A 57,671-nucleotide genomic window follows, 5' to 3' on the forward strand; every position below is an offset into this window, starting at 1 on the left:
GTCCGCCGTGATCGTGCTGGCCGCAGGCCAGGGCACCCGCATGAAGTCCGCCACCCCCAAGGTGATGCACACCATCGGCGGCCGCTCCCTCGTGGGCCATGCCCTCCACGCCGCCGCGTCGCTGGACCCGGAGCACCTCGTCGCCGTCGTGCGCCACGAGCGGGAGAAGGTCGCCGCGCACATCGAGGAGCAGCTGCCGGGCATCGCCATCGCGGACCAGGACGAGATCCCCGGCACCGGCCGCGCCGTGGAGCTCGGCCTCGAGGCCGTGCCGGCCGAGACCGAGGGCACGGTGGTGGTCACCTACGGCGACGTCCCGCTGCTCACCCCGGAGACCCTCGCGAACCTCGTCTCCACGCACGAGGCGGACGGCAACGCCGTCACCGTGCTGACCGCCACGCTGGAGGACCCCACCGGCTACGGCCGCATCGTCCGCGACGCCGCGGGTCTCGTCGAGCGGATCATGGAGCACAAGGACGCCGTCGCCCACGCCGAGTCCACGGGCGACTCCTCGTTCGTGGAGATCACCGAGGTCAACTCGGGCATCTACGCCTTCGACGCCGCCCTGCTGCGCCGCACCCTGCCGACGCTGTCCACGGACAACGTCCAGGGCGAGAAGTACCTGACGGACGTGCTGGGCCTGGCCCGTGCCGAGGGCGGTCGCGTGGCCTCCGTCGGCACCGACGACGTCTGGGAGGTCGAGGGCGCGAACGACCGCCGCCAGCTCTCCGACCTCGGCCGTCAGCTCAACGACCGCGTGCTGCGCCACTGGATGAAGGAGGGCGTCACCGTGATCGACCCCTCCTCCACCTGGGTGGACGTCACGGTGCAGCTGTCCAACGACGTGGTCCTCAAGCCGGGCACCCAGCTGCACGGCACCACCACCGTGGGCACCGACGCCGTGATCGGCCCGGACACGACCCTCACGGACACTGAGGTCGGCGCGGGCGCCACCGTGAAGCGGACGGATGCCACGGGTGCCGTCATCGGCGCGAACGCCACCGTGGGCCCCTTCACCTACCTCCGCCCGGGCACCGTCCTGGGCGAGGACGGGAAGATCGGTGCGTTCTATGAGACGAAGAACGTGACGGTGGGCCGCGGTGCGAAGCTGTCCCACCTCGGCTATGCCGGGGACGCGGAGATCGGCGAGTACACCAACATCGGCTGCGGCAACATCACGGCCAACTACGACGGCGTGAACAAGCACCGCACCACCATCGGCGCTCACGTGCGCACCGGCTCCAACACCGTCTTCACCGCCCCGGTGACGGTCGGGGACGGCGCCTACACCGGTGCCGGCGCCGTCGTCCGCGAGGACGTCCCTGCCGGCGCGCTCGCACTGAACAGGGTGGAGCAGCGCACCATCGACGGCTGGGTGGTGGCCAAGCGCCCGGGCACCGGTTCGGCGGACGCCGCCGAGGCGGCCGGCGCGGACCGCGACTGAGGCACGCGACAGACCAGGACATAGGATGGCTCCGGGCCGCCAGGAAGGCCCGGAGCCGCAGATCCCGAGAGAGCAGGGGAGCGAGAATGACGGAACTGAGCCGCAGCGAGGACAAACGACTGGTGCTGGCCGCCGGCCGGGCGCACCCGGAGCTGGCCACGGAGATCGCGGAGGAGCTCGGCACCGAGCTGCTGCCGATGAGCGCCTACGACTTCGCCAACGGGGAGATCTACGTCCGCTCGGGCGAATCCGTCCGCGGCAAGGACGTCTTCGTCATCCAGTCCCACCCTGCTCCGCTGAACAACCACCTCATGGAGCAGCTCATCATGATCGACTCCATGAAGCGTGCCTCGGCCCGCCGCATCACCGTGGTCTCGCCGTTCTACCCGTACGCCCGCCAGGACAAGAAGGGGCGCGGTCGCGAGCCGATCTCCGCCCGCCTCGTCGCGGACCTGTACCAGGCCGCCGGTGCGTCCCGCGTGATGTCCGTGGACCTGCACACGGCACAGATCCAGGGCTTCTTCGACGGCCCGGTGGACCACCTGTTCGCCATTCCGCTGCTGGCGGACTACATCCGCACCCGCCTGGAGGGTGAGGAGGTCACCGTGGTCTCCCCGGACACCGGCCGCGTGCGTGTGGCCGAGCAGTGGGCGGACCGTCTCGGCGGCGTGCCGCTGGCGTTCGTGCACAAGTCCCGTGACCTCACCGTCCCGAACCAGGCGGAGTCCAAGACCGTGGTCGGCGACATCGAGGGCCGCGTCTGCGTGCTGATCGACGACATGATCGACACCGGCGGCACCATCGCCGGCGCCGTGCGCGTCCTCAAGGAGGCCGGTGCGAAGGACGTCATCATCGCCGCCACCCACGCCGTCTTCTCGGATCCGGCCGCCCAGCGCCTGGGCGAGTGCGGCGCCCGCGAGGTGGTCGTCACCAACACCCTGCCGATCCCGGAGGAGAAGCGGTTCCAGAACCTGACCGTCCTCTCGATCGCCCCGCTGATCGCCCGGGCGATCCGCGAGGTCTTCGAGGACGGTTCGGTCACCAGCCTCTTCGACGGCGACGCCTGAGCCATGGCGAGCACCTCAGCCCGCCCGGAGGACCACCACGAGGGCGTCTCCGAGGGCCCGCCGGCGAGCCGTGGCAGGCAGCGCCGTCAGCTGCCGTTCGCCGTCTCGGTCCTGCTCAACGTGCTCGTGGCCCTGGCGGTGGTGGCCGTGGTGCAGGCATTCCTGGTCAAGGTCTACTCGGTGCCCTCGGGCTCCATGGAGAACACCCTCCAGGTGGGGGACCGGATGCTCGTCAACCGGCTCGCCTACGCTGGGGACGGCACTCCGGAGCGCCAGGACGTCGTCGTGTTCAACGGCGATGAGCACTGGGCTCCGCCGCTGGAGGACTCCGGTGCGCTGGACACCGTCGTCCGCACGTTCGGGGACATCACGGGCATCGGCGTCTCCCATGACCAGGCGTTGGTGAAGCGCGTGATTGGCCGCGGGGGCGAGGAAGTGGAGTGCTGCACGGACGAAGGCAAGGTCATGGTGGACGGCAAGCCCCTGGAAGAGCCGTACATCTATCAGGACCTGCCGTATGCCAAGGACGAGCTGGACTGCTCGAGCGAGCCGCGCTCCCAGCGGTGCTTCGGCCCGATCTCGGTGCCGGAGGGGAAGCTGCTCGCCGTCGGCGACCACCGTTCGAACTCCTCGGACTCCGTCATCGGCTGCCGCGGCCTCTCTGCAGAGGAGGCAGGCCCGGACTGCGCCCGGTTCGTGGACGAGGAGGATGTGGTCGGCGAGGTCTTCGTGACCGTCTGGCCGCCCGCCAACTGGTCCACGCCGTGACCGCAGGAGCCTGCCGGCCGCGGAATTCCCGACGACGGCCGCTGCCCTGACATACGAAGGTCCCCGCACGGTCGGGGACCTTCGTCGTGTCGGGGATGTCCGGCTCAGCGCCGGAGCAGTCCTCGCTCGGCGAGGTCGTCGAGGCCCTGCACCACGATCTGCTCGGCGTCGTCCGGCACGTCCGTCTCCTCGGCCAGTCGTTCGACGAGCTCGGCGGGGGTGCGGGCGACGTCCAGGTGCAGCCAGAGAGCGGCGCCGAGGCCGCTGAGCACGGTGAGCTCGGTGCCGTGCAGCAGCAGGAGCCGTCCGTCGTCGGTGAGGACGCCGTCGTCCACCTCGGTGCGTGCACGCGCCCCCACGGCGCCGGGCAGCGAGGCGGTCAGCTCCTCCTCGGTGAGCGCGTCCCAGGCCGGGTCGATCGGTGCGGCGGGGGAGGAGAGGAGGTCCTGGACCACTGGGAGCAGGTCCTCGGCTTCACGGTAGACCAGGCGCACCGCCCCGCCCTGGGAGTCCAGCAGCGTGCACAGCGTCACCAGGCCGCGCGGCAGGCGGCCGAGGGAGGAGGACTGCGGGGTCAGTTCGGTCACGGCGGTGACGATGTCCATCGGCTCGGCGCGGGCGAGGACCTCCTCATCGCCCTCGCGGACGCGGTCCAACACCGCGATGCGGGCGAGTTCGGCGTCCTCGAGGGTCGGGCCGAGGCCGAGCTCGTCCGGCCCGTGCTGATGCTTCGGCCGCACTCCTGAGGAGCCGTAGAGGGACAGGGGTTTGGCGTAGGGGGTGATCCGGCGGGTCTGCGGATCCACGATCGTGGTCTCGTCCGTGAGATAGGCGAGGTGTCGGCCCAGGCGCCGCGTGGCGGTGGACTTGCCCGTGCCGGAAGCGGCGGTGAGTGCCAGGGCCTGCTTGGTCTTCGGAAGGGCCAGCGCGGCCGCGTGGAGCATGATGTGGGTGCCTCGACCGGAGGCGATGGCGGCCTTCGTGGCGTCGTAGACGATCTGCTCGTGGAACGCGGTCCAGTCCGCAGACGTACGGGTCAGCCGCGGCACCTGGTCCGCCGCGCAACGGTGTTCGTCGTCCTCATCTGCGGCGGCCGGCGGCTCGTGGTCCCGGACGTCGCAGCGGGACCAGTGACGCCGTATCTCCGTCTCTTCCTGCGGGGTGAGTCCGTCCACATCGATGTGGCCCAGGCCGACGTGCAGCCGCAACATCTGAGTCTCCTGTCGTGTGGCGGCCAGGGATTGGGGCGGTGGCCGCAGGGGAACGGTGTCAGCAAGGTACCAAAGTCCGGCCACCGGATCTGATCGGTCCCTGTGGCGGGGAGAAGGCGACGAACGTGTCGGTGGGTCCAGCATCGCTGGTACGCTTCTCTTCGTTGCCCAGGCGAGGGAGTCGAGGACTCCGTGATCGACGAGGCCGCCGGACGCCGTCCGCACCGCTCTGATCTGAGCCGTGCCTGACGCGCCGGCCCCCCTTCCCTGGAGACACCCGCGTCCCGCACGGGTCGCGGCCGAGAGAACCAGAGGAGGACGTCATGTCTGACAAGATCAAGATCAAGGTCATCCGCCGCACCGACTTCGGCAAGGGTGCCGCCCGCCAGGCCCGCCGCGCCGGCCAGATCCCCGCCGTCGTCTACGGCCACGGCCAGGACCCCGTGCACCTGCTGCTGCCCGCCCAGGAGACCACCCTGGCCGTCCGCAACCCGAACGCCCTGCTCACCGTCGTGAACGAGGCCGGCGAGGAGCACCTGGTGCTGCCGAAGGACATCCAGCGTCACCCGATCAAGATGACCGTGGACCACCTGGACCTCATCGAGGTCCGCCGCGGCGAGAAGGTCATCGTTGAGGTGCCGGTCGACGTCGAGGGCGAGGTCGCCCCCGGCACCACCTACAACCTGGACCAGGCCGTGGTCTCCGTGGAGGCCGAGGCCACCAACCTGCCCGAGTCCGTCACGGCGAACATCGAGGGCCGTGAGGCCGGCGACCACCTGTACGCCTCGGATCTGCAGCTGCCGGCCGGCGTCGCCCTGGACATCGAGGAGCCTGCCGAGTACGTCATCGTATCCGTCTTCGAGCCGATCGAGCAGGACCTGGGCGACGAGTCCGTCCAGGAGGAGCAGGCCGCCGAGGGCGCCGAGGGCGGGGAGTCCGAAGGCTCGGACGACGCCGAGGGCTCCGAGGACTGATCTGCCTCATGACGGGAACCACGCTCATCATGGGCCTCGGCAATCCGGGGCCCCAGTATGAGCGCACCCGTCACAACATCGGCCAGATGGTGGTGGGGGAGCTCGCCTCCCGCATGGGGGTCGGGTTCACCCATCACCGGGCCGGTGCCCAGGTCGCCACGGGACGGCTGGGGATCGGCGGCCCCCGCGTGGTGCTGGCCGCCTCCACCGGATACATGAACGTCTCCGGCAGGCCCACCGCGGCGCTCTGCCGTTTCTACGGGCTCGGCCCCGAGGATCTGATCGTGGTCCACGACGAGCTCGACATCCCCTTCGACACCCTGCGCATGAAGGTCGGCGGGGGAGAGGGCGGCCACAACGGGCTGAAGTCCATCACCGCCTCGCTGGGCACCAAGGACTACCGCCGCGTCCGCGTCGGCATCGGTCGTCCGCCAGGGCGCATGGACGTCGCCGACTATGTCCTGAAGCCCTTCACCAAGGCCGAGCAACAGCTGCTGCCGCTGCACGTGGACCGGGCGGCCGACGCCGTCGAGGCTCTGCTCACGGACGGGCTGCAGGCTGCCCAGACACGCTTCCACTGACCACCGCACGCACGGCCGCCGGCTTCAGTGCTGTCGGTTACTGCCTTGAGGCGTCGTCTGGGGGCGGGTGGCCCTGTCCAAGGCGTCGGTGAGGACGTCCAGGACCGGTTCGAGGGTGGACGCCATCTCCAGATAGTCGTCCTCCGCCTTGCCGAAGGGGTCGGCCAGGTCCAGTCCGTTCAAGGCGTTGCGCGCCTGGGAGCGGTGCTGGGCCGCCACGCGGCTCATCGCGGACACACCCATCCCGGGCTGCAGCCATGAGCCGTCGGTCTGCTCGTCGAGCATCGGCAGAAGCGTCCCGATCTCGAGCATGGTGAACGTCCGCTTCAGCGCGGTGGGCGTTTCCCGGAGGACGAGGTCGAGGTGGTCTGCCGTGGCCGTGATGATCAGGTCGGCGCCCTCGACGGCTCGGCGGTCCAGCGGCGCAGGCCGGTGGTCCTCCAAGCCGGTGATGCCCTGTGCGAGGCCCCTGCGCACCAGGGGCCGGGGTACGGTCAGAGCCTGGTTCGGGTGCGTTCCGCGGCTGCCGACCGCGATCCGGTCCTCGAGCCCTGCGCCGCGCAGACGGTGGCTCAGCCCGTGCTCGGCATAGGCCGAGCGGCAGATGTTCCCGGTGCACACGAAGAGCACGGCGGCCCTGTGGGCCTCGTCGGAGGAAGGTCGGCTCGGAAACCCGGGACGGCGAAGGTGAAGCATGGAGGCGGCTGTCCGTTCTCAGCTCTGCCGGCTGCGGCCGTCCAGCCAGGCCTGGAGCTCGCGCGCCTGACGGGTGACGACCTTGCCCACCATCGGTTCGGCCTTGGCGGCCAGGGTGGAGCCGACCAGCGGGATCTTGCAGACCAGGGTGCCGTCCACGGCGTACTCCGTGCCGGCGCCGGCGACGCGCAGGGCGGTGGAGGCCTCCGCGGTGGCCTTGGCCTTCGCCACGGTGATGGTGGTGGTGCCGGTGCGGGAGCCGTCGGCCGCCGGGGCGTTCCACCGCTCGACCTGCTCGATCTGCAGGTTGTCTCCCACGAACTTGCGGGCCTTCTCCGGGACCTTGTCGGTCGGGGCGGTGCGGACCGTGGTGACGGTCATCGCGCCGGTCGGGTCGCCCTCGCGGGAGAAGGAGACGAGCGAACCGCCGAGAGACTCGATGACGCTGCGGTGGAAGTCCTCGCTGCCGAGGGCCTCGGCCACCTCGCCGGGGGTGCGGGCGATGGTGTGCTGGGCGGAGAAGGCCATTGTTCACTCCTGGTGAGACGGTCCGACGGGAATCATGGTCAGCCTATATGCTGGACCAGCCCGTCGGCCCGGCCCGCACCAGTCGCCCCACGCCGGGACGTTGCTCGGACCGCGCCCCTCCCCGGCCGGAAGGTACCCCCATGTCAGCACTCTGGGCTCTCGCGGTCATCCTGATCGCCAGCGGACTGGCCAAGCTCCAGGCACCCCAGGAGACCGCCGCCACGTTCACCCGCCTGGACGTGCCGGCGACGCTCTCCCACCCGTCGCTGGTGAAGGCCTTCCCCTTCCTGGAGGTCCTGCTCGGCATCGCACTGCTGCTGCCGTTCACCGTCCTGCGGCCCCTGACGGCGCTGGCCGCGGTGGCCCTGTTCATCGCCTTCACCTGGCTGGTGGTCCGGGCGAAGGACAAGGGCGTCTCCTGCGGCTGCTTCGGCCCCACGGCCCGGCCCATCACCGGCTGGACCGTCCTGCGCAACATCATCCTCGTGGTGCTCGCACTGCTCGGCCTGTTCGAGGCGGTCATCACCCTCACCGTCACGGGCGTCCGCATCGCCTGGTGGCCGCTGGCCGGGTTCTTCCAGGGCTACGTGGAGTGGTCCGTCCTCGTCACCGCCCTGCTGACGGCGGCCGCCTATCTCATCGGCCGGGACACCGCCCCGCTGGAGCAGGAGGCGAACGTCGCGGCCGGACCGGGTGCTCCGACCCCGGCCGCCGAGGCCCCGCAGGCCCTCGAGCCGAACGCTGACGCCGACACCGACGGCGAGCCCGCACGCCATCCGATCCCCGACGCCGTCCTCGGCACGGACCGGGGTTTCGAACGCCTGCAGGACATGGCCGCACGCCAGTCGATGCTCCTGCTGCATGTGTCCGCCGGCTGCGGGTCCTGCCGCCGCGTGATGGACCACATCGAGCACATGGACCCGCAGATCGGTCCGGTGGCGCTCCGAGTGCTCAAGCCGATCCACCAGACCGACGCCGCCGCTCCGGCCGGTGTGGGCGCCGTGCCCCGGGACATCGTCCTGACCGATCCTGCCGGCAGCGCGGTCCGTGACCTGGGCATGCAGCGGTATCCGTCCGCGGTCCTGGTCGGCACCGACGGCCTGACGGCCGGGGGCCCGGTCTCCGGCGCGGACGACGTCATCGACCTCATCGAGGAGGTCCGGCAGATCATGGCGGAGGCCGGACATCTCCAGCAGCCCGCCACCGACGAGACCGCCCAGGAGCCCACCGCATGACCGAGACGCCGGTTCTCGCCCCGCTGTTGCCCACCGTCCTGACGGACGAGGCCCTCGCCGCGGCCCGGGACTCCGCGGCCCGGCCGGGGGACCGCACCCCGGACCTGCAGATCGGCCTTCCCGACGGCGGCCGCGCACCTCTGCTGGCGTCCCTCGCCGACTCTGTGGCCGCCTCCGGCGGGGACGACGCCGTCGTCCTCGTCGTCACGGCGACCACGCGTGAGGCCGAGGACCTGGCCGGCGACCTGGCGGCATGGACCGCCCCGGAGTCGGTGGCCCTCTTCCCGTCCTGGGAGACGCTGCCGCACGAGCGGCTCTCGCCGCGTTCGGACACCGTGGGCGTCCGCCTCGAGGTGCTGCGTCGGCTGACGCATCCGGGCGAGCACGGGGCGGCGCCGCTGCGGGTCGTCATCGCCCCGGTGCGTGCCGCATTGCAGCCCCTCGTCTCCGGACTCGGGGACCTGGAACCCGTGCGTCTGGAGGTGGGGCAGGAGACCGACTTCGACGGCGTCGTCGCCGCGCTGGCCGGTGCCGCCTACGCACGCGTGGACATGGTCTCCAAGCGCGGCGAGTTCGCGGTGCGCGGCGGGCTGATCGACGTCTTCCCGCCCACCACCGCCTACCCGGTGCGCGTGGAGTTCTTCGGCGACGAGGTCGAACAGATGCGCTGGTTCTCCGTGGCGGACCAGCGGTCGCTGGAGGACACCTCGGCGGACGGATCCGGCCACCCGACGGTGCTGGACGCACCGCCGTGCCGCGAGCTGCTGATCACCGAGGCGGTGCAGGAGAAGGCCCGCGCGCTCAGCCCGAGCATGCCTGCCGCCGCAGACATGCTGGACCGGATCGCCGAGGGCATCGCCGTCGAAGGCATGGAGTCCCTGTCGCCGCTGCTGGCCGAGTCCATGACCTCCCTGCCGGCCATGCTCCCGGCCGGCTCGCTCACGGTCCTGGCCGAGCCCGAGCGCATCCGCCACCGCGCGGACGACCTGCTGGCCACCAACGAGGAGTTCCTCCATGCGGCCTGGGCCGGCGCCGCCCACGGCGCCTCCGCCCCGGTGGACATCGCCTCTGCGGACCAGGAGGACGCCGGAGGGTTCCTCACCCTGGCCCGGCTGCGCGAGGAGACTCTGGAACACGGGCAGGGACACTGGTCCACCACGGCGCTGAACCCGGACGACGAGCTGCTGCCCGAGGCCTCCACGCTGCGGGCCGGCATGGGCGTGCCGCGCACCTTCGGCGGAGACATCGCCGCCCTCGTGGAGGCCCTGCAGGAGCGCACGCGGGACGGCTGGTCCGTCGTCGTGCTCACGGACGGACCGGGATCGGCGCGACGTCTTGCCGAACTCGCTTCCGAAGGCGGTGTGACGGCCTCGATCTTCGAGGGCACTGTGCCGGAGCAGCTGCCGTCCGGCCAGGTGCTGCTGGGCGCGGCCGCCGTGGGGACGGGCTTCACCCTCCCGGGGGCCAAGGTGGCCCTGGTCACCGAGCAGGACCTCTTCGGCCGTCAGCGCACCGCCGGCACCCGGGCCGCCGGAGCGAAGCTGGCGCGCAAGCGCAGGAACGCCGTGGACCCGCTGGCGCTGACACCGGGCGACTTCGTGGTCCACGCCCAGCACGGCATCGCCAGGTTCGTCGAGCTGCAGCGCCGCAAGGTCGCCGGGGCCGCCCGCGGCGCCGCCGAGGACTCCTACCGCGAGTACCTCGTCCTCGAGTACGCCTCCTCCAAGCGCGGTGCCCCGGGAGACCGCCTGTTCGTGCCGACCGAGCAGCTGGACCTGATCTCCCAGTACGTCGGCGCGGAGACGCCCACGCTGTCCAAGATGGGCGGCTCGGACTGGGCGAACACCAAGTCCAAGGCCAAGCGGGCGACCAAGCAGATCGCCGGGGAGCTGATCCGGCTCTATTCGGCCCGCATGGCGTCCAAGGGCCATGCCTACGGCCCGGACACCCCGTGGCAGAAGGAGCTGGAGGAGGCGTTCCCCTACATCGAGACGCCGGATCAGCTCACCACCATCGACGAGGTCAAGAAGGACATGGAGGCCGTCGTCCCCATGGACCGCCTGGTCTCCGGCGACGTCGGCTTCGGCAAGACCGAGGTCGCCGTGCGCGCCGCCTTCAAGGCCGTGCAGGACGGCAAGCAGGTGGCCGTGCTGGTGCCCACCACGCTGCTGGCCCGCCAGCACCACCAGACCTTCTCCGACCGTTTCGCCGGCTTCCCGGTGCGCGTCGGTGCGCTCTCGCGCTTCCAGACGGCCAAGGAGTCCAAGGACGTCCTCAACGACCTGGCCTCCGGCGAGCTGGACGTGGTGGTCGGCACCCACCGGCTGCTGGGTCAGGGCGTGCAGTTCAAAGACCTCGGCCTGGTGATCGTGGACGAGGAGCAGCGCTTCGGCGTGGAGCACAAGGAGGCGCTGAAGAAGATGCGCACCAACGTGGACGTGCTCGCCATGTCCGCGACGCCGATCCCGCGCACCCTCGAGATGTCCCTGACCGGCATCCGAGAGACCTCCACCCTGGCGACGGCACCGGAGGAACGGCACCCCGTGCTGACCTCCGTGGGCCCCTACACGGACCAGCAGGTCACCGCCGCCATACGCCGCGAGCTGATGCGCGAAGGCCAGGTCTTCTACGTCCACAACCGCGTCACCAGCATCGACGGCGTCGCCCGCCGCATCGCCGAACTCGTGCCCGAGGCCCGCGTGGCCGTGGCCCACGGCAAGATGGGCGAATCCCGCCTCGAGCAGATCATGGTGGACTTCTGGGAGAAGAAGTTCGACGTCCTGGTCTCCACCACCATCGTGGAGACGGGCCTGGACATCGCCAACGCGAACACGCTGATCATCGAGGACGCCCATCGCTACGGCCTGGCCCAGCTGCACCAGCTCCGCGGCCGCGTCGGCCGTGGCCGCGAGCGCGCCTACGCCTACTTCCTCTACGACCCGCTCAAGCCTCTCGGAGAGGTCGCGCTGGAGCGCCTCAAGGCCGTGGCCACCCACAACGAGCTCGGTGCCGGCATGCAGCTGGCCATGAAGGACCTCGAGCTGCGCGGTGCCGGCAATCTGCTGGGCGGCGAGCAGTCCGGTCACATCGCCGGCGTGGGCTTCGACCTCTACCTCCGCATGGTCGGCGAGGCTGTCGCCGACTTCAAGGGTGAGGAGGACACCTCGCCGGCCGAGGTCAAGGTCGAGCTGCCGGTCAACGCCCATCTGCCGCACGACTACGTGCCAGGGGAGCGGCTGCGCCTGGAGATGTACCGCAACCTCGCGGCCGCGCACGACGACGACGCCGTGGACGCCGTCGTCGAGGAGCTCCGGGACCGCTACGGAGAGCCTCCGGCGCCGGCCCAGGCGCTCATCGCGGTCGCCCGGTTCCGCAACCGCGCCCGCGCCGCGGGCGTGACCGAGGTGATGATGCTCGGCAAGAACGTGAAGTTCGGCCCGGCGGCGGACCTGCCGGAGTCCCGTCGGCTGCGCCTGGCCCGCATGTACCGCGGCGCCCAGGTCAAGCCGGCGCTGAACGCCGTGCTGATCCCGCGCCCCATGACCAAGCCGGTCGGCGGCCGCGAGCTGACGGATGCCCCGCTGCTGGAGTGGGCCGATCAGGTGCTGACGGCGATCTTCGGTACCGCAACGGGCTCTTGACCGGACAGAGGAAGCCACGGCGCAGTGCCCCCGGTGCTGCCCCCGATGCCCTCCTGCCGACCACGCTCGGTGTCGTCCACCCCCTCACCGGGGCGATGTGCTCTGGTGGGGTGGCAGGTCACCTGTCGTTCTATACTGGGCCAGGCGGGTCATGGGCCTCCGGGCCGTTGTGGAGACATCCTCTCGACCTGCCCCACTGGTTCGACTCTGAGCGGGCACCATAGGAAAGGGACAGCGCAGCATGAGACTGGTCGTCATCGGGCAAGGGTATGTGGGGCTTCCGGTCTCCATGCGGGCTGTCGAGGCGGGTCTTGACGTCGTCGGTCTGGACCTCAGCGAACACCGCATCTCGGACCTCGCAGCCGGGCACTCCTATGTCGAGGACATCAGCGACGGCGAGTTGCGATCGGCCCTGGACACGGGACGTTTCCTCCCTTCGCGGGACTATGCGGACGCGGAGGACTTCGACGTCGCCGTGATCACCGTCCCCACGCCGCTGCGGGACTCTCTGCCGGACCTCGCCTTCATCGAGTCTGCAGGCCAATCTCTCGCCCCGTACATCCGGCATGGTTCCACTGTGGTCCTGGAGTCCACTACCTACCCGGGCACCACGGATGAGCTCTTGGTGCCTCTGCTTGAGAACGGCTCAGGCCTGCGAGCCGGCCAGGACTTCCATGTCGGATACTCCCCGGAGCGCATCGATCCGGGGCGCAAGGACTGGACGTTCAAGACCACCCCGAAGGTGGTCTCCGGCCTCACGGACGCGTGCCTGGAGAAGGTGCTGGCCTTCTATGGATCCATCATCGACCAACCCGTGCCCGTGAAGGGCACTCGCGAAGCCGAACTGGCGAAGCTGCTGGAGAACACCTTCCGCCACGTCAACATTGCCCTCGTCAACGAGCTCTCCGTCTTCGCCCACCAGCTGGGCGTGGATGTGTGGGACGCCATCCGGGCGGCAGACACCAAGCCCTTCGGCTACATGCGCTTCACCCCCGGTCCGGGAGTCGGCGGCCACTGCCTGCCGGTCGACCCGAGTTACCTGTCCTGGGCCGTGCGCAAGGACCTTGGTCAGACCTTCCGCTTCGTGGAGCTCGCCAATGACGTCAACGATGCTCAGCCGCGGTATGTGGTCGAGCGCACTATGGAGTTGCTGAACGAGGACCGGAAAGCCCTGAACGGAGCCAAAGTGGCTCTCGTGGGACTGTCGTACAAGCGGGATTCCTCGGACATCCGCGAGTCCCCGTCAGCGAATGTGATGAAGCGTCTGTCCGAGTTCGGAGCCGAGCTCTCGGCTCTCGACAATTGGGTGCTGGAGCGCTCCTGGCCTGAGGGGGTCCGACGGCTTTCCGCCGAGGCCGACCTGGGAGACCAGGACATTGCGATCGTCCTGACAGATCACTCGGATGTGGACTACCGTGCACTGGCGGACCTGGGCGTACGGGTGTTCGACACGCGGAACGTCGTTCCCGCCTCAGACAGCGTGTCCGTGCTCTGACGCGTCAGAGCGTCGGTCCGACGGCGGCGGTCATCGGGAACGGAGGCGTTCGGTGCCTGCGGGAACCGGCGCCTGGAACGGGTGGAACTGACGGGGCACACCCGTCAGCAGCCGGGACAGCGGTGTGGAGAGCAGCACCAGACCGATGGCCCAGCTGAGCAGCAGGGTGCACACGAATTTGGGGAACGGATCCGTCACACCCAGCTCCATGAGCTCCATGAGCACCTCGCCGTGGACCAGCACCACCACGGTCCCCGCGCGCACGAGTGCGGAGATCGCCGTGCGCACCACCCGGCCGGTACCGGTGCGCTCGGCCAGCAGGCGCAGGAGCCGGTTGACGAAGGAGCCGAACACCAGCACCGCGCCGGCGGCCATCATGACGCCCACCAGCGGGGTCAGCAGCGGCGTGCCGAAGCCGCCGAACTTGATGTTGTGCGGCTCCAGGCCCAGCGCCACGGCGCCCAGGCCGAGCCCGATCAGCACGGTGCCGGTCAGGGCCCGGTGCCGGACCACGTTCGGCTCGATCCGGCGGCGGAACAGCTCGCCGGCCAGCAGGTAGAACAGGCAGGGGAGGGCCAGGCCGATCCCCAGGGGGGTCTTCGCGATCCACGAGTCCGAGGTCGTGTAGGCGACCGCGAGCCCGACGCCGCTGAGCACCCAGGCGACCCAGGAGGGGAAGCGTTCCAGGAAGCGGCGCAGCACCGTGGTGAAGAACAGGACCGAGATGAACCAGAAGGCCCACCACGGCGGATCCTGATCCGCACCGCCGTACCAGCCGCTGCGCATGAGCTCCCAGAAGCGGTCAGGGTCCTGGCGGTTCCAGCGCCAGGCGGCCACGGACATGATCACGGCCCAGACCAGGTACGGGACGGCCAGGGACTTCCAGCGGCCGCGCACGTCCGGGACGAACGGCCGGCCCCGGGTCCAGAAGTAGCCGCTGAGGAAGAAGAACAGCGGCATTCGCCAGACCTCGAGGTACTGGCTGAACTCGAGCTTGGAGAGGTAGGAGTGGCCGAGCACCACGGCGGCGATGGACACAAGACGGAGGGCGTCCACGCCGGTGTTCCGGGTGGACGCCCTCCGTCCAGGTGTCGCGGCGCGCGAGGTCATCGACCGCCGGGAGCTTTCAGCTCAGTGCTGGCTCAGTGGCCGCGCTCGACCGCGTGGGAGGCCGGGGTGTGGATGGCGACCTCGTCCACGGAGTCGCCGCGTCCGAGGATCTGCTTCGGGATGACGAAGGCGAGGACGGCGCAGACCAGGACCGCGATGCCCGGGACCCACACGTTCTCCAGGGTCCAGAAGCCGATGGCATAGCAGACGCCCACGAACAGGCCGAAGCTCACGATGAAGGCGACGAGGCTGCCCCAGAGCCCGCCGACGTTCGAGTGGTCAATGGGCTTGCCGTTGCGGATCACGACATACTCCTTCGTCAGTCAGATGGACGCGGCACGGTGCGAGGACGCGTCAGTCACCAGCCAGGATACCAAGGGTGGCGGAGGCGCCGATGCGTGTGGCGCCGGCCTCGATCATCGCCAGCGCGTCCTCACGGGTGCGGACGCCGCCGGAGGCCTTCACGCCGATCTCCGGGCCCACGGTGCGGCGCATCAGGGCCACGTGCTCGGCGGTCGCGCCGGCGGTGGAGAAGCCGGTGGAGGTCTTCACGAAGTCCGCGCCCGCCTCCACGGAGGCCTCGCAGGCCAGGACGATCGCGTCCTCGTCCAGCAGGGCGGTCTCCACGATCACCTTGAGCAGTGCGCCGCCCTGCCCGGCGGCGCCGTTCTCATGGGCGGCCTCGGCCACGGCCCGGATGTCCTCGACCAGGCGCTGACGGTCGCCGGCACGGGCGGCGGCCACGTCGATGACCATGTCCACCTCGTCCGCGCCGTCGGCGATCGCCTGGCGGGCCTCGAACGCCTTCACGGCGGAGGAGTTCGCGCCGAGCGGGAAGCCGATCACGGTGCAGGTCAGCACGTCCGAGCCCTCCAGCGCCTGCGCCACGGTCGGCACCCAGCGCGGGTTCACACACACGGACTTCACGTTCGCCTGCAGGGCCTCGGCCACGATGCGCCGGATGTCCTCGGCGGAGGTCTCGGCCTTCAGGGCGGTGTGGTCGATGTACGTGGCCAGCTCGGCGGAGGTCAGGTCTGCGGTGGTCATCGTCGGCGTTGCCTTTCGGTCGGTTCGGGTCTGGTCGGTCTCGGTGCGGGCAGGACGTCACCCGGCCACGAGGGCGGCGATCTGGTCCCGCACGGCCGCGAGGCGCGTGCGGGCGGTCTGCGGGTCCGCGTCCGTGGTGCCGAGGTAGCACTTGAGCTTCGGCTCGGTGCCGGAGGGACGGATCACCACGCGGGTGCCGGTGTCCGTGGAGAAGAGCAGGCCGTCGGTGGGCGGCAGGTCCTCCGAGCCGGCGGCGAGGTCCACGGACGCGGTCACCGGGTCCCCGGCGAGCTCGGCGATGCCCTCGGAGCGCAGGCGGGCCATGGCGTCCGCGATGATCTGCACATCCTCCACGCGGACGGACACCTGGGCGGACGGCATGGCGCCGGTGGTGGCGTCCAGGTCCGCGAGGGCGTCCCACACGCTGCGGCCCTCGGCCTTGAGCCCGGCGGCGAGGTCCGCGGCCACGAGGGCGGCGGTCATGCCGTCTTTGTCCCGCACGAGGTCCGGGGCAACGCAGTAGCCCAGGGCCTCCTCGTAGCCGTAGCCGATCTGTGGGGCGCGGCTGATCCACTTGAAGCCGGTCAGCGTGGCGTGGTGGGGCACGCCGGCGTGCTCGGCCAGGCGGGACAGCTGCGGGGAGGAGACGATCGAGCAGGCGGTCGAACGGCCCAGGGCCTCCAGCCGTGGCAGCAGGTGCGCACCGAGCAGGGCGCCGACCTGGTCCCCGGAGAGCATGCGCCAGGTGCCGTCCGCCTCGGGCGCGGCGAGGGCGAGGCGGTCGGCGTCCGGGTCGTTGGCGATCACCAGGTCCGCGCCGAGCTCTGCGGCGGCGTCGAAGGACAGGTCCAGGGCGCCGGGCTCCTCCGGGTTCGGGAAGGCCACGGTGGGGAAGTCCGGGTCCGGCTCGGCCTGGCGGGCCACCACGTGGACGTCGGTGAAGCCGGCGCGCTCCAGCAGTCCGGGCAGCACCGCTGCGCCCACCCCGTGCAACGGGGTGTAGACGATCGTCAGCGTGTCCCGGCCGGTGGCCTCGCGGCGGTCCTCGTCCAGCACGCCGAGTGCGGCCTCGGAGTACGCTTCAACGAGCTCCTCGTCCGCGACGTCCCAGCCGGAGTCTGCCATCGGGATGTCCGCGAACCAGGCCTCGTGGTCGATGCGCGCGGCGATCTCCGCGTCCGCCGGGGAGACGATCTGCGCGCCGCGGCCGGCGGCGTCGGTCATGCGGCCGCCGAGGTACACCTTGTAGCCGTTGTCCGCCGGCGGGTTGTGGCTGGCGGTGACCATCACGCCGGCGTCGGCGTTGAGGTGGCGCACCAGGAACGCGAGCACCGGGGTCGGCAGCGGGCGGGGGAGCAGGGTCACCTGGGCGCCGGCGGCGGTGAACACGCCGGCGGAGTCGCGGGCGAAGGACGCGGAGCCGTGGCGGGCGTCGTAGCCGATCACCACGGACGGCGGTGCCTCGTCCTCCCCGAGGGTGTCCAGCAGGTACCGGGCGATCCCCGCGGCGGCACGGCGGACCACCAGCCGGTTCATGCGGGACTCGCCCGGACCCTCCTCGGCGCGCAGGCCGGCGGTGCCGAAGGTCAGCGGACCGGAGAAGCGGGAGCGCACGGCCTCGGCGGCGGCCACGTCCCCGCCCTCGGCGGCCTCGAGCTCGGCGGTCAGGGTGGCGGCATGCTGGGCGTTCGGCTCCTCGAGGGCCCAGCGGCGGGCGCGCTCGAGCAGCTGCGGGTCCAGTGCGGCGGTGTCACGGGGTGCGGTCATGGGCGGAACCTCGGGGTGTGTCAGAGGAGAGGGGAGCAGAGGGCGGGATTCCCGACGACGGCCGCTCGCCGTCGTCGGGAAGCCGTCAGGGACGTCAGAGGCGACCGATGATGTCCGCCAGCAGCGCCGAGATCCGCGGGCCGGCGGCCTGGCCGGCCTCCACGACCTCCTGGTGCGACAGCGGCTCCTCCTGGATGCCGGCGCCCAGGTTGGTCACCAGGGAGATGCCGAAGACCTCGAGGCCGGCATGGCGGGCGGCGATCGCGTCCAGGGCGGTGGACATGCCCACCAGGTCGCCGCCGTGGACCTTCGCCATGCGGACCTCGGCGGGGGTCTCGTACTGAGGGCCGGAGAACTGCACGTACACCCCCTCGGTCAGGGACGGGTCGATCTCCTTGGCGATCCGGCGGATGCGCGGGGAGTACAGGTCCGTCATGTCCACGAAGGTGGCGCCGACCAGCGGGGTGGCGCCGGTGACGTTGATGTGGTCTGCGATGACCACCGGAGTGCCGGGGGCGATCTCCGGGTTCAGGCCGCCGCAGCCGTTGGTGAGGATCACGGTCTTCGCGCCGGCCGCCGCGGCGGTGCGCACGGTGTGGGCCACGGCCTGGGCGTCGCGGGACTCGTAGAAGTGGGTGCGGGAGCCGAACACCAGGGCGGAGGTGCCGTCGGCCAGCTTCACGGAGCGGATGGACGCGTTGTGGCCCGGCACCTTCGGAGCATGGAAGCCCGGGACGTCCGCCAGCGGGACGGAGTGCTCGGTCTCGCCGATCAGCTCGGCGGCACCGCCCCAGCCGGAGCCGAGGACCACGGCGATGCGGTGCTCGGCCACGCCGGTCGCCTCGGCGATCACGGCTGCCGCAGCACGGGCCTCGTCGAATCCGGGGTGGTCGCCCTGCAGGGCGGGGGTCTGCGCGGTGGTTCCGTTCTGGTCTCTCACGCAGGACAGTCTAGGTGGGCGGCCCCTGTGGCGCCGGTGCGTGCTCTGCCACAATGGACGCCGTGAGCACCTCGAACAGCACCTACACCCCGTCCCTGACCATCATCGGCGGAGGCCCCGGCGGATACGAGGCCGCCATGGTGGCCGCGAAGCTGGGCGCGAACGTCACCGTGATCGAGCGGAAGGGCATGGGCGGCTCCGCAGTGCTCACCGACGTGGTGCCCTCCAAGACCCTCATCGCCACCGCAGACTCCATGCGCCGCGTGGGCACCGCCCAGGACCTCGGCGTGGACCTGGGCGCCGGCGCCGAACCGCGCGCCGTGATGGCCCAGGTGGACCGCCGCATCCTGGAGATCGCCGGCGAGCAGTCCCAGGACATCCAGCAGGTGCTCGAGCGCCGCGGCGTGCGTGTCATCCACGGCGTCGGCAAGGTCGTGGGACCGCACGAGGTGGAGGTCCGCCGCCATGACGACGCCGACGGCGAGCCCGAGGTCATCACCTCGGACGCGATCCTGCTGTGCGTGGGCGCCAGCCCGCGAGAGCTGCCCTCCGCCCAGCCGGACGGGGAGCGCATCTTCAACTGGACGCAGCTGTACTCGCTCGCGGAGGTCCCGGAGCACATGATCGTGGTGGGCTCCGGCGTCACCGGCGCCGAGTTCGCCTCCGCCTACGACCTGCTCGGCGCGAAGGTCACCCTCGTCTCCTCCCGCGACCACGTGCTGCCCGGCGAGGACCAGGACGCCGCGGAGCTGCTCGAGCACGTCTTCGAGTCCAACGGCGTGAACGTGGTGGCCCGCTCCCGTGCCGAGGGCGCCGAACGCACCGAGGACGGCGTGCGCGTGCACCTGTCCGGCGAGGGCGCCAAGGACACCCCGTACATCGACGGCTCCCACGTGCTGTTCGCCGTCGGCGGCATCCCGAACACCGCGGACCTGGGCCTCGAGGAGGCCGGTGTGGAGCTCACCGAGTCCGGCCACATCAAGGTGGACGGCGTCTCCCGCACCTCCGTGCCCTCCATCTACGCCGCCGGGGACTGCACCGGCGTGTTCGCCCTGGCCTCCGTGGCCGCCATGCAGGGGCGCATCGCCGTGGCGCACCTGATGGGCGATGCCGTGAAGCCCCTGCGCCCGCACCTGGTGGCGTCCAACATCTTCACCTCCCCGGAGATCGCCACCGTGGGCGTCACCCAGGCCCAGGTGGACTCCGGCAAGTATCAGGCGGACGTGGTGAAGCTGGACTTCTCCACCAACCCCCGCGCCAAGATGCAGGGCGTCACCGCGGGCTTCGTGAAGGTCTTCGCCCGCAAGGGCTCCGGCACCGTGATTGGCGGCGTGGTGGTGGCCCCGCGCGCCTCGGAGCTCATCTGGTCCCTCGCGCTCGCCGTGACCCACAAGCTCCACGTGGACGACCTCGCGGACACGTTCACCGTGTACCCGTCCATGGCCGGCTCGCTGGCCGAGGCCGCGCGCCGTCTGCACGTGCGCCTGTGAGCACGGTCGGCATGTCTGCGATCCACGATGGGCGGCGCGCCGCAGCGGTGCATCCGGAGCCCCCGCGCCGCGTCGCCATCTTCGTCCACCGCTTCCTACCGGAGACCGGGGGCATCGAGGTCACCGCGGATGTCCTGGCCCGTGGGTTTCAGGACCGTCATGGCGCCGAGGTGCTCGTTGTCACCAGGAACGAGGCTCCGGCGGACTTCGACGCCGATCTGCCGTACCGCGTTCTGCGCGCGCCGTCTCATCGTGAGCTGCTCGCAGCGGTCCGCGGCGCGGACGTGGTGTTCCACAACAACGCGCTCATGCAGTTCTACTGGGCGCAGCTGCTGTGCCCACGGCCGTGGGTGGTCACGATGCGTGCCGTTCTGCGCGTACCGGGACACAGGATCTCGGCCCCTCGCGAGCTCGTGCTCAAGGTCAAGGAGCGCCTGATCCGCCGCGCCACGGTGCTCGCGGCGAACAGTCGCATGATGGCTGAGGAGATCGGCGGGGACCCGGTGGTGGTGCACAACTCGTACCGGGACCAGGTCTTCTTCGTCACCGAACCGGTCCAAGGACGGGACCGCCACCGTCTCGCCTTTGTCGGACGCCTCTCAGCCGACAAGGGGATCGATGTCCTCCTGGACGCCGTGGCGCGACTGCAGGGGGAGGGGATGCCGGTCCACGTGGACCTCATCGGGTCCGGGGACGAAGAACCCGAACTCCGTGCCAGGGCGGCAGAGCTGGGAGTCACGGAGGCGGTCCACTTCCACGGCAATGTCCCAGGGGAGCAGGTCAACGAGCTGCTGAACCGGGCAGCGGTGATGGTCCTGCCTTCCACGGGACTGGAAACTTTCGGCACCGTGGTTCTGGAGGCGCAGGCCGCCGGGTGCGCCGTGGCCGCCTCGGACATCGGCGGGATCCCGGAAGCACTGGGCGGAACCGGTGTTCTTGTGCCGCCGGGTGACACAGACGCCTGGGTGAGGGTGTTGCGGAGCCTGATCCTCGACGACGCGGCATTCGCCCGCGCTCATGCCGGCCGTCAGGAGAACGCCGACGCGCACAGGACGGAAGCCATGGTGGACCGCTACTGGGAGCTGGTGGTGCAGGCGCATGCGTGTGCACAGCGACCGCGCCGGTGTGCAGAGGGGAGACGGCGTTGACGGAGCGGGCGCCTGTGCCGGGGGGGGGCCTTCCACCGGCGGGCCACGCCTTCGGACGGTGGACATCGCCCGGGCCTTGGCGATCCTCGGGGTGGTCTTCGGGCACGTCGCGGCCGGTCTCGAATCCGAAGGGCTCCTGGCGTCCGACTCGTGGACGGCCACCGGGGTCCAACGGTTCGGCCTCGCACGGATGGCGGCGATCTTCTTCCTCGTCGGCCTGTTCATGGGCCCGGCCGTGGCCAAGCGTGGAGGAGTGCGACCGTACCTGCGTGAGCGGCTGACGGTGCTGTTGTGGACCTATCTGCTCTGGGACCTCGTCTACGCAGGCGCGGAGACGGCACTGGCCGGTGGGACCGGGGGTTGGGGGCTGCTCCGGTTCTGGGAGCCGGCGCTGCATCTGTGGTTCCTGCCCACCCTCGCCCTGGCGACCGTCATCACCTGTGTGCTCCGTCCGTGGAAGGCCCCCTGGAGTCTGCTCGCCCTCGCCCTGTGCGCCACTGTGCTGTGGGGCCGTGTGCCCGAGCTCATCGCAATCGACGGTCTGTCATACGTGTATTTCGTGGCGCTGGGTGCCGCCGTCGGCCTGCCCAGGCTGCGTCGCTGGCTGGGACGGCCGGCACCGGTGGCAGCCGCGGGCTTGGTCGCCGCCGTGGTCTTCCTTTATGGGACGGGGTGGGGGGGTGATGCCGGCACGTTCACCGTCGGTGCCGTTCTTCGGCCAGGCGGTGATGTCGTTGATCGTGTCCACGGCGGGTGTCGTCGTCGTGGTGTGCGCGGCGTGGGTGCTGGCGAAGCTGCCCGCGAGGTCCACGGCATGGCTCGTCTGGATAGGCGGCCGCACCATCGAGGTCTACGTCGCACACCTGCTGTTCGTGACCGGCATCCGCATGCTGCTCATGAGGATGGGGGTCGACTCGCCCGGTGTTCACCTCGTCATCGGATTCGTCGGCGCCGTGGCCCTGTCACTGCTGGTGGCCGAGGCCGCCCGGCGGTGGCGGATGGGGTGGCTCTACCGTCCTCCGCAACGCCTCCTTGGACGCAGAGCGGTTGGACGCAGTGCCGTGGGATGAGTCCGTCTCGGCGGAGGCCGGGCGGCGCCGTTGCGGGAGTCGCCGCCCGGCGACGTCCCTCAACGGAGTTCAGCCGGCGGCGCTGCGGCGCTCCCGGGCCGAGGTGACCTCGTGGAGGTCGGCGTGCTTGGTCTCCGGCGCCAGGAAGAGCGCGATGAGCGTCAGCAGCGAGGCGGCGGCCAGGTAGTAGCCCACGTAGGCCACGTCGAAGGTGGTCACGAGCCAGGCGGCGATGAACGGGGTCAGTGCGGCGCCGAGGATCGAGGACACGTTGTAGGCGATGCCCGAGCCGGTGTACCGGGTGTTGGTCGGGTACAGCTCGGGCAGGACCGCGGACATCGGGCCGAAGGTCAGGCCCATCAGCATCATGCCGATCACCAGGAACATCACCATGCGCGGCACGTCCACGTCCGCGCCGGTGCCCATGGTCTCCGGGTTGAGCCACCAGCCGAAGGTCAGCCCGAACAGGATCATCAGGCCGGTCACGGTGAGCAGCACCGGGCGGCGGCCGAAGCGGTCGGCCAGCATGCCGGAGACCGGGATGAAGGCTGCGAAGAACACGATGCCGACCAACTGCAGGACCAGGAACTCTGCGTAGGGGACGCCGAGGAAGCCGTCGCCGGTCTTGCCGATCGCGTAGGACAGGATCCACGTGGTCATGATGTAGAAGAGCACGTAGGTGGCGTACATGACGAAGGTGCCGAGGATCAGCTCCCACCAGTTGCGGCGGACGACCTCGCCCAGCGGGGCGGAGACGCGCTGGTCGTTGGCCAGGGCGCGCTGGAAGACCGGGGTCTCCTCCAGCTTCACGCGGACGTAGAGGCCCACCAGCACCATCACGAGGGACAGCAGGAACGGCACACGCCACACCCAGGTGAGGAACACGCCGTCCATCTCCGGGCTGGTGGAGTCGTGGTCGAAGCCCAGCACGAGCAGCAGGAACAGGCCGTTGGCGAGGAAGAAGCCGATGGGAGCGCCCAGCTGCGGCCACATGGCGGCCCAGGCCCGCTTGCCCTCCTTGGCGTACTCGGTGGCGAGCAGGGCCGCACCGGACCACTCGCCGCCCAGGCCGAGGCCCTGGAAGAAGCGCAGGATGGTCAGCATGGCAGGCGCCCAGAGGCCGATCTGCTGGTACGTCGGCAGCAGCCCGATCAGGAAGGTCGCGATGCCCATGGTCAGCAGCGAGCCGATCAGGGTGGTCTTGCGGCCCACGCGGTCGCCCAGATGCCCGAACACCACCGCGCCGAGCGGGCGGGCGATGAAGGCCACGCCGAAGGTCGCCATCGAGGCGAGCAGCTTCGCCGTGTCATCGGCGCCGGAGAAGAAGATCAGCGGGAAGACCGAGACGGCCGCCGTGGCATAGATGTAGAAGTCGTAGAACTCGATCGAGGTGCCGATCAGCGACGCGGTGACCACGCGGGAGCGAGGCACCTCGTCTGCAGCGCTGATGGCCGCTGCAGAGCCGTCCGGGGAGGGGCCGGGGGAGACGGAGGACATGGGATCTCCTGGCGGTTCGGGCCGTCGGGATCGGCGGCTCAGGCGAGTGGGACGATGGTCACCGTAGGACCGTCGTCGAGCATCCTGTCTGTCGGGGGGCGGATTGTCCAGCATGCGGGACGGGGATGTCCATGGCGACGCCCCGGCGCTGATGCGCCGGGGCGTCGTCCGTGCTCGCAGGCCGGCCTCGGGGCCGGCCACGCTGTCAGCCCGATTCCGGGAGGCTCACTCCGCGTCCTCGATGGTGACGATCGCGGTGCCCGCGGAGACGGAGTCGCCCGCGTTCACGGCAAGGCCCTTGACCACGCCGTCCCTGTGGGCGGTGAGCGGCTGTTCCATCTTCATGGCCTCCATGACCACGACCAGGTCGCCCTCACTGACCTGCAGGCCCTCCTCCACGGCCACCTTGACGATGGTGCCCTGCATCGGGGCGGTCAGTGCGTTCGACGAGGCGGCGGCACCGCCTCCGGAGCCGCGGCGGGCACCGCGCGGACGGCGGCGGCCGCCGGCGCGCTGGGCGGCGTCCTGCACGGTGTGCAGGGCGGTGGCGAAGGTCGGCAGGGTCACCTCCACGCGCTTGCCGTTGACCTCCACGGTGACGGTGTGGCGGCTCTCCGGCTCGTGCGGAGCCTGGGCATCGCCGCCGAAGGGGGCGAGCTGCGCGGTGAAGTCGGTCTCGATCCAGCGGGTGTGCACGTCGAAGCCGGAAGGCTCCTCGGCGCCGGCGGTGAGCTCCGGCGCGAAGGCCGGGTCCTTCACCACGGCACGGTGGAACGGCAGCACGGACGGCATGCCGGCGATCTCCATCTCCTCCAGGGCACGCGCGGCGCGCTGCAGGGCCTGCAGGCGGGTGGCGCCGGTGACGATCACCTTGGCCACCATCGAGTCGAACGCGCCGGAGACGGTCTCGCCCTCGGTGATGCCGGTGTCCACACGGACGCCGGGGCCGGCGGGAAGGCGGAAGCGGGTCAGGCGTCCCGGGGCGGGGAGGAAGCCGCGGCCCGGGTCCTCGCCGTTGATGCGGAACTCGAAGGAATGGCCGTGGATCTGCGGGTCCGTGTAGCCGAGGGCTTCTCCGCGGGCGAGGCGGAACTGCTCGCGGACCAGGTCGATGCCGGTGACCTCCTCGGAGACCGGGTGCTCCACCTGCAGGCGGGTGTTCACCTCGAGGAAGGACAGGGTGCCGTCCGCGCCCACCAGGAACTCGCAGGTGCCGGCACCCACGTAGCCGGCCTCCTTCAGGATGGCCTTGGAGGACTCCACGAGACGGGCGTTCTGCTCGTCGGAGAGGAACGGCGCCGGGGCCTCCTCCACGAGCTTCTGGTTGCGGCGCTGCAGGGAGCAGTCGCGCGTGGAGACCACCACCACGTCGCCGTGCTCGTCCGCGAGGCACTGGGTCTCCACGTGGCGCGGCCGGTCCAGGAACCGCTCCACGAAGCACTCGCCGCGGCCGAAGGCGGAGATCGCCTCGCGGACGGCGGAGTCGTACAGCTCGGGGATCTCCTCGCGGGTGCGGGCCACCTTGATGCCGCGGCCGCCGCCACCGTGGGCGGCCTTGACGGCCAGCGGGAGGCCGTGCGCGTCGGCGAACTCCAGCACCTCGGCGGTGCCGGAGACCGGCTCGGTGGTGCCCGGGGCGAGCGGGGCGCCCACGGCGGTGGCGATGCGGCGGGCCGAGACCTTGTCCCCCAGGGCTTCGATGGCCGCCGGGGGCGGACCGATCCAGACCAGGCCCGCCCCCTCCACGGCGCGCGCGAAGTTGGCGTTCTCGGAGAGGAAGCCGTAGCCGGGGTGGACGGCGTCTGCGCCGGAGCGTTCGGCGGCGTCCATGATCTTGTCGATGAGCAGATAGGAGTCCGCCGCGGTCTGGCCGCCGAGGGCCACGGCCTCGTCCGCCAGGCGCACGTGCATGGCGTCCCGGTCCGGCTCGGCATAGACGGCCACGGAGGTCAGCCCCTCGTCCTGGCAGGCGCGGATCACGCGGACGGCGATCTCCCCGCGGTTGGCAACGAGGACCCGGGAGAAGCGACGGGGCGGGGCGTCGGTCTCAGGGCTCTCGTGTGCGGCGGCGGAAGTCATGCGCGTCAGTCTCCTCACGGTGGCAGGTCTACTCGGGCGCCCGCGCCGTCCGCGCACATGATGTGCGCCGGACCGGGCGTCGCCCACTCGGGCACCCTAGCCGCGAGACGTCGGAAACCTACAGTTCTCGGCGCCGATCCCGCGCTGTCAGCGCTCGGAGTTGGAGGAATCCCACAAAACGGTGAAGGGGACGCCCAGCTCCTCGCACTGTGTCCGCAGGGTGGACACGGACAGGCCGACCACCGCGTTGGGGTCACCGTCCACGGAGTCGACCAGTGCGGCACCTGCGCCGTCGATGGTGAAGGCGCCGGCGCACCGGAGTGGTTCTCCGGTGGCCACATAGGCGGCGATGGTCCGTTCGTCGGCGGCGGCGAACCTCACCACCGCGGACACCTGCGCGGAGGTTGACCGCAACGTGCCGTCCGGCTGCACCAGTCCCAGCCACTGCCCGGTGTGAAGCACGCCCGCGCGGCCCTGCTGCAGCCGCCAGCGCTCCACCGCCACCCCCGGCTCGTACGGCTTGCCGTAGGCGACGCCGTCCATCTCGAACACGGAGTCGCAGCCGACCACCAGGGTCGGCCGCTCCACGCCGGCCTCGGCGACCTGCGCGACCACGTTCCGCCCCTTGGCCTCGGCCAGCAGCAGGGCGAGCTGCGCCGGGGACGCGCCGGAGGCCCGGGCGCCGACCGCCGCCTCGTCCACGTGGGAGACGAGCGTGCGGAACGGCACCCGGGCCCGGGTGAGGATCTCGGCTCGACCCGGCGAGGCCGAGCCGAGCACGAGCTCCGGTGCGTCGGTCATGCCAGCGCCTCGCGCAGGGTGTCCAGCCCCATGCCGCCGAGCTTGAGCGCGCGGGTGTGGAAGGACTTGAGGTCGAAGTCCTCGCCCTCGCGCTGCTCGTGCTCGGCGCGGATCTGCTCCCAGATGCGCTGGCCGACCTTGTAGGACGGCGCCTGGCCCGGCCACCCGAGGTAGCGGGTGAACTCGAAGCGGCGCTGGCCCTCGGAGATGATCAGGTGCTTGGCCAGGAACGCGTAGCCCTTCTCCGGGTCCCACTCTCCGCCGCCCTCGGACTCGGGAGCCTCGAAACCGCAGTGGTAGCCGATGTCGAACACCACGCGGGCCGCGCGCATGCGCTGCATGTCCAGCATGCCCAGGCGGTCGCCCGGGTCGGCCAGGAAGCCCAGTTCGTCCATGAGCTTCTCGGAGTACAGCGCCCAGCCTTCGCCGTGGCCGGAGGTCCAGCAGGCGTTGCGGCGCCAGTCGTTGAGCTCGCCGCGGTTCATCATGGCGGTGGCGATCTGCAGGTGATGGCCCGGGACGCCCTCGTGGTACACGGTGGTGGTCTCGGCCCAGGTGGTGAACTCGTCCTCGCCGGCGGGGACGGACCACCACATGCGGCCCGGGCGGGAGAAGTCCTCGGACGGGCCGGTGTAGTAGATGCCGCCCTCCTGGGTGGGGGCGATCATGCACTCGACCCGGTCCATGGGGGCCGGGATCTCGAAGTGCTCCTTCATGGCCTCGATGGCCCGGTCGGACAGGTCCTGCATCCATGCACGCAGCGCTTCGGTGCCCTTGAGCCTGCGTTCCGGGTCCGCGTCCAGGATCTCGCGGGCGCGCTCCACGGAGGCGCCGGGCTCGAGCTGCTCGGCGATGGCCTCTTGCTCGGCGATGATCCGGGCGAGCTCCTCCTGGCCCCAGCGGTAGGTCTCCTCCAGGTCCACCTCGGCACCGAGGAACATGCGCGAGCCGAGGGAGTAGAGCTCGCGGCCCACGGCGTCGTGCTCCGGGGCATGGGGGCGCAGCTCGGTCTCCAGGGTCTGGGCGAAGTCGCGATAGGCCTGGGCGGCGGCCTCGGCATTGACCTGGATGCGGGCGGCGAGCTCCTCGTCCACCACCTCGGCCGCGGCGGCGCGGGCGATCAGGCCGGGGAAGAAGCCCTCACCCTCGCCGTGGGCGCGGGCCTGCTCGATCACGATGTCCACCTGGCGCACGGCGGCCACCTGGCCGCGGTCGCGGGAGGCGAGCAGGGACTCGGTGTAGCCCTGCAGAGCGGCGGGCAGATTCGCCAGGCGGCCGGCGATGTGCTCCCACTGCTCGGCGGTGTCCGTCGGCATCAGGTCGAAGATCGCGCGGATGCTCTGGGCGGGGGAGGCGATGTTGTTCAGCTCGGTGCGGCCGGTCGCGTGGATCTCGCGGTACAGGCCGACGCGCTCCTGCAGGGCGGCCTTGGTCACGCGGTCCACGTCGTCCACCGGCTCCATGGAGGCGATGTCCTCGAGCAGCTGACGGTTCACCTCGTCCTCGCGCTCGGCGCCGGCGGGGGAGTAGTCGCCGTACTCGGTCTCGTGCCCGGGCAGGCCGAGGCTGGTGGCCTCCTCCGGGTGGAGGGCAAGGGTCTCCCGGTAGAAGCGGTCGGCGCGCTCGTCGATTGCGGAGAGCGGACGGGCTCGGTGCTGCGGAGCTGGTGTGATCGCGGTCATGGTTGGCAGTCTAGGTGTTGTGGCGGCCCGGTTCAGGTCGGCGGCTTGCCTGCAGTGAGTTGCACGACCCCGTTCCGAGTGACGTTCTGCGCCCTCGTTCTGCTCATCGCCGTGGCCGGAACGGTCCTGTCCATCGCTCTGCGATCGACGGCCCCGTCGTGCGTTGGTTCCGTGGCCCCGTTCCCATTGCGAGGCACTGATAGTCTGGCCGACGACGTCGCAGTCCGCGGCAGCCGCTCGAGGATGAAGGTGGGACAGTGGCATTTCTCGTCGCGCTGAACCGGGACCGGGACTCATATCAGGTTCCCGCAGCCCTGGCCGAGACCGGGAATCTCGGACGTTTCGTGACCGACTACTACCACGGCAAGCCGGGCCACTTCCTGCCTTCGCTCACCCACCGGCGCCACCCGTCGATACCGGCTCGCAGCGTGGTCACCTCGAAGGGTGCCTTCCTGGCACAGCTGCCGTACGAGGCGGCACGTCGTGTGCGTCCCACGGACTTCCCCTCGGACCTCGTGGAAAGCGCGCTCGGGCGGACTGCTGCTCGGGTCGCCCGCCGTGAGCCGGACCTCGACCTCCTGCTGTACTCCGGCAGCGCACGCCAAGCTTTCGAAGGCCCCTCCCGTGGCCGCCGCGTCCTCTTCCAGTACCACCCGTCACCAGGGTTCATCGAGGAGACCCTTCGGGACATCGACGAGCTCGCAGACCTGCGTCCGTGGTGGGAAGAAGCCGAAGTCGGCAACGCATCGATGGAGGCCAAACACCGTGCCGAGGTGGCCGCGGCGGACCACGCCATCTGCGCTTCGGACTTCACCCGCCGCGGCCTCCTGCTGGCGGGGCTCGCTCCCGACGCCGTGTCCGTGGTGCCCTACGGCTGTCCGGCGCCTGCGGCGTCGGGCGCCCAAGGTCCGGGAGGAGTGCAGCAGTTCCTCTTCGTGGGCCAAGGCGTCCAGCGCAAGGGGCTGCACATCCTCATAGAGGCATGGAAGGTCGCCCGCGTGGGGGACGCCACGCTCACCGTGGTCGCCTCACGCCTGGACCCTCAGATCGAAGAGCTCGCCGCGGGCGTGCCCAGGCTGACCATTCGGGGGCGTGCGGAGGACACCGAGCTGTCGGCCTTGATGGATGCCGCGGACGCCCTCGTGCTCCCGTCCCTGGTGGAGGGGTTCGGCCTTGTCCTCGGCGAGGCACTCGCGCACGGGTGCCGTCTGATCGCATCCACCAACACGGGGCTGCCGTCCATGGGGCTCCCCGGCGATCTCGGTCGGGTGGTCGAGGCGGGCAGGGTGCAGCCCCTGGTGGACGCGCTCGAAGCATTCCACCACTCTTTCGATCCCGAGCGGACCCATGACCATCGCGCACGGCTTGAGGCACAGCGTCTCTCATGGGCAGGATTCCGTGCCGGCATCCGCCGCGCCGTGGGAGAGGAGACCACGTGACAGCGACCCGCACCGCCGCCCGTCCTCGACGGGTCCTGCTCGTCCTGGCCCGGGACCCGTTGGCCTCGAGGACCGGGCGCATGGCCGTCCTCGAGACGGCGGTCACCAGCCTGCGCGGCCAGGGGCACGAGGTGTTCGTCGCAGCGATCGCAGACGGCCTCGAGGGGGAGTGGATGGGGGTCCCGGTGCACCGCATCCGTCCTCCCCGCCTGAGCGGGCTGCCGGTGCACGCCGCTGCCGCGACGGTGCAAGGGCTCAGTCTGAACGAGGCGGTGCTCACCAGTCCCCGGGTCTGGAGGCAAGTCCGCGCACTCGTGGCCGAACTGAGGGCGGACGTCGTGGTCGGCGATGGCGTCCGCACGTGGCCCTCCCTCCGGGGAGCCGCCGCACCCGTGGTGATGCACCTGGACGACCTTCTCTCCGACCGTTATGGCTCGGCAGCCTTCCGAGACGGCAACGACTCGGTTCTCGGGTACTACGGGGACCGGATCCCGCCCAGGCTTCGGGGCCTGGCAGAACGGGCCGCTCACCTGGTGCTGCGCCACGAATCTCGGCGGATGCGGCGCAGGGAGATCGACATCGCCAGGCAGGCGGCAGGTGTGGCCATGACCTCCGCCGATGAGGCCCGCACTCTGAGCAAGCGGGCAGGAGTGCCTGTCGCGGACCTGCCCATGGCGGTGTCTCCTCTGCTTCCGGGCCGTCCTTCCGAACAGGATCCCCTGTCCTTCGCCTTTCTGGGGGTGCTCCACTACGGTCCCAACCTCGGGGCGCTGCGCTATGTGCGGGACCAGATCATCCCCGTCGCCCGGGCGCGTGGGATCGACCTGCAGGTCGCCGCGTATGGCAAGGCGGACGACGCGGCTATGCGAGAGTTCGCGGATGCCGAGGGCATCCGCCTGGTGGGATACGTCGACGACCTCGCGGAGGCCTTGCGCGGTCACCGGGGGTTCCTGTCCACAGTCCTCTCCGGCACCGGTGTGAAGACCAAGGTCCTGGACGCCCTCAGCGTCGGCCTGCCCGTGGTCGCCACCCCCCTCGGCGTGGCCGGCATCCCGCTCCGTGACGGCGTCGACGTGCTGGTCGCGCAGTCTCCCGAGGGCATCGTGGACCACATCGTGGCGCTGGCCGAGGACGGCGATCGCGCTGACCGTATCGGCCTGGCCGGGCGTGAACTGTTGAAGGGGCCTCTTGCGAGCGAGCGGGTCGCCCGGTCCTGGGAGGCCGTCATCGAGTCCGCAGCGGGTTCTGACCCCGGAGCCGAACGAGCATGACGAAGGAGCACGGCATGGAAGCAGCGTCCCTCCCTGATCCTGGGCTGACGGTGGCGGGGGACACCGGTCTCCGGGCCGGCCTCGGCCTCGGCACGGCTCGTCTCGGTGCGTTCTGGCAGGGCAAGGGCGTCCGTGAGGGTGCACGTGCTCTCGACGCGGCCTTCGACCTCGGAGTGACCGTGGTGGACACCGCGGACGTCTACGCCCGCGGCATCAGCGAGCGGCTCGTCGGGCGGGCTCTGCGGCGCCATGAGGGGGTCACCGTGATCACGAAGGGCGGACTGCTGAAGACCCCCGCCGCGCTGGCACAGGCCGCCCGCTCTGGTGCGGGCCGACCCTCTGCTGGCGGTCTGAGGGCCGCGGCCCCCGCAGGGCGGTGCTTCCGGCCTGATTATCTCCGCTGGGCGGTGCAGGGATCGCTGCGCCGGCTTGGACTCGACTCCCTCCCCGTGTACCTCCTGCATGAGCCGGACCTGGCGACCGTGCGTGACCCGGAGGTCGTGGCCGGCATGGAACGGCTCCGGGAGGAAGGAGCGGTCGGGGCCTGGGGCGTCTCCACCCCTGAGGACGACGTTGCCCTGGCCGCCATGGATCTGCCTGGCACGCCGTGGATCGAGGCCCTCGTCGGTCCGGGTAACGACAGCCTTGCCGAGAAGCTTACGGTTCACCCCCGCCGTCGTGAGTCCGTGCTGGTAGGCATCGGTGCGCTGGGGGACGGCGGTCAGGTGGCCCGGCGGGCCGCGGTGGGTCGGATGGGGCCGGCAGAGGCGGTGGCCTCCCTGGCCGCCGAGGCCGTTGACCGGGCAGCACCGGACCTCCTTTTGCTGGGCATGAGCACCCCCGAACACGTGCGCCGTAATGTCGCGCGGCTGATGGCGACGCCGGAGCCGGCCGGGCAGGACAAGAAGGAGACCGCTGGATGACCATCTTCGACGCACGCGCCCTGCCCACGGGGGCCGAGTTACGTACAGACGTGCTGATCATCGGCACCGGTCCGTCTGGCGTGACGGTCGCCCGCGAGCTCGCCGACGCCGGCCGCGACGTGCTCCTCCTCGAAGGCGGCGGCATCGGTGTGGAGGCCGACGCTCAGGACACCCTTCGGGGGGATGCGCCCTCCCAGCAGCGCGAGCCGCTCGAGAAGGCACGTCAGAAGGGCCTCGGCGGCGCCAGCCACCAGTGGGGCGGCCGTGCCGCCCCGTTCTCCGCCCTTGATCTCGAGGCTCGTCCCGGGCTGGGCATCGACGCGCCGTGGCCGGTGGACCGTGAACGCCTGGAACCCTACTACCGCCGTGCGGCGCACGCCCTGGACCTGCGCCGATACCAGTGGACAGCGGCTGACGCGCTGCCCGGGGACCCCGTGCATCTGCTCGGCGGCGGCCAGGACCTCGTCGACGACACCGGGCTCTGGCGGTTCTCCCCGCCGGTGCGCTTCGGCGACGTCTACCGGCGCGAGCTCGACACCCTGCCCTGGATGCGGCTGCTGCACCACGCCAATGTCCTGCGCCTGGAGACCGATTCGGCTGCGGACGGAGCCTCGCCGAAACGCGTGCGGCGTGTGGTGGCCGCGTCCGCTCCGGGACACGAGTTCACGGTGGCTGCCGAGACCGTCGTCGTGGCCTGCGGAGGGTTGGAGTCTGCCCGGCTCCTCATGGCCTCCGGCCTGGGGGGCCGGTTCGACCAGGTGGGCCGGAACTACATGATCCACCCCATCGCCGAGGTGGGGGAGCTCGTCCTCGCGGACCCGGGGTCCGCAGAGAACGCCGTCCGGTACACGAAGTCCCATGACGGCGTCTGGGTGCGCCGACTCCTCACGCTCACCGAAGAGGTGCGCCGCCGTGACGACCTGCTGCACATGGGGTTCGCCCTCTGGTACGAGGACCCGATGCACCCGCGTCACGGGGATCCGCTGCTCTCCGCCTACGTGCTGGCACGCAAGGCGTTGTTCTCTCTGGACGGCTTCAAGTCCGCCGGCATGCACAGACGCTTCGCCGACGCCCCGGATGCCCCCGGACACGTGCGGAACGTGCTTCTCGGCCTACCGCAGCTTGCAGGGTTCGGCGTGACGTGGGCACGTGACCGGTGGCTCGATCCACGCACACTTCCCGCTTTCACCCGTCGGTCCAGAGAGGGGCGGTACCGCATCCGGTTCGACGCGGAGCAGTCCCCTTCACCGGAGAACCGGGTGACCTTGTCCGCCACGGAGCGGGACGGTTTCGGCGTCCCCCGGCTGAGCGTCCAGCATCGGGTGTCCGATGCGGACCGGGAGAACTACCACCGCTCGCTGTGCCTGCTCGCCGAGGGCATCGAGCGCAGCGGCTTCGGTCGCTACACCCCGCCCACCCTCGACCACCTGAAGTCGCTGGAGCTCACGGATGCGACGCACCAGATGGGTCTGTTGCGCATGGGTACCCGGCCGGAGACGTCTGTCGTCGACCCGGACCTGAGGGTGTGGGAGTGTGAGAACCTCTATGTGAGCTCGACGGGCGTCTTCCCGACGTCCAGTCATGCGGGGCCGACCATGACGGCGGTGGCCCTCGCGATCCGTCTTGCGGACCACGTGCGCGGCCTCGGCCGCACCGCCGTCATCTCGGCGCAGGGCGCCGTCGACCTGACTCGAGAGGACACCACAGCATGAAAGACCTACGCGGTTTCACCGGCGCCGGCTATGACAAGGGACGCCCGAAGGTCGTCCAGGCCGCATGGCTGGCCGTTCAGGGAGCGGTGCTGCAGCACTGGTGGTGCCCTGCGAAGCTGCGCACGGCCACCCTGCGTGCCTTCGGCGCCGAGATCGGCAAGGACGTTCTCGTCCGCCATCGAGTGCGCATCCACTGGCCGTGGAAGCTGAAGATCGGCGATTCGGCCTGGGTCGGCGAGGGCGTCTGGATCCTCAATCTCGAGCCGGTGGAGATCGGCGCGAACACCTGCCTGTCCCAGGACGTGTTCGTCTGCACCGGATCTCATCTGTTCGACGACGACCACTTCGAGTTCGACAATGCGCCGATCCGCATCGGCTCCCGCACCTGGATCGCGGCACAGGCGACCATCCTGCGAGGGGTGACGATCGGCCACGACGTCCTGGTGGGCGCCAAGTCTCTCGTGGTGAAGGACGTGCCGGACGGAGCGAAGGTCGTGGCTCCCCTCGGCGTGGTCCGGGCTGCGGCCGCTGAGGAGTCTGCCGGTCGATGAGGATCCTTCACGTCGTCACCCTGGTGAGCCCGGACGGCTCCTTCGGGGGGCCGCTGCGTGTGGCGGTGAACCATGTGCGAGCCCTGAAAGAGCGAGGGCACACCGTGGACCTGGTGGCAGGCGCCCGAGGCTTCACAGGCTCCCTGCCCCATGAGTACGACGGCGTCCCCGTGACCCTGTACCGGGCGTTCCAGGCCGTGCCGGGCACCGGATTCGCAGGGCTCGTGTCGCCGGGGGTGACCGCCCACCTGCTACGGCACGCCGGAAAGTACGACGTGGTGCACCTCCATCTGGCCCGAGACCTGGTGGCACTGCCTGCGGCGCTGGCGGTGGCCGTACGCGATGTCCCCTATGTGGTCCACACCCACGGGATGATCGACGCATCAGACCGCCTGCTCGCGCGCCCGCTGGACGCGGTGGCGACGAAGCCGGTCATGGCCCGTGCAGGCGGGGCGATCGCCTTGGTTGAGGCGGAGCGTCAGGAGCTGCGACGCCTCTTCCCCAGGCTCGTGGACCCGGTGGTCCTCGCCAACGGGGTTCCGGGAAGCGAGCAGACAGCTGTCGAGTTGTGCTCCGGTGCCCCAGATCCCGAGCCGGAGGTCCTCTTCCTCGCCCGGGTGGCGGCCAGAAAACGGCCTGTCGAGTTCATCCGAGCCGCACAGATACTGGCCCGAGAGTTCCCCACTGCCCGGTTCAGCCTGGTGGGACCGGACGAGGACCGTGGCGACGCCGTCCGTGCTGCGCTGGACGAGGACGACGGCCGCGGCCGGATCAGGTGGGAAGGAGCAGTCTCGGCAGACCAGGCAGCGGCACGGATGGCCCGCGCCGCCGTGTATGTGCTGCCCGCCGTGGACGAGCCGTTCGGCATGACGCTCATCGAGGCCATGGCCGTCGGGGTGCCCACGGTGTGCAACCACGACTGCGGCATCGCAGGCATCGTGTCCGAGACCGGCGGCACCGTGGCCGCGGACGACTCCGTGGACGCCCTTGCCGACGCCGTGCGCGAGCTCCTGCAGGATCCGGCCCGTCGCCTGGCCGCAGGACAGGCGGGTAGGGACCGGGTGGCCCGGGACTTCAGCATGGGGGCAGTGGCAGTACGCCTGGAGGAGATCTACGCCGGTGCCGCCGGGGCAGGGGGACGTTGATGTTCTCCGTCCTCTGGTTGGGCGGATGTCTGGTCTTCGCCCTGATGTTCTGGAACCGTCCGGCCGTCGTCTTGGCCGGCATCGTCGCCGCCCGCGTGTTGATCCCCGGCATGGCGGAGGGTCTGGTCACGCCGCTCCTGCACCCGGCGTACTGGTTGTTGGTGGTCCACCTCGGAATCCAGGCGGTGTTCGCCTGGCCCCGCGTACGGCGGGCCATGAACCCGTCGACGGCGACCCTGCTGCTGCTGCTCCTGCTCGTCGGCTGGGCCGTGGGCAACGGTCTCAGCGCCTATTCGGCTGGCCCCCTCCCATCGCTGGTGAGCATGACGAAGGTCGTGCTGCTGCCGTTCCTGCTCGGCCTGCTCATCCGGGACGAGGTGCGGACCCGGCCGCGTTCGGAGACGCTCCTGATCTGGACGCTCATGCTCCTCGGCATCGTCCAGGTGGCGCTGGGCCAGTACCAGATGACCACCCACACCGCTGTGGTCTACGAGAGCCTGTATCGGATCCAGTGGTGGTGGGACGACTATGTGTACCGGGCGCTCGGGACGATCGGACACGGCATCCAGCTCGGCTTCTTCCTGGCGGCCCTCATCCCGCTCACCCTGCGTCTGCGGCGGATCGGAATCCGCATCGTCCTGTCACTGACCTTCGTCTACGGCATCCTGCTGGCCGAGGCGCGGCTGGCACTGCTGCTGGCCCTGGGCGCGCTGCTCGTCGTGGTGCTGTGGTCACTGAGGCAGCGGTGGGTGGCCACCATCGTGTGGGCCGCGGCAGCGGCGACGGTCGCCGTCCCCTGGCTCACGTCCTCCGATGCGTTCATCAGCGTCCTCACGAAGTTCGAGGACGACCAGGGGTCGAACGAGCAGCGACTGCGGGCGTTCAGCTGGGCCTTCGAGCACATGGACGAGTTCATGTGGACCGGATACTCCGGCAACCGCGACCTGATGGGCAGCGGCGCTGTGAGCTCGTCCCTGGAGAACGGATACCTGATCTTCGGCACCTATTTCGGTATGGCCGCCGCCGCCGTCCTCGCTCTCCTGCATGTGAGCGTCGCCTGCGCCGCCCTCGCCACCGGCACGCGGCGGGCGCGGGCCTGGCCGTCCACGGTCGCCGCTGTGGTGACCATCGGAGCGTTCTTCGGCTCCAGCTCCTTCATGGCACAGGCGCTCGAGGGGACCATGCTGTTCGTCTTCGGGGCGCTCGCCTGGGTCGGGTCGTCCGCGCCACGGTGGTCCGCGGACCGCGCACAGGTGGCCGTGGAAGAGGCTGCTGCCGAGGCCGGCCCGCCACAGGGGGAGCTCCGTGAACCTGCTGCCCCGGACCGGGCTCGTGATGAGTCGGAGGACGAGCCTGCCGCCGTGGAGGAAGAACCTGTTGCTGCAGAAGGAGAGACAGCGTTGACGAACCCCAGTGGTCACACGGTGATCCTGCGCGCACACCGGCCGGACCGCCCCACTCTGACGGCGTATCGCCGCCTGCGTCGGGACCCGGGCATCGACAGCGTCACCATTCTGGCGGACGAGGTCACCGGAGCCGGACACAGCTGGCCGGATGACGTGGACGTCCTGCCGATCACCGGCCCGGTGCTGGAGGAGCTGGGGCTGCGTACAGACATCGCGGACGCCGGATGGCGGTGCGGTGACTATGCCCTGGCCGTGTTCCTCCACCGCAGGCCCGAGGTGGAGCGGGTCTGGCTCCTCGAACCGGACGTCGCGTTCGTGCGCATCAGCGCCTCTCAGTTCATGTCCCGCTTCGACCACGACCCCGCCCACTATGTGGTGCACTCCATGGCCGTCCAGCGGCCGGGCGGCTTCTGGTACGGAACGCTGACGAGCCGAGGGTTCGAGGGGACAGAGTGGCATTCGTTCTTCCCCCTGCTCAGGGTCTCCCGGCAGGCCGTGGAGGCGACCGTCGACCTGCGCCGGCAGGTGCAGGGCCGGCAGAGCCCCTTGATGCACCCGAACGATGAGACCGTGGTGGCCACAGCGGTGGCCGAGGCCGGCCTGTCCTGGACCGCCATGAAGGATGTCTGCCCCGCCATGTTCCTCCGGTTCTCTCCGGGACGCCGATTGCCGCTGACCGTGTTGACGCTGCTCCACAGGGGGCCCCAGGTCTTCCATCCGGTCGGCCGGCCCGACCTGCTGCGTCACCGCAGGACGGCGCGGGACGTCACCGGCTGAGGGGAGGAGGGGCAGGGGCCCGCCCCAGAGCCCATCCGCGAAGGGGCGTGCGGGCCAGCAACAGGGCAGCCGACCAGCTGCCCGCCAACACCAGGCAGAAGGTCGGCAGCAACGGCCCCTCCCCGTGCCCGACCGCGTGCAGGCCCCAGTTGAGGACCGCGTGCACGTAGATCACACCGGTCCCGGTGGCCGCTAACGAGACGATCGCCCTGTCCGCGCGGATCCCGCAGGAGCGCACCGCCCGGGCACCGGTGGTCAGACCCCAGCACACCGCCAGAGCCGTGAGCACGGACAGCACCGGTGTCCCGAGGGGCGCAGACTTCAGATCCAACGGCTCCACGAGGCCGACGGCGAACAGGCCGATACCGACCGCCGCGACCGGCACACCCCAGACCGGTCCCCGGCGCAGGGCAGGGGAGGAGGCGAGCTGGTGGCCGGCATACACGAACACCAGGGCGATCAAGGCCTGTCCGGCGGCAACGGGCGTCTTCGCCACGATCTCCGGGGCGAGCCGGGCTGCGCCGCAGGCGAGCAGACCGAGCGCCAGGGCGGCGTGGGGTGAGACGCCGTCGGCGAGCACGCGGTAGAGCACGGCCGCCATGATCAGGGCGGACATGAATCAGAACGCCGAGAAGGGGGAGACCAGAAAGGCTCCGCCCCAGAGGTGAGCGCCGACCCGGCGCAGACTCATACCGCCGTGGGCGACGGAGACGACCGCCTCGAGGGCTCCGATGAGGACGGGCTAGAACACATAGGGTCGTCCCACGGACGTCCATCGGCCCCGTAACTCTTGTATCGGGCGCCGGCCGGGCGGGTAGAACCAGCCCGAAAGGAAGAAGAAGAGGGGGACGTGCCAGCCGTAGATCGCGTTTCGCAAGGGTTCCGGGAGCACCAGGTGGTCGCAGACCATGGCGGCGATGGCGGCCACCCGCAACGCGTCGATTCCGACGTCCCGGGGAGCTGCCGCCCGGGTAGGGGCGGGAACAGTCAGGGTGTGTCCTTCCCTGTGTGAGCGGCGGTGCCCAGAGCCTCGTCCAGCTTTTCGGCCATCAGAGGGGCCAATGCCTCGGCGAAGGCGGAGGTGATGTGGGTCGGGTCCGTGCGGATGATCAGCCCGCCCGCGGCCGCAGGGCACTGCCGCCGATCCGTGCAGAACCAGCCGCGCACGTCCACGTAGGCCGCGTCAGCGGCGGCGGCCCCTGCGTCCAGGGCCTCTGCCACCTCGTCCGTGTCCGGATCCATCAGACCCAGGCAGTCGAGGGTCGTGCCGAAACGGCGCACGCACTGCCGGGGGTCCTCACCCAGCGGCGGGGCGCCGAGGAGGACGACCTGCGCCCCGGACCCCTGCCAGCGCCGGGCCGCCTGGGCCGCCCCGTCACGCCATGCGTCCTGGTCGTCCACGCCGTCCGGCTGCAGACGGTAGCCGCCGTGTGCCCCGGAGGCGAGCACGAGATCCGGGGACTGCTCTGCGACGAGGTCGTTCACCGCCTCCCGACTCTGTGCGCAGGCTGCCGGGAACGCAGGATCGTCCCACCGCGCACCATGGGGGGTGTCCCACGGTGCGCAGCTGGCCACACCCACGACGGTGAGGGTCCAGGCGTCTCCCAGTGCCTCGGCCACCGCGGGCGTCCATGCCAGGGCCACGGAGTCGCCCAGCAACAGGGCCTGGCGCGGGCCCTGGCCCACCGTGCAGGCGGAGAGTTGTGTCTGACCGGCGGTGTTGCTGCACTCGCGCATCGGAGCCGCGATCTGCTGCTGTCCCAGCACATCGGGCGACGGGGAGAGGGAAGACGTCCACGGCTCGGGCGAGGTGGCTGCCTGCTCCAGCGCCTGGGAGAGGTTCGCCGTCGTGGAGAAGTGCTGGTCTGTGGAGACCGTGGCCACGGTCGTGGTGCGGTCGGCGATCACCATAGTCCGCCCGGGCAGGAACTGCACCGCCGTGCAGAGGAGGATGACGCCGGCGACGGCCCCTCCCATCATCGCGGAGGCGCGCACCGAACGGGCAGGGAGGCTGCGGGCCGCGCTCCGGCGGCGGAAGGGCTGCTCCACCCCGTGGTAGGACGCCCAGGCGAGCAGCACGGAGACTGCCATCGCCAGGACGGATGAGAGGAGACCGTCCACCAGTCCCCAGGCATGGCCGAAGACGAACACGGGGAAGTGCCAGAGGTAGAGGGAGTAGGAGATGTCGCCGAGCCACGTGGCCACCCGGTTCGTCAGCAGTGGTGCTCCCACCGCGTCGCTCCGGGAGACCAGGACCAGAGCGCAGCCCACCACGGGCAGCAGGGCCGCAGCGCCGGGGAAGGCGCTGTCCTCCGTGAGCACGATCGACCCCAGCAGGATCACCGCCAGGCCGACGAGCAGCGACCAGCGCTGGAAGGACCAGGCACGGGAACCGGGCCGGTGCAGCAGCCCCTGAGCGGCCAGCACCGCCACCATGGCTCCGACCAGCAGCTCCCAGCTGCGTCCGATCGGATCGAAGTACGCGAACGCCGGGCGGACCGCCACCATGATCACGGACCATGCCAGGCCGGCCGCGGCGAGGAGGGCCACACCGGCCAGGACGACGGTCAGCGGACGGGCCCGGCGGACGCGCCTCCCCGCCAGGATGAAGAGCATCAGCACCGGAGGCCAGACGGCGTAGAACTGCTCTTCGACGGAGAGGGACCAGTAGTGCTGGAAAGGGGACGGCGCGGCGTCGCCGGCGAGATAGTCCGTACCGGTGGCGATGAAGTGCCAGTTGGCCACCCACAGCGACGACCAGAGGCCGTCCAGGGTCACCTGCAGTGCCTGGGGCCGGAACCAGGTCAGCCAGGCCAGCGCCACCGTCACGGCCGCCGTGACCAGCGCGGCAGGCAGGATGCGCCGGGCACGTGCCGCGTAGAACCGGACGAGGTCGAGCCGCCCGGCTCGGGACACGTCCCGCAGCAGGTTCCCCGTGATGAGGAAGCCAGAGATGACGAAGAACACGTCCACACCCACATAGCCGCCGGCGGGGCGGCCGACGGCGTGATGGAGGACCACTAGGCCCACTGCGAGGGCTCGGAGGCCCTGCACGTCTGCGCGGTGACGTGACCGCGGTTCTTCCTGTGACCGCTGCGTCACATCCCCTCCGTCTCCGCGAAGTCCGCGGCGGTGAGGCCGAGGGCCGCATGCGTGGCGCGCAGCTGGGCGTCATTGCCGCCCTCCGAGACATTGTGGGTGTGGAGTCCGCCCCCCTGGGTCCGGGGGTACGTGTAGAAGGCCCCGAGATGACCGATTCCGATGCGCCGCTTCGGCACTCCCGCAGCGACCGCCACGGCATTCACCCAGACGTCGTCTGCGCGGGGCGAGACCGTCTGGAACATCGTCCCCCGCTCCACCAGTGCCTCCTGAAGTGCGCGGGGGTACACGGCTCCCGCCCCGGTGGTCAGGAACGCCCGGGGAGAATGCGTCTCCACCGGTGTCTCGCCCCAGGAGGAGTAGGGGGCGAGCTCATCATCGTCGAATGCCAGCCGATGCGCCCGGTATCCGAGGAAGTGTCCCGGGTACTCGCGGTGCGCGCGGACCAGGCCCTCCAGCCACGTGCGCGGGTAGAGGATGTCGTCGTCTGCCGTGACGATCGGTGTCTCCGAGGGACCCGTCTGCTCCAGTACGGGGAAGTATTTCTTGTGCGAGCGGTAGTCAGGGGTGGCAGCGATCTCCAGTCCACGGCTGCGCAGCCGGCCGAGCATGGGGTTCTCCTGGACCGCCCGTTCCGGATCGTCCACCCAGAGGATCATCCGGGCCGGCAGGACCGAGCCGGACGCCAGCGATTCCAGCGTGTGGCCGACCACGGCCATCCGTGGCCCGTAGGAGGTCAGCGAGACGGTGACCGGGGCCGCACCGGTGACCGGGGCCTTCGAGAACCGGTTCCGTGCCCGGAGGGAGAGGATGCGGGATCCCTTCTGGGCGACGCGCAAGGGGCGGGGGGCGGTCGAGTCCATGTTCATGCTGCGGAGTCCTTTCGGCGGAGGCGTGGAGGTCAGCGGCGGAAGAGCCGGGTGAGCATCGAACGGATGAGACGGACGTCCTCGGAGCGGATCCCATAGAACCCCCTGGCCGGGATGCCGAACACCCGACGCAGCCAGACAATGTTCATGCTGCCCGAGACGAAGGCTCCCGCCAGCGTGGACAGCGCGGCACCGATCACGCCCCACGTGCCGACCGTCACAAGGAAGATCAGCAGATTGACGCAGGCTCCCACCGCCATGCTGATGCTGCGCAGGCCGGGACGGCCGCGCGCGCCCAGCCCGGCCCCGGCCACGGATCCGGACGTGCCGACGACCGTCGCGAGCAGGAGGATCACGGCCGCGGTCCAGGCATCGGCGAAGCCCGGGCCGAAGAGCGGGGGGATCCACCAGTGCATCGTGGCGCCCAGAGCGAATGCGGCGAGCGCCGACCCCGCGACCGCGAGCCTGCTCGCCTGCTGGAGCCGCTTCGCCTGAGTCTGGGGGTCGGACTCCGCGGAATCCGCCGCGAACACCACATTGCGCACAGCGGTGGAGACGACGGTCGGCACCTCACCGATGGAGGCGGCCACAGCGTACAGGCCGAGTTCGGCCTCATTCGACAGCGGCACCATCAGCACTTGGTCCACCCGTGTGAGGATGATGCCTGACAGGGACCCCAGCCAGATCTTCAACCCGAATCCGAGGACGGCGCGCTGTGAGGGTGTTTCTGCGGAGGGAGCGGAAGGCGTCTTCAGCACGCGAATGGTCAGGGGTAGGTAGACCAGTCCGCACAGCATCGGAATCAGGGCGATGGTCAAGGCGGCCGAGAGGACTGTCAGGTGGCCGGTCAGCCAGAGGAGGACCAGGGTCACGGCGCGCGCGATGGCCGTGAGCCAAGACTCCCATGCGACCAGGCCCCACTGGTGCCGCCCTGAGGCGATCGCTCTCGGCACCAGCCGTACGAGGGTCGGCGCCACCAGGGCTGCTGTGAGGCGGATGATGACCGTGAGCTCCGGGTTTCCGTCCGCCAGCCACGGCGCCATGAACCAGGTCCCGATGCCGCCGAGCACGCCCAGCCCTGCGATGACTGTTGCCGACTGGATGAGCAGCGTACGTTCGGATCCGGGGTATCGGGCGACGTGATGGGTCACCGACTCCTGCAGCCCGAAGGTCAGCACGGCGCTGAGGAACAGCAGTGTGGCGGTGCCGGCCGCCACCTCGCCGCGACCGGTCACACCGAGCCCATGCGCCAGGACGGGTGCGGTGACGAGAGCCAGCAGCGGTGGCATCGCGAGGGAGACGATCTGCACGACGATGTTGCGGCCCATGCCGCGGCGCGCCGCCTCGACTCCCCGCGCGGCCTTGTCACCGACGGCCATCGGACCCTCCGCTCGTGGTCGTCCGGGCTCGACGGTAGGCGCGGAAGTCCCGGAGCATGGCGGGGGCGGTGCGCAGTCCGCGGCGCAGGCGTGACAGGCGAGCACGCCACAACTGGGCGCGGCCGGCTGTCTCGAGACCGAGGTCCTGGGAAGCCATGGCAGTCCGGCTCGGAGCCAGGGCATCCGCCAGCATCCTCAGGCGTTCGCGTCCGCTCGCCTCAACCAGGCGGACGAGTCGTAGCGTGGCGGGTACACGGGCATGCGTGTACAGCAGCCATTCACGGTCAGGGGGCGGAACGTCCGCCTCGACCGGGCCGAGGCCGAGCTCCTGCAGCAGGGGGAGGAGAGCAGAGGTGGCGGAGAGGGCCTCTGCCGCCTCCAGCAGGTGCGACCGCAGCTCGGGATCCTGCACGAGCACCTGGACGAGGTGCTGTCGATGCCGCTGGCACCGCTCGTCCCAGGGCTCACGCAACGCCGTGAGTCCGATGATGACGGCGTGTTCGGGGCGGCGCGGAACCGGCACGGGCCAATGAGCCACCTCGACCGTCTCCCGGGACTGCCACAGATGGGCGAACGCGTCTGCGGACGCTGCGGGGTCGATTCCGGGATAGCGCGTATGGACGTCCAGGTCGCACGGCCAGTCATCATGGAGCAGGGTGACCGAGTGATGCGGAAAGACCTTGAGTTGATCGTCCTCCGGCCGCCGCCGCCATCCGAGCCGCCGCAGCTCTCCTTCCAGCGCCGCCAGCTCTTGCGGCTCGATCAGGAGGTCCACATCGGATGGCTGGCCGACGGGACGCAGACCCTGGACCATGGCCGCCTCACCTTTGAGGAGCAGCGCCCGGGCTCCCACTCGGTCCGCTGACTCCACGGCCAGCGCCGCGGCCAGGCCTACAGCGTCGCGCAGTGGCAGCACCGCTCGGTGCGTCGCGCCCCTGGCGCCCGCGCCGTCGGTCATTCCCGGGTGGAGCCGGCGTTCCGGCTGGTGACGTCGAAGTCCTGGTCCGGGGTCGCCGAGGACGAGTAGTAGGACTTCCCGTAGTAGCCGTAGTATCCGGCCTCCTTGCCGCGCGTGGGGACGCGGTTGAGGACCGTGCCGAGCACGTCGCCGTTGACCTTCTCGAGGTTGCCCAGGGACTTGGCCAGCTCGTCACGGGTCGTCCGCCCGGCGGTCACCACGAGGACGCAGCCGTCGTACTTGGCGGCGAGGATTGCGGCGTCCGTCACGGGCAGCAGCGGTGGTGCGTCAACGATGACCATGTGGTCCTGAGCGAGCGAACGCAGGATGGCTTCCAAGCGGTCGGAGCCGAGGATCTCGGACGGATTCGGCGGAACCGGGCCCGAGGCGAGGACCGTGAGGTTCTCGACCTCGGAGACCGGCTGGAGGACGTCGTCCACCTGGGCGTTGCCCACCACGGCGTTGGTCAGGCCCACGGAGCCCTCCACGTGGAAGGAGCCCGCCACGGTCGGACGGCGCAGATCGGCATCCACGAGCACTGTGGGCACGTCCGACTGTGCCAGCGTGATGGCGGCATTCGCCGCCACGGTCGACTTGCCCTCGGCGGGAGCCGCGGACGTGACCACGATGATGCGTGGCGGGTTGTCCGGGCGCAGGAACTGGAGGTTGGTCCGCAGCTCCTTGAAGGCCTCCACGACGTGGAAATCGTCCCGGCCGGTGTGACCCGTCAGTTCCAGCAGTGCCGAGCGGCTCTCCACCTCTGCATTCGAGTCCTTCGACTGCGTTCGGTTCCTCTGCGCGCGGCGGCCCAGACCTGCCATGGCGGGGATGGTCCCGAGGACGGTGAGGCCGAAGGTCTCCTCCAGGACCTTCACACCTCGGATGCGACGGTCGTTCAACGACCGCAGAGCCGCCACGCCGAGGCCGACGACCAGTCCGACCAGAGCGCCGAGGGCCAGCGCCATCCGCACGTTCGGGGTGTGCGGGGTTTGCGGCTGTGTGGCCTGCACCAGCGGAAGGACCTTCACGATGGACTGTGCCGAGGACTCTTCGGACTGCTCGACGCCGGGCAGGGTCTGGTTCTCGATGTTCGAGACTTCCTCTGCCAGGGAGGAGACCCAGGAGTCGGCCAGCGCGCGGGCTGCGTCAGGGGAGTCCTGGACAACGCTCAGGCGCACCTCGGCGGTGTCTGGCGGAACGGTGGCCGTGACCGCGCCGGACGCGGCTTCGGGGCTGATGTCCAGGCCGGCCTGCTTCACGGCCCCCTCGGCGACTGCGCGAGAGGTGGCCAGTTCTTGATACTGGGTGGCCTTCGACTTGGCGAGGTTGTCCGCAGTCAGAGCGATGCCGAGGTTCTCATTCACCCCGGCGGTCACCACGGCCGAAGCATGCGACTGGTACGTCCGCGGCTGCGTGAGCGTCCACAGGGACGCGAGGAGAACGCCCAGAGCGACACAGCCGACCACGATCAGCCAATGGTCGCGAAGGACCCGCAAGAGGTCTCGAGGACTGAAGTTCGAGCGCTCGTCCTGTGGTGCGCTGGTCTCTGCCATGTGGGCCCTTCGCTGATGGGGGACTGGATGTCTTCGGTTCCCTCGGGGGGGCACGGAGCCTCGCCCGAGATCTCTCAGGCCATGCTAGACGATGTCATGCTCTCCCCCGCCTCGGTTCGGGGCGGGTGGCCGCGGGCCTTATCCGTCGGGGTGCAGATCGTGGTCGGTTCGTGGAGGGACGGTGACGATCAGCCCGCACTGGAGGAGCGTCCCGGCGCAGGCGAGCACGAGTGGCTCCATGTCCTCAGCCGTGTCTTCGGCAGGAGCCTCGAGCGCGAAGCGGGAGACAAGCAGGCGTACTGTGGTCGGCTCGACAGCAGCCTGCCACAGGGCCGACGCCGCGGCGCTGAGCCGGACCGCCTGACTGTGGCCGGGCGGAAGCGCATATACCTCGCGGGTCGTAGGGTCCTGGGTCCATGGTCGGCGGACGGCGCGGATGCAGGTGTCCGGAGTCAGCGGACGATGCTGGTTTCCGGTCACTGCGGCCCCTCGCCCCGCCGCCACTGGCCGGAGCCGGGCCGGGCCCACAGCCCGAGCCGCTGGCGGCGGTCCAGGGTGCGGTCCACGCCGCGCGGGCCGGAGGGGCGGTGCTGCTCGCGGCCCCCGCGCTCGCTCTCCACCGGGGGAGTGCCGGCCTGCAGCTGGTGGATGACGGCGGTCAGCGCGGCCATCTCCTCCGGCTCCAGGTGGGCGCCGGAGATCTGCACGGCCTCCTGCGTCTCCTCGGCGGCGGTGGTGTCCGCGTCGAAGCGCTCCGGGTTCTGCTCGGTGCTCACAGCGGCATGTTCCCGTGCTTCTTGGCGGGCCGGGCTTCGCGCTTGTGCAGGGTGGCCCGCAGCGCCTTGAGCAGGTTCACGCGGGTGTGGGACGGCGGGATGACGGCGTCCACGTAGCCGAGCTCGGCGGCCTGGTACGGATTGAGCAGCTCGGCCTCGTAGTCCTGCACCAGCTGGGCGCGCGTGGCCTCCACGTCCTCGCCCGCCTCGGCCGCGGCGGCCAGGTCCCTGCGGTAGAGGATGTTGACGGCGCCCTGCGGGCCCATCACGCCGATCTGCGCGGACGGCCACGCCAGGTTCAGGTCCGCGCCGAGCTTCTTAGAGCCCATCACGATGTACGCGCCGCCGAAGGCCTTGCGGGTGATCACGGTCAGCTTCGGCACGGTGGCCTCGGCGTAGGCGAAGATCAGCTTCGCGCCGCGGCGGATGATGCCGTTGAACTCCTGGTCCGTGCCGGGCAGGAAGCCGGGGACGTCCACGAAGGTGAGGATGGGGATGTTGAAGGCGTCGCAGAACCGGACGAAACGGGCGGCCTTCTCCGAGGCGGCGATGTCCAGGGTGCCGGCGAACTGCATCGGCTGGTTGGCCACCACGCCCACGGACATGCCGTCCATGCGCGCCAGACCGGTGATCACGTTCGGCGCGTACAGCTCCTGCAGCTGCAGGATGTGGCCGTCGTCCACCACGGAGCCGATCACGTCCAGCATGTCGTACGGCTGGTTGGCCGAGTCCGGGACGAGGGTGTCCAGCTCCTCGTCCTCCTCGGTGACCTCCAGGTCCGCCGGGGCCGGGAAGACGGGGGCCTCGGCGAGGTTGTTCGACGGCAGGAACTCGAGCAGCTCCTGCACGTAGGAGATGGCGTCCTCCTCGGACTCGGCCATGTAGTGGGCGGTGCCGGAGGTGGTGGAGTGCGAGTGCGCGCCGCCGAGGGTCTCCATGTCCACGTCCTCGCCGGTGACGGTCTTGATGACGTCCGGGCCGGTGATGAACATGTGGGAGGTCTTGTCCACCATGACCACCACGTCCGTCAGGGCGGGGGAGTAGGCGGCGCCGCCGGCGGAGGGGCCCATGATCAGGGAGATCTGCGGGACCACGCCGGAGGCGAGCACGTTGGCGCGGAAGATGTCCGCGAACTGGGCCAGGGACGCCACGCCCTCCTGGATGCGGGCGCCGCCGCCGTCCAGGATGCCGACCACGGGGCAGCCGTTGCGGGCGGCGAACTGCTGGACCTTCACGATCTTCTGGCCGTTGCGCTCGGACAGCGAGCCGCCGAACACGGTGAAGTCCTGCGAGTACACGGCCACTTGGCGGCCGTCCACGGTGCCGAAGCCTGCCACCACGCCGTCGCCGGCCGGATGCTTGGCGTCCATGCCGAACGCGGTGGTGCGGTGCACGGCCAGGGCGTCGAGCTCTACGAACGAGCCCTCGTCCAGCAGCATCTCGATGCGCTCGCGGGCGGTGCCCTTGCCGCGGGAGTGCTGGCGCTCGACGGCGGCCTCCCCGCTGGGGGCCTGCGTCTTCTCGAGGCGCTGATGCAGGTCCTCGAGGCGGCCGGCCGTGGTGGTCAGGTCCGGTGAGGTCACGGATGCTCTCCTTGCGACGGTGCGTTCTCGTGCGTCCTGCGGCGGATTGCAGGGTTCGGACAATCCCTCCTGGTCCAGAAGGCTGGCCGGAACTGCCGCAATTCGCCAGTCTAGGCACGCGCCGCGTCGTCAGCGGCTTGGAGGAAACCTCCAAAACACCGGCCGGGCTCTGCAGGAGCCGTGCAGGGCACTGCGGTATAGGTAGGAGTCATGACCGAGATGATCTGGCTCGAGACCGTGGACTCCACGCAGGACGAGCTGCTGCGCAGGCTCGCCCCCGGCGGCCCCGGGCTTCCCGACGGCGGCGCCCTCGCCACGGCGGACCAGCGCGCCGGCCGTGGGCGTCAGGGGCGTACGTGGACGACTCCGCCCGGCACGGCCCTCGCCCTGACCGTCCACCTGACCCCGGCGGCCTGGCGGCCGCCGGTCGGCGTGCAGCACTACTCCTGGCTCTCGCTCGTGGTGGCCTCTGCGGTGGTGGACGTCGTCCGGGAGCTTGGTGTCCCGGCCCACCTGAAGTGGCCCAACGACGTGCTGGTGGCCGACGGCCGCAAGCTGTGCGGCGTGCTCGCCGCGGTCACCCCCGGCGGGGGCGTGGCCGTCGGCATGGGCGTGAACGTGGACCACCGCGCCGGTGTCCCCGTGGAGACCGCCACCGCACTCTCGGACTGGATGCCTGCCGAGGAGCTTCCCGCCCCCCGGGACCTGGCCGCCCGCATCCGCGCGGCGGTCCTGGACCGGGTCCGCGGCTGGGCCGGCGCCCTGCCCGCCGACGGCGGGGTGGTGGACGGCACGCACGGGTGCGTGGCCGGCGTCGTGGACCATCTGTCCACACTGGGACGGCAGGTGCGGGCCGAGCTGCCCGGTGGAGAGGTGCTCGAAGGTGAGGCCATCGGACTCGGCCCCGGCGGGACCCTGCGTGTGGCATCCGCCACGGGGGGCCATGAGAAGATGGCGGTGCGTGAGATCAGCGCAGGGGACGTGGTCCACCTGCGCGGAGACGTCCGCCGTGTGCACTGACCGCCGCCTGGCGGCGTGCCCGCCCGCGCAGACATGAAGGAGGGGCGATGCGACTCGAGGAGAACGAGCACGTCGTGATCCGCACGCGCGCCCACCCGCGCCAGCTGCTCGGCGCCGGCGCCGTCCTGGTCCTCACCGCCGCCGCCCTGGCCTTCGTGGTGGGCTGGCTGGAACGGCCGGACCTTGCCGCGCCCCTGGCGCAGTACGTGACGCCGCTGCGTGCGGCCGCCATGGTGATCGCCGCCCTCGTGGTGCTGCTGGGGACCGTCCGCCCGCTGTGGCGGTGGGCCACTCGCACCGTGGTGCTCACCTCGGACCGTCTGGTGCAGTCCGGCCCCCTCGGAGGCGGGGAGCGGTCCATGCCGCTGCTGAGCATCGCCGCCGTGGAGCAGCGCCGCCGCGGCTCCGGCGCCGGGGACCTGCACGTCACCTTCCAGGATGCCTTCCAGCAGGTCTACTGGCGCCTGACGAACGTCCCGGAGATCGAGCGCTTCGAGGCCGCCATGGCGGACGAGACCGTCTCTGCCCGCCGCCGGAGCGAGCGCGCCTGGGCCGCCGTCCCGCGCCACGCCGCCGGAACGCACACCGGAAGGTGGGGCCGGTGACCGACCACATGCCGCGCGACCGCGACGCGCTCCCGCAGAACCCCGGCTGGACCACCGCCATGCGAACCCTGGACGCCGGGCTCGTGGTGGGCCCGCGCAGGTACACCCGCGAGGAGGCCGCCGAGCGGCTCGGCATACCCGCCGAGTCCGCCCGCCCCATCTGGCAGTCCCTGGGCTTCTCCCACGTGCCCGACGGCGAGAAGGTCTTCACGGCCGCGGACCTCGAGTCCTTCGAAGTCATCCTGTCCCTCGTCCGCCGCGGCGTGCTCACCGAGGCCACCGCAGGCTCCCTGGCCCGCTCGATCGGCCAGATGACGGACCGCATGGTGGTGTGGCAGATCGAGGCCCTCGTGGAGGACCGCGTGGCCTCCGGGATGTCCGACCCGGAGGCCCGCCGCGAGGTGGTGGACATGCTCCCGGAGCTCATCACCCCGCTGGAGAAGGTCATGCAGACCGTCTACCGGCGCCAGCTGAACAACGCCGTCCAGCGCCTCACGGTCAACGTGGAAGCCGGGCTGGCCGCCTCCGAGCGGGGCCGTGACGGCTCCGAGGACGACGCCCCGCTCCCGCTGGCCCGCGCCGTCGGCTTCGCGGACATGGTCTCCTACACTTCCATGTCCCGGACCATGGACGAGCGCACCCTGGCCCGCATGGTCCAGCGCTTCGAGGCCCGGGCCGCGGACATCATCACGGCCGAAGGCGGCTGGCTGGTCAAGACCATCGGAGACGAGGTCCTCTTCAACGCCGAGACCCCCGAGGTCGGCGCAAGGATCGCCCTGCACCTGGCCCGCGCCATGTCCGAGGACCCGGTGCTCCCGGCGGCCCGCGTGGCCCTCACCTGGGGGCGCGTGCTCTCCCGCCTCGGAGACATCTACGGCCCCACCGTGAACCTGGCCGCACGGCTGACGGTGCTGGCCGATCCGGGGACCGTCCTGGTGGACTCCCTCACCGCCGCCGCCCTGGCCCGGGACGACCGCTTCGTCCTGGTCCCGCAGCCGCCGCAGATCGTGCGCGGCTTCGGGGAGATCCGACCCTCCATGCTGCTGGCCGCGTCCGCCGACGGCCTCGACTTCGACCGATGAGGATGCATGACCGACTCCACTGACCAGACGTCTCCGCAGCATCCGCTGGTGGCCGCCCGCACGGACGTCGGCGCCGTCCGCGAGCTCAACGAAGACTCCTACACCGTGCTCACCGATCCCGTGTTCCTGGCCGCCGTCGCGGACGGCATGGGCGGCCATGCCGCCGGCGAGGTGGCCTCCGCCGCCGCCGTGCGTGCCCTCGACGACGGCCTCGCACGCCTGGTCCAGGCCGAGGGCGGCCCCTCCCTCGAGGGCCTCGGCGAGCTCGTGCACGCCGCCCACCAGGCGGTGCTCGAGCAGGGTCCGGACGGCTCCGGCACCACCCTCACCCTGCTGGCCGCTCTCGACCCCGCGGAGGGGCGCTGGGCCGTGGCCAACGTCGGCGACTCCCGCGTCTACCGCCGCCCGGCGGGCTCCGCGGTGCTGCAGCAGCTCACGGTGGACCACTCCGCCGTGCAGATGCTCGTGGACGCCGGCGAGCTCACACCGGATGAGGCCCGCGTGCACCCGCGCCGCAACGTCATCACCCGAGCCCTCGGCACCACCGAGCAGCTCGTCGTGGACGTGGGCGAGGTCCACGCCGTGCCCGGAGACCGCTTCCTGCTCTGCTCGGACGGCCTGACCGGCGAGCTGCTGGACGAGGAGGTCCTCGCCCTGCTCGAGGACAACACGGACCCACAGTCCGCCGTGGACGCCCTCGTCCAGGCCGCCCTCTGGCGCGGCGGCCGGGACAACGTCACCGTGGTGCTCGTGCAGATCCCCGAGGACGCTGAGGCCGCCGCAGAGGCGGAGCCGACCGCCGGCTGAGCAGGGCGCCGCCGGCGGTGTCCGCCCCGCCCGTTCACTAGGCTGGGGCCGTGACTGCCCAGAAGGATCCCCACGCCGAGTCCGCCGTGCCCGCCGACACCGCCGCCGAGGCGCATGTATCGGACGCCGAGGACACCCCGCAGGCCTCCCTGCGCGAGGAGTACCAGGAGCTGGTGGAGCAGGTGCGCGCCGCCCGCACCGCCTACTACCAGAAGGACGCCCCCGAGCTCTCCGACGCCGAGTACGACCGGCTCTACCGGCGCCTCGAGGACCTCGAGACCCTCCACCCGGAGATCGTGGCCAACGACTCGCCGACCCAGGAGGTCGGCGGCGAGGCCTCCGAGGCCTTCGCCCCCGTCACCCACGGCGCCCGCATGTACTCCCTCGAGGACCTCTTCTCCGAGAGCGAGCTCGAGGTCTGGTTCCGCCGCACCGCCGAGGCTGTGGCGGCCGCCCGCCCCGGTGCCGAGCCGCGCTGGCTCGTGGAGGTCAAGATCGACGGGCTCGCCGTCAACCTGCGCTACCAGAACGGCGTGCTCACCCGGGCCGCCACCCGCGGCGACGGCGTGACCGGCGAGGACGTCACTCACAACGTCCGCACCATCGGCTCCATCCCGCAGCGCCTGGAGGGCGAGGACTGGCCGGAGGACCTCGAGGTCCGCGGCGAGGTCTTCATGTCCTCCGCGGACTTCCGCGCTCTCAACGACTCCCGCGCCGAGGACGGCAAGGCCCCCTTCGCCAACCCGCGCAACGCCGCCGCCGGCTCGCTGCGCCAGAAGGACCCCAAGGTCACCGCCGCCCGCCCGCTGAGCATGTTCGTCCACGGCATCGGCGCCCACTCCGGCCTGGACCTGTCCAGCCAGGGCGAGACCTATGAGGCGCTCGCCGGCTGGGGTCTGCCCACCAGCCCGTACACCCGTACCGTGACCGGGCTCGGGGACACGGCACTGCAGGGCATCCTCGAGGTCATCGCCGAGTACGGCCGGCGCCGCCACGAGCTGGTGCATGAGATCGACGGCATCGTGGTGAAGGCGGACGACTTCGCGGACCAGCGGGCCCTGGGCCACACCTCCCGCGTGCCCCGCTGGGCCGCCGCCTACAAGTACCCGCCGGAGGAGGTCCACACGAAGCTGCTGGACATCCAGGTCTCCGTGGGCCGCACCGGGCGGGTGACCCCGTACGCGGTGATGGAGCCGGCCACGGTTGCCGGGTCCACCGTCTCCATGGCCACCCTGCACAACCAGGACGTGGTCAAGGCCAAGGGCGTGCTCATCGGGGACACGGTGGTGCTGCGCAAGGCCGGCGACGTCATCCCCGAGGTGGTTGGCCCCGTGCTGCCGCTCCGTGAGAAGGCCGAGGCCGCCGGCGAGGAGCTGCGCGAGTTCGTCATGCCCGCCGAGTGCCCGTCCTGCGGCACCGCCCTGGCCCCGGCCAAGGAGGGGGACGTGGACCTGCGCTGCCCGAACTCGCTGACCTGCCCGGCCCAGCTGGCCGGCCGCATGGAGCACCTGGCATTCCGCGGCGCGTTCGACGTGGAGGCGCTCGGCGAGGAGGCCGCCGTCTGGCTCACCACCGGTCCCGGCCCGGACCCGGCAGGGCAGGAGGGCGTGGTCACCCCGGAGGGCGCCGGCGTGCTCACCTCCACCGCCCAGGTCTTCGACCTCGCCACCGGGACCCCGGAGGAGATCACCGGACCGCGCGGCGAGGACGGCCTGACGGACCTGCAGCGCTCGCTCGGCGACGTCCGGGTCTGGCGGGAGAAGCGCACCAAGGTGGACGGGAAGTTCGTGCCGTCCGGCGTGTGGGAGCTCAAGCCGGCGTTCTTCACCCAGGGCTCCGCGAAGAAGCCGTCCGCGCCGACCGCCAACACCCTGCGCCTGTTCGAGGAGCTTCAGAAGGCCAAGTCCCAGCCGCTGTGGCGGGTGCTCGTGGCGCTGTCCATCCGGCACGTCGGCCCCACCGCCGCCCGCTCCCTGGCCGTGGCCTTCGGCTCCATGGACGCGCTGCGCGAGGTGGCGGAGGCGAAGGACGTCGAGCGCCTGTCCGAGACGGACGGCGTCGGACCGATCATCGCCGAGGCGGTGGTGGAGTGGTTCGCCGTGCCGGAGCACGTGGCGATCGTGGAGGCATGGGCCGCCGCCGGTGTGCGCATGGAGGACGAGCAGGACGAGTCCACCCCGCGCACCCTGGAGGGAGTGACCGTGGTGGTCACCGGCACCCTGGAGGACTTCAGCCGCGACTCTGCCAAGGAGGCCATCCTGGTCCGCGGCGGCAAGGCCTCCGGCTCGGTGTCCAAGAAGACCCACTTCCTGGTGGCCGGCGCCTCCGCCGGCTCCAAGCTGGACAAGGCCGAGTCCCTCGGCGTCCCCGTGCTGGACGAGGACGGCTTCAAGCGCCTGCTCGCCGAAGGACCCGAGGCCTTCGCCGAGGAGGGCGCCGACGCCGACGAGGGCGCTGACGCCAAGGAGGCCGCTGCGTCCGAGGGTGCGGAGGAGGACAGGTGAGCGCCGCCGTCACCCCCGCCGGACTGCTCGCCGTCGCCCGGGCCGCCGCCCGTGCCGGCGCCGCCGTGCTCAACGAGCGCTGGACCGCCGCACACCCGGCGACCCCGCTGACCGCGGCCTCACTGGGCGCGGAGACGAAGTCCTCCGGCTCGGACTGGGTCACCGACTTCGACCGCCGCGCCGAGGATGCCGTGCGCGCGGTGATCTCGGGCTACCGGCCGCAGGACGAGATCACCGGTGAGGAGTACGGGGCCACGGTCCCGGACGATCCCACCGGGTACCGCTGGTCCATCGACCCGCTGGACGGCACCACCAACTTCATCCGCGGCATCCCCCAGTTCTGCACGTCCGTGGCGGTCTGGGGGCCGGACGGCCACGGGGAGGGGCGCTGGCTGGCGGGGACCGTCGTCGCCCCGGCGCTCGGCCGCACCTGGTACGCGCACGCCGGCGGCGGCGCGCACTCCACCGTGGACGCGACGACGGCCGCCTCCGCCCGCGAGGACCGTGACGCTCCCGTGCGGCTCACCGGCCCCGTGCCGGGCCGCTCGGGGCGGCTGATCGCCACCGGCTTCGGCTACGACGCCGAACGCCGCGCCCGCCAGGTCCAGGCGCTCGCCGCGGTGTTCGCAGAGTTCGGGGACGTCCGCCGCATCGGCTCGGCCGCCCTGGACCTGTGCATGGTCGCGGACGGCACCCTGGACGCCTACGCGGAGTACGGCACCCAGGAGTACGACTGGGCGGCCGGTGCCCTGATCGCCGAGGAGGCCGGCGTGCCCGTGGTGCGCCCGGCCCACCCCGACGGCGACGCCCACCCGGACTGGATGCTGGCCGGGCACGTCGGCCGGGTCGAGGACTCCCTGCGGACGGCGATGGCATGAGGAGACTGTTCGGACAGCCCTGGTACTACCCGGTGGTCTTCACCTGCTTCGGCCTGGCCTTCGCGGGCTGGGGCGCGGTCGACGGCAACATCTGGCTCGTGATCCCCGGACTGCTGATCGCCGCCTTCGGCGTCTGGTACTGGCCGGCCATGAAGGTCTCCTCCCGTCCGGCCTCCGGCGTCGAGGAACATGTGGCGAACGGGGGAGTGGTGCTCTACTGGCGCCCCGGCTGCCAGTTCTGCCTCAAGCTCATCCGGAGCCTGAGCGCACAGGAGCGGGACACCGCCTACTGGGTCAACATCTGGACCGACGAGCAGGGCCGCGCCCAGCTCTGGGAGGCCCACGAACGCCGCACCGGCGTGCTCGAGGGCCGGCCGGACGAGACCGTCCCCACCGCCGTCAGCCGCCGCCAGGCGGTGGTGGTCACCGGTGAGAAGAACATCGCACGCCTGCGCCAGATGCTGCAGGCGGCCGCACGGAGGAGGGGCGCATGAGCGCAGACGAGCAGCAGGCCACGCCGACTACGTCCACCGGGGGAGCGGACAACGAAGGGCGGACGGCCGTCGTCGTGCGTCCGATCACCGAGGCGGACTACGCCTGTGTGGCGGAGCTGACCGAGCAGGCCTACGTCCAGGGCGGGCACGTGAAGCCGGACGACGCCTACCTGCCCAAGCTCCGCGACGTGGCCACCCGCGCCGCCGAGGCCGAGGTGCTCGTGGCCGAGGTCCCCGTGGACGGCCGGCCCCGCGTGGCCGGCTCCGTGGTGCTCGCCCCGCACGGCCACCCCTGGGCCGAGGTCGCCTACGAGGACGAGTTCGAGTTCCGCATGCTCGCCGTGCACCCGGACCTGCACCGCCGCGGTGTGGCCCGAGCCCTGGTGGAGGCCGTGATCGAGCGGGCGAGGCAGACTGAGGGCGTGCGCGCCGTGGTGCTGTCCACGGTGCTCTCCATGCGTGGGGCACAGCGGCTCTACACCGCCTACGGATTCGAGCACGTGCCGAGCCGGGACTGGATGCTCTCCGAGGTCATCCCCGGGATCCCGCCGGAGGAGGACAAGGGACCGTTCCCTGTGTTCAGGCTGGACTTGACCTGATACAGTCACGTCCGAGCGGCAGTGCCGCCTCATCTGAAGGCCGCTGTGCTCCTTCCTTGAGGCGTCCACAGTCCACTCTGAGGCGGTCGACTCCTGTCATGCCGCTACGCACGTCATCCCCCGAATCCGTGTGCTCTCCTCCTGCCCAGATCCTGCCCAGACCAGGACGGCTCTGGACTGTCGGCGGCACGCTGAAAGGACAGCCAGTGGCACGCATCGCCATCATCGGCTCCGGCTACGGCGGCGCGGTCGCCGCCCGCCATCTGACCCGTCGCGGCATGGCCGTCGACCTGATCGAGATGGGCGTGGACTGGGACACCATGGCCCCCATGTCCAACGGCCGCATCTTCACCGGCATGGCCTCCCCGAACGAGCGCTCCATGTGGTTCAAGAGCCGCACGGACATGCCCTTCGCCTACCTCGGCGGCCTCGACCTCATCAACCGCCGCATCGGCCAGGCCGCAGGCGTGCTGGACATCGAGTACTTCGACCAGATGAAGGTCTACGTCGGCCGTGGCGTGGGCGGCGGATCGCTGGTCAACGGGGGCATGGCCGTGACCCCGAGCAGCAGCTACTTCTCCAAGGTCCTGCCGCAGGTCGATGCGGAGGAGATGTTCGGCACCTACTTCCCGCGCGCGAACGCATCCCTGAAGGTGGCCCGGCCGCCGAAGGACATCATCGGCACCGCCGAGTACTACCAGTTCGCCCGCACCGCGGCCCGTCACGCCAAGCGTGCCGGCTTCGAGGTGGTGGACGTGCCCAACGTGTACGACTGGGACCACATGCGCCGCGAGCACTCCGGCTATGGGGGTGCTCAGCGTTCCGCGCTCGCCCAGGAGGTCATCTTCGGCAACAACTACGGCAAGCGCTCCCTGCCGAAGACCATCCTTGCGGAGGCCCGGGCCACCGGCCTGGTCAACCTGATCCAGATGACCGAGGTGACCCGTCTGGTGTCCGACGGCGACGGCTACCGCCTCTCCCTGAAGACGATCGACTTCAAGGGTGCAGTCCTCTCCCAGCGTGAGGTGAGGTATGACAAGGTCGTCCTCGCCGCAGGCTCGCTGGGCACCTCTCGGCTCGTCTGCCGAGCCCAGTCCGACGGGGATGTCCCCGGCCTGGACTCCAATGAGGCGATCGGCCAGAAGTGGGGGCCCAACGGCAACACGATGCTGGCCATCCGGCACCGGGACCGCACCAACGTGTTGCAGGCGGGCATGCCGGCCCTCGGCATCCGCAACTGGAACGACTCGCCGTCGTCCGTGTTCGCGGAGATCGCGCCGTTCCCCACGTCCATGGAGCTGAACACCAGCGTCTACCTGGCCATCACCGGCAACGAGAACCTCGCCGAGCTGCGCTGGGACGCCCAGCGTGGACTGGTCAACACGTGGACCGCCTCGCATTCGGCGCCGTCCGTGGCCTCCACCAAGGCGATGTTCGACAAGGTCCTCGCCGTCGTCCCGGGGGCCACCTATCGGACGGACCTGTTCGAGAAGCAGAAGCAGTTCACGGACTACTTCTCCTACCATCCGCTCGGCGGCATGGTGATCGGCGAGGCGACAGACCTCAACGGCGAGGTCAAGGGGGCGCCCAACCTCTTCGTCGTGGACGGCTCGCTCATCCCGGGACGCATCGGCGTCAACCCCTTCGTCACCATCACCGCCCTCGCGGAGCGGAACATGGATCGTCTGGCCTCCGCGGGCCGGCTCTGAGCCCGGGTGCAGGAAAAGAGAAGAAGTCGCATGAACGAGATGACCCCCACCACCGCTTCGCAGTCCCTCCGGACGTCCCGGCGCACCGTTCTCACCGCCTCGGCCTGGAGCGCCGGTGCCGTGGCCCTCGCAACATCTGCCCCGGCCGCTGCAGCCTCCACCGTACCGGTCGGTCCCACGGACCTGTCCGTCGAGCTGCTGGACCCCACCACGGACCCGGACACCTGGGCCTACGTGACGGATCAGCCCGTCTACGCGTTC

Annotated in this window: 49 protein-coding genes and 1 pseudogene (2 of these 50 cut by a window edge); 29 read left to right on the forward strand and 21 right to left on the reverse strand. The window is 70.8% G+C overall.

Annotated elements, in window-relative coordinates; translation table 11 throughout:
- The 3 genes from glmU to lepB form a co-directional block, all read left to right on the forward strand.
- Positions 1-1,444: the 3' portion of a bifunctional UDP-N-acetylglucosamine diphosphorylase/glucosamine-1-phosphate N-acetyltransferase GlmU gene (gene glmU / locus FM125_RS10525; RefSeq protein ID WP_087134561.1), read on the forward strand. Its footprint begins 26 nt before the window's first position; 1,444 of the gene's 1,470 nt are visible here — the last part of the coding sequence; its start codon lies beyond the left edge, outside the window; the stop codon is at positions 1,442-1,444.
- Between the two features lie 86 nt (positions 1,445-1,530).
- Entirely contained in the window at positions 1,531-2,511 is a 981-nt protein-coding gene (locus FM125_RS10530; RefSeq protein WP_067188185.1) for a ribose-phosphate diphosphokinase, read from the forward strand.
- Positions 2,512-2,514: 3 nt separating this feature from the next.
- Complete coding sequence (gene lepB, locus FM125_RS10535) at positions 2,515-3,279, forward strand: signal peptidase I (RefSeq protein WP_087134562.1); 765 nt, start codon at positions 2,515-2,517, stop codon at positions 3,277-3,279.
- A 104-nt stretch (positions 3,280-3,383) separates the two neighbouring features.
- On the opposite strand, the gene FM125_RS10540 is transcribed toward lepB, so the two are convergent.
- Positions 3,384-4,490 carry a PqqD family protein gene (locus FM125_RS10540; protein WP_087134563.1) on the reverse strand — a complete coding sequence of 369 codons (1,107 nt, stop codon included), beginning with the start codon at positions 4,488-4,490 and terminating at the stop codon, positions 3,384-3,386.
- Between the two features lie 323 nt (positions 4,491-4,813).
- On the opposite strand from FM125_RS10540, the gene FM125_RS10545 reads away from it, so the two are divergent.
- Both FM125_RS10545 and pth read left to right on the forward strand, forming a co-directional pair.
- Positions 4,814-5,464, forward strand: a complete 651-nt coding sequence (locus tag FM125_RS10545; RefSeq protein ID WP_087134564.1) for a 50S ribosomal protein L25/general stress protein Ctc — start codon at positions 4,814-4,816, stop codon at positions 5,462-5,464.
- Positions 5,465-5,472: 8 nt separating this feature from the next.
- Positions 5,473-6,045, forward strand: coding sequence for an aminoacyl-tRNA hydrolase (pth, locus tag FM125_RS10550; RefSeq protein WP_087134565.1), 573 nt, complete (start codon positions 5,473-5,475; stop codon positions 6,043-6,045).
- A 24-nt stretch (positions 6,046-6,069) separates the two neighbouring features.
- On the opposite strand, the gene FM125_RS10555 is transcribed toward pth, so the two are convergent.
- Together FM125_RS10555 and FM125_RS10560 are read right to left on the reverse strand one after the other, a co-directional pair.
- Positions 6,070-6,675: an arsenate-mycothiol transferase ArsC gene (locus tag FM125_RS10555; protein WP_180525519.1), complete on the reverse strand. Its 606-nt coding sequence runs from the start codon at positions 6,673-6,675 to the stop codon at positions 6,070-6,072.
- 84 nt (positions 6,676-6,759) lie between these two features.
- Entirely contained in the window at positions 6,760-7,269 is a 510-nt protein-coding gene (locus tag FM125_RS10560; protein ID WP_070638810.1) for a DUF2505 domain-containing protein, read from the reverse strand.
- 140 nt (positions 7,270-7,409) lie between these two features.
- On the opposite strand from FM125_RS10560, the gene FM125_RS10565 reads away from it, so the two are divergent.
- The 3 genes from FM125_RS10565 (at position 7,410) to FM125_RS10575 (ending at position 13,640) form a co-directional block, all read left to right on the forward strand.
- On the forward strand, positions 7,410-8,504 hold the full coding sequence (locus FM125_RS10565; RefSeq protein ID WP_087134567.1) for a MauE/DoxX family redox-associated membrane protein: 1,095 nt from the start codon (positions 7,410-7,412) through the stop codon (positions 8,502-8,504).
- Positions 8,501-12,145: a transcription-repair coupling factor gene (mfd, locus tag FM125_RS10570; RefSeq protein WP_087134568.1), complete on the forward strand. Its 3,645-nt coding sequence runs from the start codon at positions 8,501-8,503 to the stop codon at positions 12,143-12,145. Before FM125_RS10565 ends, mfd begins: the two co-directional genes overlap by 4 nt.
- A gap of 241 nt (positions 12,146-12,386) precedes the next feature.
- Positions 12,387-13,640 carry a nucleotide sugar dehydrogenase gene (locus FM125_RS10575; RefSeq protein WP_087134569.1) on the forward strand — a complete coding sequence of 418 codons (1,254 nt, stop codon included), beginning with the start codon at positions 12,387-12,389 and terminating at the stop codon, positions 13,638-13,640.
- Positions 13,641-13,670: 30 nt separating this feature from the next.
- On the opposite strand, the gene FM125_RS10580 is transcribed toward FM125_RS10575, so the two are convergent.
- The 5 genes from FM125_RS10580 to FM125_RS10600 all read right to left on the reverse strand — a co-directional run bounded on the left by FM125_RS10580 (position 13,671) and on the right by FM125_RS10600 (position 18,504).
- On the reverse strand, positions 13,671-14,696 hold the full coding sequence (locus FM125_RS10580) for an acyltransferase family protein (protein WP_087134570.1): 1,026 nt from the start codon (positions 14,694-14,696) through the stop codon (positions 13,671-13,673).
- Positions 14,697-14,782: 86 nt separating this feature from the next.
- A complete protein-coding gene (locus tag FM125_RS10585; RefSeq protein WP_087134571.1) occupies positions 14,783-15,055 on the reverse strand; it encodes a hypothetical protein in 273 nt (90 codons plus the stop codon).
- Positions 15,056-15,104: 49 nt separating this feature from the next.
- Positions 15,105-15,797, reverse strand: a complete 693-nt coding sequence (deoC, locus tag FM125_RS10590; RefSeq protein ID WP_067188210.1) for a deoxyribose-phosphate aldolase — start codon at positions 15,795-15,797, stop codon at positions 15,105-15,107.
- A 57-nt stretch (positions 15,798-15,854) separates the two neighbouring features.
- On the reverse strand, positions 15,855-17,564 hold the full coding sequence (locus FM125_RS10595; RefSeq protein WP_087134572.1) for a phospho-sugar mutase: 1,710 nt from the start codon (positions 17,562-17,564) through the stop codon (positions 15,855-15,857).
- 94 nt (positions 17,565-17,658) lie between these two features.
- A complete protein-coding gene (locus tag FM125_RS10600) occupies positions 17,659-18,504 on the reverse strand; it encodes a purine-nucleoside phosphorylase (protein WP_425435828.1) in 846 nt (281 codons plus the stop codon).
- A gap of 53 nt (positions 18,505-18,557) precedes the next feature.
- Between FM125_RS10600 and FM125_RS10605 the strand changes: the two genes are divergently transcribed.
- From FM125_RS10605 to FM125_RS12355, 4 genes and pseudogenes are all read left to right on the forward strand, one after another.
- Positions 18,558-19,994, forward strand: a complete 1,437-nt coding sequence (locus FM125_RS10605; RefSeq protein ID WP_067188216.1) for an NAD(P)H-quinone dehydrogenase — start codon at positions 18,558-18,560, stop codon at positions 19,992-19,994.
- Positions 19,995-20,005: 11 nt separating this feature from the next.
- On the forward strand, positions 20,006-21,142 hold the full coding sequence (locus FM125_RS10610; RefSeq protein ID WP_087134628.1) for a glycosyltransferase family 4 protein: 1,137 nt from the start codon (positions 20,006-20,008) through the stop codon (positions 21,140-21,142).
- A pseudogene (locus tag FM125_RS12490) lies at positions 21,093-21,800 on the forward strand (acyltransferase family protein); the annotation flags it as partial. The gene FM125_RS10610 and the pseudogene FM125_RS12490, both read left to right, overlap by 50 nt.
- Before the next feature lie 46 nt (positions 21,801-21,846).
- On the forward strand, positions 21,847-22,212 hold the full coding sequence (locus FM125_RS12355; RefSeq protein ID WP_245829984.1) for a hypothetical protein: 366 nt from the start codon (positions 21,847-21,849) through the stop codon (positions 22,210-22,212).
- 69 nt (positions 22,213-22,281) lie between these two features.
- Here the strand turns inward: FM125_RS12355 and FM125_RS10620 are convergent, their stop codons facing one another.
- From FM125_RS10620 to FM125_RS10635, 4 genes are all read right to left on the reverse strand, one after another.
- Positions 22,282-23,709 (reverse strand): MFS transporter, encoded by a 1,428-nt coding sequence (locus tag FM125_RS10620; RefSeq protein ID WP_087134574.1) that lies wholly within the window; start codon positions 23,707-23,709, stop codon positions 22,282-22,284.
- A 225-nt stretch (positions 23,710-23,934) separates the two neighbouring features.
- Positions 23,935-25,788, reverse strand: a complete 1,854-nt coding sequence (locus FM125_RS10625) for an acetyl/propionyl/methylcrotonyl-CoA carboxylase subunit alpha (protein ID WP_087134575.1) — start codon at positions 25,786-25,788, stop codon at positions 23,935-23,937.
- A 147-nt stretch (positions 25,789-25,935) separates the two neighbouring features.
- Positions 25,936-26,589: a Maf family protein gene (locus FM125_RS10630; RefSeq protein ID WP_087134576.1), complete on the reverse strand. Its 654-nt coding sequence runs from the start codon at positions 26,587-26,589 to the stop codon at positions 25,936-25,938.
- Positions 26,586-28,271 carry a DUF885 domain-containing protein gene (locus FM125_RS10635; protein ID WP_087134577.1) on the reverse strand — a complete coding sequence of 562 codons (1,686 nt, stop codon included), beginning with the start codon at positions 28,269-28,271 and terminating at the stop codon, positions 26,586-26,588. The genes FM125_RS10630 and FM125_RS10635 overlap by 4 nt, the downstream gene beginning before the upstream one ends.
- 257 nt (positions 28,272-28,528) lie before the next feature.
- Between FM125_RS10635 and FM125_RS10640 the strand changes: the two genes are divergently transcribed.
- The 7 genes from FM125_RS10640 to FM125_RS10670 are packed head-to-tail and all read left to right on the forward strand — an operon-like array spanning position 28,529 to position 37,495.
- On the forward strand, positions 28,529-29,710 hold the full coding sequence (locus FM125_RS10640; protein WP_245829986.1) for a glycosyltransferase family 4 protein: 1,182 nt from the start codon (positions 28,529-28,531) through the stop codon (positions 29,708-29,710).
- Positions 29,707-30,981, forward strand: a complete 1,275-nt coding sequence (locus FM125_RS10645) for a glycosyltransferase (protein WP_245829988.1) — start codon at positions 29,707-29,709, stop codon at positions 30,979-30,981. The genes FM125_RS10640 and FM125_RS10645 overlap by 4 nt, the downstream gene beginning before the upstream one ends.
- Positions 30,982-30,995: 14 nt before the next feature.
- Positions 30,996-31,904, forward strand: a complete 909-nt coding sequence (locus FM125_RS10650) for an aldo/keto reductase (RefSeq protein ID WP_087134578.1) — start codon at positions 30,996-30,998, stop codon at positions 31,902-31,904.
- On the forward strand, positions 31,901-33,616 hold the full coding sequence (locus tag FM125_RS10655; RefSeq protein WP_087134579.1) for an FAD-dependent oxidoreductase: 1,716 nt from the start codon (positions 31,901-31,903) through the stop codon (positions 33,614-33,616). The genes FM125_RS10650 and FM125_RS10655 overlap by 4 nt, the downstream gene beginning before the upstream one ends.
- A complete protein-coding gene (locus FM125_RS10660) occupies positions 33,613-34,167 on the forward strand; it encodes an LbetaH domain-containing protein (protein WP_087134580.1) in 555 nt (184 codons plus the stop codon). Before FM125_RS10655 ends, FM125_RS10660 begins: the two co-directional genes overlap by 4 nt.
- Positions 34,164-35,312 (forward strand): glycosyltransferase, encoded by a 1,149-nt coding sequence (locus tag FM125_RS10665; protein WP_087134581.1) that lies wholly within the window; start codon positions 34,164-34,166, stop codon positions 35,310-35,312. Before FM125_RS10660 ends, FM125_RS10665 begins: the two co-directional genes overlap by 4 nt.
- Positions 35,312-37,495 (forward strand): O-antigen ligase family protein, encoded by a 2,184-nt coding sequence (locus FM125_RS10670; RefSeq protein WP_087134582.1) that lies wholly within the window; start codon positions 35,312-35,314, stop codon positions 37,493-37,495. Before FM125_RS10665 ends, FM125_RS10670 begins: the two co-directional genes overlap by 1 nt.
- On the opposite strand, the gene FM125_RS10675 is transcribed toward FM125_RS10670, so the two are convergent.
- The 9 genes from FM125_RS10675 to FM125_RS10715 all read right to left on the reverse strand — a co-directional run bounded on the left by FM125_RS10675 (position 37,485) and on the right by FM125_RS10715 (position 47,712).
- A complete protein-coding gene (locus tag FM125_RS10675) occupies positions 37,485-38,111 on the reverse strand; it encodes a hypothetical protein (RefSeq protein ID WP_087134583.1) in 627 nt (208 codons plus the stop codon). The two genes, FM125_RS10670 and FM125_RS10675, sit on opposite strands and share 11 nt — an antisense overlap.
- Before the next feature lie 126 nt (positions 38,112-38,237).
- Positions 38,238-38,558, reverse strand: coding sequence for an acyltransferase family protein (locus tag FM125_RS12495; protein ID WP_425435832.1), 321 nt, complete (start codon positions 38,556-38,558; stop codon positions 38,238-38,240).
- Positions 38,483-40,597, reverse strand: coding sequence for an acyltransferase family protein (locus FM125_RS10680; RefSeq protein WP_342743432.1), 2,115 nt, complete (start codon positions 40,595-40,597; stop codon positions 38,483-38,485). The genes FM125_RS12495 and FM125_RS10680 overlap by 76 nt, the downstream gene beginning before the upstream one ends.
- On the reverse strand, positions 40,594-41,463 hold the full coding sequence (locus FM125_RS10685) for a hypothetical protein (protein ID WP_087134585.1): 870 nt from the start codon (positions 41,461-41,463) through the stop codon (positions 40,594-40,596). The genes FM125_RS10680 and FM125_RS10685 overlap by 4 nt, the downstream gene beginning before the upstream one ends.
- 32 nt (positions 41,464-41,495) lie before the next feature.
- Entirely contained in the window at positions 41,496-42,842 is a 1,347-nt protein-coding gene (locus FM125_RS10690; RefSeq protein ID WP_245829992.1) for an oligosaccharide flippase family protein, read from the reverse strand.
- Entirely contained in the window at positions 42,829-43,656 is an 828-nt protein-coding gene (locus FM125_RS10695; RefSeq protein ID WP_245829993.1) for a nucleotidyltransferase family protein, read from the reverse strand. The genes FM125_RS10690 and FM125_RS10695 overlap by 14 nt, the downstream gene beginning before the upstream one ends.
- A gap of 140 nt (positions 43,657-43,796) precedes the next feature.
- Complete coding sequence (locus FM125_RS10700) at positions 43,797-45,353, reverse strand: tyrosine-protein kinase domain-containing protein (protein ID WP_087134587.1); 1,557 nt, start codon at positions 45,351-45,353, stop codon at positions 43,797-43,799.
- Between the two features lie 476 nt (positions 45,354-45,829).
- Positions 45,830-46,129: an acyl-CoA carboxylase subunit epsilon gene (locus FM125_RS10710; RefSeq protein ID WP_245829994.1), complete on the reverse strand. Its 300-nt coding sequence runs from the start codon at positions 46,127-46,129 to the stop codon at positions 45,830-45,832.
- Complete coding sequence (locus tag FM125_RS10715; protein ID WP_070638833.1) at positions 46,126-47,712, reverse strand: acyl-CoA carboxylase subunit beta; 1,587 nt, start codon at positions 47,710-47,712, stop codon at positions 46,126-46,128. The genes FM125_RS10710 and FM125_RS10715 overlap by 4 nt, the downstream gene beginning before the upstream one ends.
- 210 nt (positions 47,713-47,922) lie before the next feature.
- On the opposite strand from FM125_RS10715, the gene FM125_RS10720 reads away from it, so the two are divergent.
- The 10 genes from FM125_RS10720 to FM125_RS10765 form a co-directional block, all read left to right on the forward strand.
- Entirely contained in the window at positions 47,923-48,732 is an 810-nt protein-coding gene (locus tag FM125_RS10720; protein WP_087134589.1) for a biotin--[acetyl-CoA-carboxylase] ligase, read from the forward strand.
- A gap of 47 nt (positions 48,733-48,779) precedes the next feature.
- Entirely contained in the window at positions 48,780-49,337 is a 558-nt protein-coding gene (locus FM125_RS10725; RefSeq protein WP_067188261.1) for a hypothetical protein, read from the forward strand.
- A gap of 8 nt (positions 49,338-49,345) precedes the next feature.
- Positions 49,346-50,419 (forward strand): adenylate/guanylate cyclase domain-containing protein, encoded by a 1,074-nt coding sequence (locus FM125_RS10730; protein WP_087134633.1) that lies wholly within the window; start codon positions 49,346-49,348, stop codon positions 50,417-50,419.
- 6 nt (positions 50,420-50,425) lie between these two features.
- Positions 50,426-51,226 (forward strand): PP2C family protein-serine/threonine phosphatase, encoded by an 801-nt coding sequence (locus FM125_RS10735; RefSeq protein ID WP_087134590.1) that lies wholly within the window; start codon positions 50,426-50,428, stop codon positions 51,224-51,226.
- 50 nt (positions 51,227-51,276) lie between these two features.
- Positions 51,277-53,730 carry an NAD-dependent DNA ligase LigA gene (ligA, locus tag FM125_RS10740; RefSeq protein ID WP_087134591.1) on the forward strand — a complete coding sequence of 818 codons (2,454 nt, stop codon included), beginning with the start codon at positions 51,277-51,279 and terminating at the stop codon, positions 53,728-53,730.
- Positions 53,727-54,608: an inositol monophosphatase family protein gene (locus FM125_RS10745; RefSeq protein ID WP_087134592.1), complete on the forward strand. Its 882-nt coding sequence runs from the start codon at positions 53,727-53,729 to the stop codon at positions 54,606-54,608. The genes ligA and FM125_RS10745 overlap by 4 nt, the downstream gene beginning before the upstream one ends.
- Positions 54,605-55,102: a glutaredoxin family protein gene (locus tag FM125_RS10750; protein WP_143745341.1), complete on the forward strand. Its 498-nt coding sequence runs from the start codon at positions 54,605-54,607 to the stop codon at positions 55,100-55,102. Before FM125_RS10745 ends, FM125_RS10750 begins: the two co-directional genes overlap by 4 nt.
- Positions 55,099-55,701, forward strand: a complete 603-nt coding sequence (locus tag FM125_RS10755) for a GNAT family N-acetyltransferase (protein WP_087134594.1) — start codon at positions 55,099-55,101, stop codon at positions 55,699-55,701. Before FM125_RS10750 ends, FM125_RS10755 begins: the two co-directional genes overlap by 4 nt.
- 206 nt (positions 55,702-55,907) lie before the next feature.
- Positions 55,908-57,410 carry a GMC oxidoreductase gene (locus tag FM125_RS10760; RefSeq protein ID WP_067191396.1) on the forward strand — a complete coding sequence of 501 codons (1,503 nt, stop codon included), beginning with the start codon at positions 55,908-55,910 and terminating at the stop codon, positions 57,408-57,410.
- 30 nt (positions 57,411-57,440) lie between these two features.
- Positions 57,441-57,671, forward strand: partial view of a hypothetical protein gene (locus tag FM125_RS10765; protein WP_087134595.1) — the 5' portion only. Its footprint extends 444 nt past the window's final position; the window shows 231 of its 675 coding nt (coding positions 1-231); it begins with the start codon at positions 57,441-57,443; the stop codon falls past the right edge of the window.

The organism is Micrococcus lylae (assembly GCF_900163825.1).
GTDB classification, from domain to species: domain Bacteria; phylum Actinomycetota; class Actinomycetes; order Actinomycetales; family Micrococcaceae; genus Micrococcus; species Micrococcus lylae.

Excerpts from the sequence above, each read along its gene's own strand:
- FM125_RS10530 (WP_067188185.1), top strand. The coding sequence starts at position 1,531 with ATGACGGAACTGAGCCGCAGCGAGGACAAACGACTGGTGCTGGCCGCC.
- lepB (WP_087134562.1), top strand. The coding sequence starts at position 2,515 with ATGGCGAGCACCTCAGCCCGCCCGGAGGACCACCACGAGGGCGTCTCC.
- FM125_RS10540 (WP_087134563.1), bottom strand. The coding sequence starts at position 4,490 with ATGTTGCGGCTGCACGTCGGCCTGGGCCACATCGATGTGGACGGACTC.
- FM125_RS10545 (WP_087134564.1), top strand. The coding sequence starts at position 4,814 with ATGTCTGACAAGATCAAGATCAAGGTCATCCGCCGCACCGACTTCGGC.
- pth (WP_087134565.1), top strand. The coding sequence starts at position 5,473 with ATGACGGGAACCACGCTCATCATGGGCCTCGGCAATCCGGGGCCCCAG.
- FM125_RS10560 (WP_070638810.1), bottom strand. The coding sequence starts at position 7,269 with ATGGCCTTCTCCGCCCAGCACACCATCGCCCGCACCCCCGGCGAGGTG.
- FM125_RS10565 (WP_087134567.1), top strand. The coding sequence starts at position 7,410 with ATGTCAGCACTCTGGGCTCTCGCGGTCATCCTGATCGCCAGCGGACTG.
- mfd (WP_087134568.1), top strand. The coding sequence starts at position 8,501 with ATGACCGAGACGCCGGTTCTCGCCCCGCTGTTGCCCACCGTCCTGACG.
- FM125_RS10575 (WP_087134569.1), top strand. The coding sequence starts at position 12,387 with ATGAGACTGGTCGTCATCGGGCAAGGGTATGTGGGGCTTCCGGTCTCC.
- deoC (WP_067188210.1), bottom strand. The coding sequence starts at position 15,797 with ATGACCACCGCAGACCTGACCTCCGCCGAGCTGGCCACGTACATCGAC.
- FM125_RS10595 (WP_087134572.1), bottom strand. The coding sequence starts at position 17,564 with ATGACCGCACCCCGTGACACCGCCGCACTGGACCCGCAGCTGCTCGAG.
- FM125_RS10605 (WP_067188216.1), top strand. The coding sequence starts at position 18,558 with ATGGACGCCGTGAGCACCTCGAACAGCACCTACACCCCGTCCCTGACC.
- FM125_RS10610 (WP_087134628.1), top strand. The coding sequence starts at position 20,006 with ATGTCTGCGATCCACGATGGGCGGCGCGCCGCAGCGGTGCATCCGGAG.
- FM125_RS10620 (WP_087134574.1), bottom strand. The coding sequence starts at position 23,709 with ATGTCCTCCGTCTCCCCCGGCCCCTCCCCGGACGGCTCTGCAGCGGCC.
- FM125_RS10625 (WP_087134575.1), bottom strand. The coding sequence starts at position 25,788 with ATGACTTCCGCCGCCGCACACGAGAGCCCTGAGACCGACGCCCCGCCC.
- FM125_RS10630 (WP_087134576.1), bottom strand. The coding sequence starts at position 26,589 with ATGACCGACGCACCGGAGCTCGTGCTCGGCTCGGCCTCGCCGGGTCGA.
- FM125_RS10635 (WP_087134577.1), bottom strand. The coding sequence starts at position 28,271 with ATGACCGCGATCACACCAGCTCCGCAGCACCGAGCCCGTCCGCTCTCC.
- FM125_RS10650 (WP_087134578.1), top strand. The coding sequence starts at position 30,996 with ATGGAAGCAGCGTCCCTCCCTGATCCTGGGCTGACGGTGGCGGGGGAC.
- FM125_RS10655 (WP_087134579.1), top strand. The coding sequence starts at position 31,901 with ATGACCATCTTCGACGCACGCGCCCTGCCCACGGGGGCCGAGTTACGT.
- FM125_RS10660 (WP_087134580.1), top strand. The coding sequence starts at position 33,613 with ATGAAAGACCTACGCGGTTTCACCGGCGCCGGCTATGACAAGGGACGC.
- FM125_RS10665 (WP_087134581.1), top strand. The coding sequence starts at position 34,164 with ATGAGGATCCTTCACGTCGTCACCCTGGTGAGCCCGGACGGCTCCTTC.
- FM125_RS10670 (WP_087134582.1), top strand. The coding sequence starts at position 35,312 with ATGTTCTCCGTCCTCTGGTTGGGCGGATGTCTGGTCTTCGCCCTGATG.
- FM125_RS10675 (WP_087134583.1), bottom strand. The coding sequence starts at position 38,111 with ATGTCCGCCCTGATCATGGCGGCCGTGCTCTACCGCGTGCTCGCCGAC.
- FM125_RS10685 (WP_087134585.1), bottom strand. The coding sequence starts at position 41,463 with ATGAACATGGACTCGACCGCCCCCCGCCCCTTGCGCGTCGCCCAGAAG.
- FM125_RS10690 (WP_245829992.1), bottom strand. The coding sequence starts at position 42,842 with ATGGCCGTCGGTGACAAGGCCGCGCGGGGAGTCGAGGCGGCGCGCCGC.
- FM125_RS10695 (WP_245829993.1), bottom strand. The coding sequence starts at position 43,656 with ATGGTCCAGGGTCTGCGTCCCGTCGGCCAGCCATCCGATGTGGACCTC.
- FM125_RS10700 (WP_087134587.1), bottom strand. The coding sequence starts at position 45,353 with ATGGCAGAGACCAGCGCACCACAGGACGAGCGCTCGAACTTCAGTCCT.
- FM125_RS10720 (WP_087134589.1), top strand. The coding sequence starts at position 47,923 with ATGACCGAGATGATCTGGCTCGAGACCGTGGACTCCACGCAGGACGAG.
- FM125_RS10725 (WP_067188261.1), top strand. The coding sequence starts at position 48,780 with ATGCGACTCGAGGAGAACGAGCACGTCGTGATCCGCACGCGCGCCCAC.
- FM125_RS10730 (WP_087134633.1), top strand. The coding sequence starts at position 49,346 with ATGCCGCGCGACCGCGACGCGCTCCCGCAGAACCCCGGCTGGACCACC.
- FM125_RS10735 (WP_087134590.1), top strand. The coding sequence starts at position 50,426 with ATGACCGACTCCACTGACCAGACGTCTCCGCAGCATCCGCTGGTGGCC.
- FM125_RS10750 (WP_143745341.1), top strand. The coding sequence starts at position 54,605 with ATGAGGAGACTGTTCGGACAGCCCTGGTACTACCCGGTGGTCTTCACC.
- FM125_RS10755 (WP_087134594.1), top strand. The coding sequence starts at position 55,099 with ATGAGCGCAGACGAGCAGCAGGCCACGCCGACTACGTCCACCGGGGGA.